Origin of the sequence: Pseudarthrobacter sp. L19, assembly GCF_050859435.1 — a bacterium.
Classification (GTDB): Bacteria; Actinomycetota; Actinomycetes; order Actinomycetales; family Micrococcaceae; genus Arthrobacter.
This window is the reverse complement of sequence record NZ_CP193935.1, coordinates 3,078,674-3,135,101: the sequence shown is the minus strand read 5'-3', so window position 1 is coordinate 3,135,101 and position 56,428 is coordinate 3,078,674. Positions and strand designations below refer to the sequence as shown.

At 70.0% G+C, this 56,428-nt stretch carries 48 protein-coding genes and 8 pseudogenes (2 of these 56 cut by a window edge); 22 read left to right on the top strand and 34 right to left on the bottom strand.

Features of this window, described 5'->3' with window-relative positions:
- The 3 genes from ACRQ5B_RS14995 to ACRQ5B_RS14985 all read right to left on the bottom strand — a co-directional run.
- Window positions 1-51, bottom strand: the start of a protein-coding gene (locus ACRQ5B_RS14995; RefSeq protein ID WP_432398780.1) for an acyl-CoA dehydrogenase family protein. The gene continues 1,212 nt to the left of window position 1, outside the view; only the first 51 of its 1,263 coding nucleotides appear in the window; its start codon is at window positions 49-51; its stop codon lies beyond the left edge, outside the window.
- A 142-nt stretch (window positions 52-193) separates the two neighbouring features.
- Window positions 194-949, bottom strand: a complete 756-nt coding sequence (locus ACRQ5B_RS14990) for a TetR/AcrR family transcriptional regulator (protein ID WP_432395202.1) — start codon at window positions 947-949, stop codon at window positions 194-196.
- A gap of 48 nt (window positions 950-997) precedes the next feature.
- Window positions 998-1,864, bottom strand: coding sequence for a helix-turn-helix transcriptional regulator (locus ACRQ5B_RS14985; RefSeq protein WP_432395199.1), 867 nt, complete (start codon window positions 1,862-1,864; stop codon window positions 998-1,000).
- An 85-nt stretch (window positions 1,865-1,949) separates the two neighbouring features.
- Here ACRQ5B_RS14985 and ilvD point away from each other — a divergent pair.
- Both ilvD and ACRQ5B_RS14975 read left to right on the top strand, forming a co-directional pair.
- Window positions 1,950-3,810: pseudogene (gene ilvD, locus ACRQ5B_RS14980) on the top strand (dihydroxy-acid dehydratase).
- A gap of 85 nt (window positions 3,811-3,895) precedes the next feature.
- A pseudogene (locus ACRQ5B_RS14975) lies at window positions 3,896-4,381 on the top strand (mycothiol transferase); the annotation flags it as partial.
- A 65-nt stretch (window positions 4,382-4,446) separates the two neighbouring features.
- Here ACRQ5B_RS14975 and ggt read toward each other — a convergent pair.
- The 8 genes and pseudogenes from ggt to ACRQ5B_RS14935 form a co-directional block, all read right to left on the bottom strand.
- Window positions 4,447-6,274: pseudogene (gene ggt, locus ACRQ5B_RS14970) on the bottom strand (gamma-glutamyltransferase).
- A gap of 93 nt (window positions 6,275-6,367) precedes the next feature.
- The gene (locus ACRQ5B_RS14965) at window positions 6,368-6,841 is read right to left on the bottom strand and encodes an NUDIX domain-containing protein (RefSeq protein WP_432395196.1); all 474 of its coding nucleotides are present in this window, start codon (window positions 6,839-6,841) and stop codon (window positions 6,368-6,370) included.
- Window positions 6,842-6,858: 17 nt separating this feature from the next.
- Window positions 6,859-7,755 (bottom strand): SDR family oxidoreductase, encoded by an 897-nt coding sequence (locus tag ACRQ5B_RS14960; protein ID WP_432395193.1) that lies wholly within the window; start codon window positions 7,753-7,755, stop codon window positions 6,859-6,861.
- A 145-nt stretch (window positions 7,756-7,900) separates the two neighbouring features.
- Complete coding sequence (locus ACRQ5B_RS14955) at window positions 7,901-8,050, bottom strand: DUF7340 domain-containing protein (protein ID WP_432398779.1); 150 nt, start codon at window positions 8,048-8,050, stop codon at window positions 7,901-7,903.
- A gap of 109 nt (window positions 8,051-8,159) precedes the next feature.
- Window positions 8,160-8,660 (bottom strand): GNAT family N-acetyltransferase, encoded by a 501-nt coding sequence (locus tag ACRQ5B_RS14950; protein ID WP_432395190.1) that lies wholly within the window; start codon window positions 8,658-8,660, stop codon window positions 8,160-8,162.
- A gap of 256 nt (window positions 8,661-8,916) precedes the next feature.
- On the bottom strand, window positions 8,917-9,978 hold the full coding sequence (locus ACRQ5B_RS14945; protein ID WP_432398778.1) for an NAD(P)-dependent alcohol dehydrogenase: 1,062 nt from the start codon (window positions 9,976-9,978) through the stop codon (window positions 8,917-8,919).
- Between the two features lie 217 nt (window positions 9,979-10,195).
- Window positions 10,196-10,468, bottom strand: coding sequence for a hypothetical protein (locus ACRQ5B_RS14940; RefSeq protein WP_432395188.1), 273 nt, complete (start codon window positions 10,466-10,468; stop codon window positions 10,196-10,198).
- A gap of 30 nt (window positions 10,469-10,498) precedes the next feature.
- Window positions 10,499-11,521, bottom strand: a complete 1,023-nt coding sequence (locus ACRQ5B_RS14935; RefSeq protein ID WP_432395185.1) for an LLM class flavin-dependent oxidoreductase — start codon at window positions 11,519-11,521, stop codon at window positions 10,499-10,501.
- A gap of 156 nt (window positions 11,522-11,677) precedes the next feature.
- On the opposite strand from ACRQ5B_RS14935, the pseudogene hrpB reads away from it, so the two are divergent.
- A pseudogene (gene hrpB, locus ACRQ5B_RS14930) lies at window positions 11,678-14,324 on the top strand (ATP-dependent helicase HrpB).
- Between the two features lie 4 nt (window positions 14,325-14,328).
- On the opposite strand, the gene ACRQ5B_RS14925 reads toward hrpB, so the two are convergent.
- The 6 genes and pseudogenes from ACRQ5B_RS14925 to ACRQ5B_RS14900 form a co-directional block, all read right to left on the bottom strand.
- A complete protein-coding gene (locus tag ACRQ5B_RS14925; RefSeq protein ID WP_432395183.1) occupies window positions 14,329-15,249 on the bottom strand; it encodes a cation diffusion facilitator family transporter in 921 nt (306 codons plus the stop codon).
- On the bottom strand, window positions 15,246-15,572 hold the full coding sequence (locus ACRQ5B_RS14920) for an ArsR/SmtB family transcription factor (RefSeq protein ID WP_364137513.1): 327 nt from the start codon (window positions 15,570-15,572) through the stop codon (window positions 15,246-15,248). The genes ACRQ5B_RS14925 and ACRQ5B_RS14920 overlap by 4 nt, the downstream gene beginning before the upstream one ends.
- A gap of 68 nt (window positions 15,573-15,640) precedes the next feature.
- Complete coding sequence (locus ACRQ5B_RS14915; protein WP_432395180.1) at window positions 15,641-15,862, bottom strand: hypothetical protein; 222 nt, start codon at window positions 15,860-15,862, stop codon at window positions 15,641-15,643.
- Window positions 15,846-16,702, bottom strand: a pseudogene (locus ACRQ5B_RS14910) (amidohydrolase family protein). The gene ACRQ5B_RS14915 and the pseudogene ACRQ5B_RS14910 overlap by 17 nt, the downstream one beginning before the upstream one ends.
- 110 nt (window positions 16,703-16,812) lie before the next feature.
- A complete protein-coding gene (locus tag ACRQ5B_RS14905; protein WP_412882860.1) occupies window positions 16,813-17,496 on the bottom strand; it encodes an alpha/beta hydrolase family protein in 684 nt (227 codons plus the stop codon).
- On the bottom strand, window positions 17,483-17,836 hold the full coding sequence (locus ACRQ5B_RS14900) for a hypothetical protein (protein ID WP_412882861.1): 354 nt from the start codon (window positions 17,834-17,836) through the stop codon (window positions 17,483-17,485). Before ACRQ5B_RS14900 ends, ACRQ5B_RS14905 begins: the two co-directional genes overlap by 14 nt.
- Before the next feature lie 128 nt (window positions 17,837-17,964).
- On the opposite strand from ACRQ5B_RS14900, the gene ligD reads away from it, so the two are divergent.
- The gene (ligD, locus tag ACRQ5B_RS14895; protein WP_432395175.1) at window positions 17,965-18,987 is read left to right on the top strand and encodes a non-homologous end-joining DNA ligase; all 1,023 of its coding nucleotides are present in this window, start codon (window positions 17,965-17,967) and stop codon (window positions 18,985-18,987) included.
- Here ligD and ACRQ5B_RS14890 read toward each other — a convergent pair.
- From ACRQ5B_RS14890 to ACRQ5B_RS14865, 6 genes and pseudogenes are all read right to left on the bottom strand, one after another.
- Window positions 18,984-19,706, bottom strand: coding sequence for a CDP-alcohol phosphatidyltransferase family protein (locus ACRQ5B_RS14890; RefSeq protein WP_432395173.1), 723 nt, complete (start codon window positions 19,704-19,706; stop codon window positions 18,984-18,986). The genes ligD and ACRQ5B_RS14890 overlap by 4 nt on opposite strands.
- Before the next feature lie 136 nt (window positions 19,707-19,842).
- Complete coding sequence (locus tag ACRQ5B_RS14885) at window positions 19,843-20,295, bottom strand: hypothetical protein (RefSeq protein ID WP_412882864.1); 453 nt, start codon at window positions 20,293-20,295, stop codon at window positions 19,843-19,845.
- Window positions 20,292-20,744: a cupredoxin domain-containing protein gene (locus ACRQ5B_RS14880; RefSeq protein ID WP_432395171.1), complete on the bottom strand. Its 453-nt coding sequence runs from the start codon at window positions 20,742-20,744 to the stop codon at window positions 20,292-20,294. The genes ACRQ5B_RS14885 and ACRQ5B_RS14880 overlap by 4 nt, the downstream gene beginning before the upstream one ends.
- A 133-nt stretch (window positions 20,745-20,877) precedes the next feature.
- On the bottom strand, window positions 20,878-21,450 hold the full coding sequence (locus tag ACRQ5B_RS14875; protein ID WP_412882866.1) for a GNAT family N-acetyltransferase: 573 nt from the start codon (window positions 21,448-21,450) through the stop codon (window positions 20,878-20,880).
- Between the two features lie 30 nt (window positions 21,451-21,480).
- Window positions 21,481-22,778 (bottom strand): annotated as a pseudogene (locus tag ACRQ5B_RS14870) (Y-family DNA polymerase).
- 9 nt (window positions 22,779-22,787) lie between these two features.
- The gene (locus tag ACRQ5B_RS14865) at window positions 22,788-23,219 is read right to left on the bottom strand and encodes a LexA family protein (RefSeq protein WP_364137493.1); all 432 of its coding nucleotides are present in this window, start codon (window positions 23,217-23,219) and stop codon (window positions 22,788-22,790) included.
- A 158-nt stretch (window positions 23,220-23,377) separates the two neighbouring features.
- On the opposite strand from ACRQ5B_RS14865, the gene ACRQ5B_RS14860 reads away from it, so the two are divergent.
- Window positions 23,378-24,604 (top strand): Vgb family protein, encoded by a 1,227-nt coding sequence (locus ACRQ5B_RS14860; protein WP_432395167.1) that lies wholly within the window; start codon window positions 23,378-23,380, stop codon window positions 24,602-24,604.
- Between the two features lie 2 nt (window positions 24,605-24,606).
- On the opposite strand, the gene ACRQ5B_RS14855 is transcribed toward ACRQ5B_RS14860, so the two are convergent.
- Together ACRQ5B_RS14855 and ACRQ5B_RS14850 are read right to left on the bottom strand one after the other, a co-directional pair.
- A complete protein-coding gene (locus ACRQ5B_RS14855) occupies window positions 24,607-25,125 on the bottom strand; it encodes a GNAT family N-acetyltransferase (protein WP_432395164.1) in 519 nt (172 codons plus the stop codon).
- A gap of 47 nt (window positions 25,126-25,172) precedes the next feature.
- The gene (locus ACRQ5B_RS14850; RefSeq protein WP_432395161.1) at window positions 25,173-25,793 is read right to left on the bottom strand and encodes an L-threonylcarbamoyladenylate synthase; all 621 of its coding nucleotides are present in this window, start codon (window positions 25,791-25,793) and stop codon (window positions 25,173-25,175) included.
- Window positions 25,794-25,941: 148 nt separating this feature from the next.
- On the opposite strand from ACRQ5B_RS14850, the gene ACRQ5B_RS14845 reads away from it, so the two are divergent.
- Window positions 25,942-26,259: a DUF6457 domain-containing protein gene (locus ACRQ5B_RS14845; protein WP_290257957.1), complete on the top strand. Its 318-nt coding sequence runs from the start codon at window positions 25,942-25,944 to the stop codon at window positions 26,257-26,259.
- A gap of 81 nt (window positions 26,260-26,340) precedes the next feature.
- Here ACRQ5B_RS14845 and ACRQ5B_RS14840 read toward each other — a convergent pair whose 3' ends face one another.
- A complete protein-coding gene (locus ACRQ5B_RS14840) occupies window positions 26,341-28,698 on the bottom strand; it encodes an FdhF/YdeP family oxidoreductase (RefSeq protein ID WP_432395158.1) in 2,358 nt (785 codons plus the stop codon).
- 129 nt (window positions 28,699-28,827) lie between these two features.
- A complete protein-coding gene (locus ACRQ5B_RS14835; protein ID WP_432395155.1) occupies window positions 28,828-30,591 on the bottom strand; it encodes a long-chain-fatty-acid--CoA ligase in 1,764 nt (587 codons plus the stop codon).
- Between the two features lie 272 nt (window positions 30,592-30,863).
- On the opposite strand from ACRQ5B_RS14835, the gene ACRQ5B_RS14830 reads away from it, so the two are divergent.
- From ACRQ5B_RS14830 to ACRQ5B_RS14800, 7 genes and pseudogenes are all read left to right on the top strand, one after another.
- Window positions 30,864-32,246: an MBL fold metallo-hydrolase gene (locus tag ACRQ5B_RS14830; protein ID WP_432395152.1), complete on the top strand. Its 1,383-nt coding sequence runs from the start codon at window positions 30,864-30,866 to the stop codon at window positions 32,244-32,246.
- Window positions 32,243-33,559, top strand: coding sequence for an erythromycin esterase family protein (locus ACRQ5B_RS14825; protein ID WP_432395149.1), 1,317 nt, complete (start codon window positions 32,243-32,245; stop codon window positions 33,557-33,559). The genes ACRQ5B_RS14830 and ACRQ5B_RS14825 overlap by 4 nt, the downstream gene beginning before the upstream one ends.
- Window positions 33,560-33,803: 244 nt before the next feature.
- Window positions 33,804-34,673, top strand: a complete 870-nt coding sequence (locus ACRQ5B_RS14820) for a universal stress protein (protein WP_432395146.1) — start codon at window positions 33,804-33,806, stop codon at window positions 34,671-34,673.
- 74 nt (window positions 34,674-34,747) lie between these two features.
- Window positions 34,748-35,428, top strand: coding sequence for a hypothetical protein (locus ACRQ5B_RS14815; RefSeq protein WP_432395143.1), 681 nt, complete (start codon window positions 34,748-34,750; stop codon window positions 35,426-35,428).
- A gap of 215 nt (window positions 35,429-35,643) precedes the next feature.
- Complete coding sequence (locus tag ACRQ5B_RS14810; protein ID WP_432395140.1) at window positions 35,644-36,855, top strand: inorganic phosphate transporter; 1,212 nt, start codon at window positions 35,644-35,646, stop codon at window positions 36,853-36,855.
- Window positions 36,852-37,073, top strand: a complete 222-nt coding sequence (locus ACRQ5B_RS14805; RefSeq protein WP_412882877.1) for a hypothetical protein — start codon at window positions 36,852-36,854, stop codon at window positions 37,071-37,073. Before ACRQ5B_RS14810 ends, ACRQ5B_RS14805 begins: the two co-directional genes overlap by 4 nt.
- A gap of 71 nt (window positions 37,074-37,144) precedes the next feature.
- A pseudogene (locus tag ACRQ5B_RS14800) lies at window positions 37,145-37,719 on the top strand (dihydrofolate reductase family protein).
- Window positions 37,720-37,772: 53 nt separating this feature from the next.
- On the opposite strand, the gene ACRQ5B_RS14795 reads toward ACRQ5B_RS14800, so the two are convergent.
- The gene (locus ACRQ5B_RS14795; protein ID WP_412882879.1) at window positions 37,773-38,249 is read right to left on the bottom strand and encodes a hotdog fold thioesterase; all 477 of its coding nucleotides are present in this window, start codon (window positions 38,247-38,249) and stop codon (window positions 37,773-37,775) included.
- A 220-nt stretch (window positions 38,250-38,469) separates the two neighbouring features.
- On the opposite strand from ACRQ5B_RS14795, the gene polA reads away from it, so the two are divergent.
- The 3 genes from polA to rpsA all read left to right on the top strand — a co-directional run bounded on the left by polA (window position 38,470) and on the right by rpsA (window position 44,239).
- The gene (gene polA / locus ACRQ5B_RS14790) at window positions 38,470-41,109 is read left to right on the top strand and encodes a DNA polymerase I (protein WP_432398777.1); all 2,640 of its coding nucleotides are present in this window, start codon (window positions 38,470-38,472) and stop codon (window positions 41,107-41,109) included.
- Between the two features lie 80 nt (window positions 41,110-41,189).
- The gene (locus ACRQ5B_RS14785; protein ID WP_432395135.1) at window positions 41,190-42,488 is read left to right on the top strand and encodes a GNAT family N-acetyltransferase; all 1,299 of its coding nucleotides are present in this window, start codon (window positions 41,190-41,192) and stop codon (window positions 42,486-42,488) included.
- A 269-nt stretch (window positions 42,489-42,757) separates the two neighbouring features.
- Complete coding sequence (gene rpsA, locus ACRQ5B_RS14780; RefSeq protein ID WP_432395133.1) at window positions 42,758-44,239, top strand: 30S ribosomal protein S1; 1,482 nt, start codon at window positions 42,758-42,760, stop codon at window positions 44,237-44,239.
- Between the two features lie 83 nt (window positions 44,240-44,322).
- Here the strand turns inward: rpsA and ACRQ5B_RS14775 are convergent, their stop codons facing one another.
- The 3 genes from ACRQ5B_RS14775 to ACRQ5B_RS14765 all read right to left on the bottom strand — a co-directional run bounded on the left by ACRQ5B_RS14775 (window position 44,323) and on the right by ACRQ5B_RS14765 (window position 46,110).
- Window positions 44,323-44,754, bottom strand: a complete 432-nt coding sequence (locus tag ACRQ5B_RS14775) for a DUF1810 domain-containing protein (RefSeq protein WP_432395130.1) — start codon at window positions 44,752-44,754, stop codon at window positions 44,323-44,325.
- A 125-nt stretch (window positions 44,755-44,879) separates the two neighbouring features.
- Window positions 44,880-45,428, bottom strand: a complete 549-nt coding sequence (locus tag ACRQ5B_RS14770; protein WP_432395128.1) for a GNAT family N-acetyltransferase — start codon at window positions 45,426-45,428, stop codon at window positions 44,880-44,882.
- The gene (locus ACRQ5B_RS14765) at window positions 45,412-46,110 is read right to left on the bottom strand and encodes an IMPACT family protein (protein ID WP_432395125.1); all 699 of its coding nucleotides are present in this window, start codon (window positions 46,108-46,110) and stop codon (window positions 45,412-45,414) included. Before ACRQ5B_RS14765 ends, ACRQ5B_RS14770 begins: the two co-directional genes overlap by 17 nt.
- A gap of 22 nt (window positions 46,111-46,132) precedes the next feature.
- Here ACRQ5B_RS14765 and coaE point away from each other — a divergent pair, with 22 nt between their 5' ends.
- The 4 genes from coaE (at window position 46,133) to ACRQ5B_RS14745 (ending at window position 50,701) form a co-directional block, all read left to right on the top strand.
- On the top strand, window positions 46,133-46,858 hold the full coding sequence (coaE, locus tag ACRQ5B_RS14760; protein WP_432395122.1) for a dephospho-CoA kinase: 726 nt from the start codon (window positions 46,133-46,135) through the stop codon (window positions 46,856-46,858).
- An 11-nt stretch (window positions 46,859-46,869) separates the two neighbouring features.
- On the top strand, window positions 46,870-47,373 hold the full coding sequence (locus tag ACRQ5B_RS14755) for a GrpB family protein (protein WP_432395119.1): 504 nt from the start codon (window positions 46,870-46,872) through the stop codon (window positions 47,371-47,373).
- A 40-nt stretch (window positions 47,374-47,413) separates the two neighbouring features.
- Window positions 47,414-49,498, top strand: coding sequence for an excinuclease ABC subunit UvrB (uvrB, locus tag ACRQ5B_RS14750; protein WP_432395116.1), 2,085 nt, complete (start codon window positions 47,414-47,416; stop codon window positions 49,496-49,498).
- A gap of 174 nt (window positions 49,499-49,672) precedes the next feature.
- Window positions 49,673-50,701: a TerC family protein gene (locus ACRQ5B_RS14745; RefSeq protein WP_432395114.1), complete on the top strand. Its 1,029-nt coding sequence runs from the start codon at window positions 49,673-49,675 to the stop codon at window positions 50,699-50,701.
- 123 nt (window positions 50,702-50,824) lie between these two features.
- On the opposite strand, the gene ACRQ5B_RS14740 is transcribed toward ACRQ5B_RS14745, so the two are convergent.
- The 3 genes and pseudogenes from ACRQ5B_RS14740 to ACRQ5B_RS14730 all read right to left on the bottom strand — a co-directional run bounded on the left by ACRQ5B_RS14740 (window position 50,825) and on the right by ACRQ5B_RS14730 (window position 55,251).
- Window positions 50,825-52,090, bottom strand: coding sequence for an alpha/beta fold hydrolase (locus ACRQ5B_RS14740; protein ID WP_432398776.1), 1,266 nt, complete (start codon window positions 52,088-52,090; stop codon window positions 50,825-50,827).
- Window positions 52,091-52,187: 97 nt separating this feature from the next.
- Window positions 52,188-52,685, bottom strand: a complete 498-nt coding sequence (locus tag ACRQ5B_RS14735) for a GNAT family N-acetyltransferase (RefSeq protein ID WP_432395111.1) — start codon at window positions 52,683-52,685, stop codon at window positions 52,188-52,190.
- Window positions 52,686-52,705: 20 nt separating this feature from the next.
- Window positions 52,706-55,251: pseudogene (locus ACRQ5B_RS14730) on the bottom strand (DEAD/DEAH box helicase).
- Between the two features lie 179 nt (window positions 55,252-55,430).
- Here ACRQ5B_RS14730 and ACRQ5B_RS14725 point away from each other — a divergent pair.
- Window positions 55,431-56,072 carry an NADPH-dependent F420 reductase gene (locus ACRQ5B_RS14725; RefSeq protein ID WP_432395108.1) on the top strand — a complete coding sequence of 214 codons (642 nt, stop codon included), beginning with the start codon at window positions 55,431-55,433 and terminating at the stop codon, window positions 56,070-56,072.
- Window positions 56,073-56,428, top strand: partial view of an alpha/beta hydrolase gene (locus ACRQ5B_RS14720; protein WP_432395106.1) — the 5' portion only. It continues 325 nt past the right edge of the window; only the first 356 of its 681 coding nucleotides appear in the window; its start codon is at window positions 56,073-56,075; its stop codon lies off the right edge, out of view.

Genomic DNA, 56,428 nt, shown 5'->3' with positions numbered 1-56,428 from the left:
GACGGTGCTGGAGTTTTCGGTGGCCGCGGAGGCGGGCGACGTCGTCGTCATGTGCGTGGTGGTCCTCGTCGATAGCGTCGGCGGCTGTGCGCCGCCCGTGGCGTGGCTCACACCATGTCGATCAAGGATGCAATGAAACGCAGTTCCACGTCAAGAAACTCCGTTCCAATTCGGCGCGTCGGCGGGGGACTTGTCAGGGGAGCGCGTCGCGGACGGCGCGCGCCACGTCGTCCTTGTCCGCGGTTCCGGCGATCACGGTCACCACCACGGTGCTGGCGGCCGCTGCCGGAGCGGTGCCGAGAAGGACCGGCCGGAACAGGGCGGAGAGTCCGCGGAGTTCCCCGGCGAGTTCGCCCACCCGCCGGGCGTCGGCGTCCTCCCGTTCGCCGGCGTCCTCGGTCGCCGGCGAGCGCAGCCACTGGCGGAGAAAGGCGTTGTGGACGGCAACGACGGCGGCCGCGTAGGCGACGGCGGTGTGCTCACGGTGATCCGCGGCGGCCGGTTGGTCACCCGTGCCGGCGGCGGCGGAGGCGGCGGCCGGCAGCCGGTCCAGCAGGTGCACGAGGAAGGCGCGCTCGTACCGGTGCGAGGTGACCAGTTCCCGGTCCCGGAGCGAGGGCACGGCCTGCATCAGTTCGTAGCGTGCCCGGGACGTTTCGCGGTGGCGCAGGTGGTGCTCGAACACCAGCAGGGCGGCATCCTCGACGGCGGCGAGCGGATCCTGCCGGGAGTCGGCCAGGCGGCCGGTGACCTGCGCCAGGATCCGTTCGTGGTCGGCGAAGACCACGTCCTCCTTCGACCCGAACTTGCGGAAGAAGGTGCTGCGGCTCATCCCGGCGGCTTCGGCGAGTTCCTCCACTGAGGTGGCGTCGAAGCCCTGCCGGGCCAGCAGCCCGATGGCGGCGGCCGCCGGGCTGTCGGCGTCGTGGGTCACGGGCTGGCTGGTCATGGCCCGAAAGTAGCACACCGCCGCGTCGGAGCCCCGCCCGGCCGTGCGTCAGCGGCGCTCCGCAGGTCCGCCGGGTTCCTGGCTGGTCGGCGGAATGAGGCGCCCCATCAGGGGCCCGGCCCCGCTGCCCGGAGCCGGCGTGTAAACCACCAGGTGAAGGTCCGGCCGGTCCGAGGGAGAGAGCTGATGGTGTTCCAACTTCAGTGTGCCGACGCTCGGGTGGTGGAAGACCCTCTCCCGCGATTCGAAGCCAAGAATGTCGTACCGGTCCCAGCCCTCCTTGAACTCCGGGCTGGCGGACTTGAGCCGTTCCACCAGGTTCCTGACGTCCACGTCGCCCAGGCGCTGCCCGGTTTCGGCACGGAACTCGGCCAGGAACCGCTGGCTGGTCACCTCCCAATCCGGCAGGAGGTCCCGCACGTAGGGGTCGGTGAAGACGAGCCACAGCAGGTTCCGGTCGGCGGAGGGCACGGTGGCGATGTTGGGGAAGAGGGCCGCGTAGGCGCTGTTCCAGCCCGCGATGCCCCAGTCCGGGAACAGGGCGAACGACGGGTTCGGGTCCAGGGCGTCGAGCAGGCGCTGGAGATGGGCGGGGGCGGTGGCGGCCGCGGCGGGCCCCGGCCCGACGGCGGCGTAGCCCCCGAGGGAGAGGACGTAGTCCAGCCCGGCGTCCGAGAGATGCAGGGCCCGGCCGACAGCCTCGAGGACCTGGCGGGACGGAGTGATGTCCCGTCCCTGCTCCAGCCAGGTGTACCAGGTCACGCTGACGCCGGAGAGGAACGCTACCTCCTCGCGGCGCAGGCCCCGCTCACGGGTGCGGGACAGGGGTGGGAGGCCGTAATCCATCCGGACGGCTTGGTTTCTGCGGGCCCGGAGGAAGAGCCCCAGTTCTTTGCGACGATCGGCGTTCTGCACCCCGAAATACTATTACTCTGGTACTCCTGCTACTAGTATCAAGGCCGTCTTCACCCCGGCCGCGGCGCGGTGCAGGATGATACACATGCCTGCACTTCGCTCTAAAACAGTCACCCACGGCCGGAACATGGCCGGAGCCCGCGCACTGCTGCGCGCCTCCGGCGTCGCCAACTCGGACATCGGAAAGCCGATCATTGCCGTGGCCAACTCCTTCACCGAGTTCGTCCCCGGCCACACCCATCTTGCCCCCGTCGGGCGGATCGTCTCCGACGCGATCCTGGCCGCCGGAGCGGTTCCCCGCGAGTTCAACACCATCGCCGTGGATGACGGCATCGCCATGGGCCACGGCGGCATGCTGTACTCGCTGCCCTCCCGCGACCTGATCGCCGACTCGGTGGAGTACATGGTGAACGCCCACTGCGCCGACGCCCTGGTCTGCATCTCCAACTGCGACAAGATCACCCCCGGCATGCTGATGGCCGCGCTGCGCCTGAACATCCCCGTGGTGTTCGTCTCCGGCGGCCCTATGGAGGCCGGCCGCGTGACCCTGACCGACGGGTCCGTCCGCTCCCTGGACCTGGTGAACGCCATCTCCGACGCCGTCGACGAGTCGATCTCCGACGCCGACATCAACCTCATCGAAGAGAACGCCTGCCCCACCTGCGGATCCTGCTCCGGCATGTTCACCGCCAACTCGATGAACTGCCTCACCGAGGCCATCGGCCTGTCGCTGCCCGGCAACGGCTCCGTGCTCGCCACCCACACGGCGCGCAAGGCGCTGTATGAGAAGGCCGGGACCACCGTCGTCGAGCTCGTGAAGCGTTACTACGACGGCGACGACGAGTCGGTGCTGCCCCGCTCGATCGCCACCGCCAAGGCCTTCGACAACGCCATGGCGCTGGACATCTCCATGGGCGGATCCACCAACACCATCCTGCACCTGCTGGCCGCGGCCCAGGAGGCGGGCGTGGACTATGGCCTGGCCGAGATGGACGCCAAGTCCCGCCAGGTGCCGTGCCTGGCCAAGGTGGCCCCGAACGTGGCCAAGGACCGGACCTACTACATGGAGGATGTGCACCGCGCGGGCGGCATCCCCGCACTATTGGGCGAGCTGAACCGCGGCGGGCTCCTGCACAAGGACGTCCACTCGGTGCACTCGGCAGACCTGGACGGCTGGCTGGACGACTGGGACATCCGCGGCGGCAAGGCCACGGAGGAAGCCAGCGCCCTGTGGCACGCGGCCCCCGGCGGTGTCCGGTCCTCCACGGCGTTTTCCCAGTCGAACGAGTGGACCTCGCTGGACACCGACGCCGCCGAAGGGCTGCATCCGCTCCGTGGAGCACGCCTACTCCAAGGACGGCGGGCTGGCCGTTCTCCGCGGCAACGTGGCCGTGGACGGCGCCGTGGTGAAGACCGCCGGTGTGGATGAATCCATCTGGACCTTCTCCGGCCCGGCCGTGGTGTGCGAGTCCCAGGATGAGGCCGTGGAGAAGATCCTGAACAAGACCATCAAGGAAGGAGACGTAGTGGTCATCCGGTACGAGGGGCCCAAGGGCGGTCCGGGCATGCAGGAAATGCTGTACCCGACGTCGTTCCTCAAGGGCCGCGGCCTGGGCAAGAAGTGCGCCCTGATCACCGACGGCCGTTTCTCCGGCGGCACCTCCGGCCTGTCCATCGGGCACATCTCCCCGGAGGCTGCCTCCGGCGGGACCATCGCCCTGGTCGAAGACGGGGACATCATCAGCATCAACATCAGCCAGCGGTCCCTGCAGCTGGAAGTCAGCGACGAACTGCTGGCCGAGCGGCGGGAGAAGCTGCTGATTAACGGCGGCTACAAGCCAAAGGACCGGGAGCGCCAGGTCTCGGCCGCACTGCGCGCGTACGCCGCCATGGCCACCTCCGCCGATAAGGGCGCCGTCCGCGACGTCACGCTCCTGGGAGGCTAGGCCCGGCGGCTTACTCTCCGCGTAGGGCAACGGGCCGTTCGTGTGCCAGCATGGGCGGACGAACGACGCCAGGGAAGGGAATGGAATGAAATCCAACGAACTGCTGCTCGATGGCTTCGGCCGGATCCGCGAAACGGTGGAGGCCGTGCTGGACGGAACGGACGAACGCAGCCTGACCCGGCGCCCGGGAGGGACCGGCAATTCCATCGCCTGGCTTCTCTGGCACCTGGCCCGGGTGGAGGACGCCCAGGTCTCCTCCGCCGCCGGCCTCCCGCAGGTCTGGACCAGCCAGGGCTTCGTTGCCAGGTTCGGGCTCCCGCTGCCCGAGCGGGACACCGGCTACGGGCACTCCTCCGCCCAGGTGGACTCCGTGACCGCCGGGCCGGACCTGCTGTTGGAGTACTACGACGCCGTGCACCGTCAGACCGCCGGCTTCCTCGAAGGCCTGGACGACGGCGGCCAGGACCGGGTGGTGGATGAGCGGTGGGATCCGCCCGTGACCCTGGGCGTGCGCTTGGTCAGCACGGTGGCGGACTGCCTCCAGCACGTGGGCCAGGCCGCCTACGCCAGGGCCTGGGCGGCTGATCCGCCCAGGCCCTTGGTCAGGCTGGCTGCTGCGTGTGAAGCGGGCGGCGGTCACCTGCCGGCGCTGAACACCATGGCCGAGCCGCCGCCGCGGCGAACCGGTTCGGCGGCGGCGGTCAGCCGTCCGCCGGGCCCGAACTCGATCGCCGTGGCCGCGCCGATCTCCGCCGCGGACGTGAAGGCGTCACCCGAGGGCGTGAACTGGTGCCCGAACGGGGTGAGCTGATCGCCGTAGGCCGCAATGAAGGCCGGCTCCGCGGTGACCTTCGCCGTGTTCCGCTGCGCGGCGCGGGGCGCGGCGATGGCCTCCGAGATGGTCATGCCCAGGTCCACCCGGTTCAGGATGGTCTGCAGCACGGTGGTGATGATCGTGGACCCGCCGGGCGAGCCCAGGGCCACGAACGGGGCGCCGTCCTTGAGGATGATGGTCGGGGACATCGAGGACCGGGGACGCTTTCCGGGTTCGATCCGGTTGGGGTCCTGCGCGTCGTAGACCGTGGAGAAGTCGGTCAGCTCGTTGTTGAGCAGGAAGCCGCGGCCGGGAACCACCATGCCGGAACCGCCGGTCTGCTCGATCGTGAGCGTGTACTCGGCCACGTTGCCCCACTTGTCCGCCACCGTGAGGTTGGTGGTGGAGATGTTCTCGGTGTCCTTTTCGCTGGCCGCCGGCGCTGTGGCGGCGGGGCACACGCCGTCGTAGCTGGCGACATCGCCCGGCGCCACCGGCTTGGTGGCCGCGTGCAGGGGATCGATCAGGCAGGCGCGTTCCTTGCCGAAAAGCGGATCGGTCAGGGCCGCCGTCGGGACCTTGACCTTGGCCGGGTCGCCGACGTACTTGCCGCGGTCGGCGAAGGACAGGGCGCTGGCCTCCAGGTAGTGGTGCAGCGCGCCGGCGGTGGACAGGCCGGAGAGGTTGGTGGGGGCCAGGATGTTCAGGGCCTCGCCAACGGTGGTGCCGCCGCTGCTGGAGGGAGCCATGCCATAGACATCCAGTCCGCGGTAGCCCACCCGGGTGGGGTCCTGGTCCGCGGCCCGGTAGCCGGCCAGGTCCGCCGTCGTCATCGATCCCGCGGGCACGGGCAGCGTGGTGCCGGGCGCCTTGGCCGGGTTCTGGACGGTGGCCGCGATGTCGGCGGCCAGCGGCCCGGTGTAGAAGCCCGCGGTGCCCTGCTTGGCCAGGAGCCGGTAGGTCGCGGCGAGGTCGTGGTTCTGGAAGATGCTGCCGACGGCGGGGGCGTCGCCGCCGGGAAGGAACAGTTCGCTGGTGGCCGGGAAGGCGGCGAACCGGGCCTTGTTGTCCAGGGTCTGCTGGCGGAAGGTGGGGTCGACGACGAATCCGCGGTCGGCCACCTTGATGGCCGGTTTCAGGGCTTCGCCCAATCCCAGGCTGCCCCACCGTTCCAGGGCGCGCTGCCAGGTGGCCGGGGTGCCCGGGACACCGACGGCAACGCCGCTGAGTGACCAGTTCCGGGGTGAACCGGTAGGGCTTCCCGGTGGATTTGTCGATGAAGGCGTCGGGGGTGATGCCGGCCGGCGCGGTTTCCCGGCCGTCGATGGTGCCCACCGACTTGCTCTTGGCGTCATAGTAGACGAAGTACCCGCCGCCGCCGACGCCGGCGCTGTACGGTTCGGTGACACCCAGGGTGGCGGCAGCCGCGACCGCCGCGTCGGCCGCGTTGCCGCCCTTGCGGAGGACCTCGATCGCCGCGGCGGACGCCTCCGGATCGACCGTGCTCACGGCGCCTCCGTACCCGGTGGCGGTGGGGGTCTTCTCCGTCTCGCGGGGATCGGCGACGGCGGGACCCGCGACGGCGCCGCCGGCCACGGTGAGTGCCAGCGCCGCCGCCAGTGCGGAGAGCCTGCGTCCTGGTGTTTTCATGAATGCTCCCGGTGAAGAGGTCCGTCGATTGATGTCACACTACGTGTCGATTTTGTGACATTCAATGACAAGACGTTCTGCGTCGGGGGGGCGTCAGGCCGGTTTCCCGCCTAGGTGCCGGACGAGGGCGTCGAGCATGGGGAGCTGGCCGCGGACCAGCCGGACCCTGGCCTCGTCCTCGCCAACCCATTCGGCGGCATCGATCTCGGGGAATTCCCGGATGGTGCCGGAGCCCTTGGGCCACTCCAGTGGGAAGGTGTTGCTGACGATCCGCTCCGGGGCGAAGTCCGTCTCCGCGGCGAAGACGGTGACCACCTTCCCGGATGACTGCCGGAAGCTGCCCAGCGGAACGTAGTCGGCCTCGGGCGGCGGGGTGCCGATCTCCTCGGTGAACTCACGCCGGGCCGCGGCCAGCGGGTCCTCCTCGTCCGTGTGGATGCCCTTCGGGATGGACCAGGACGCGTTCTTCTTGCGCGCCCAGAACGGACCGCCCATGTGGGCGATCCAGACCTCCAGCCCGGCGCCGGTCCGACGGAAGAGCAGCAGGCCGGCGCTGTGGACGGTCATGGGGCTGCCGGGTCCGCTTAGTTGCCGGTCCCGTGTTCCGGGCTGGTGTCCTTGAGTGCGGCGACCGCCGAGCGCACCGCGTCGGGCATGGTGGTGGCCGGCCGCCCGATCAGGGATGCGAGCTGGCCGGAGGTGACAAGGAGGTCGCCGCGGGCAATTCCGACGTCGGAGTCGGCGAGGATGCCGGCGAAGTCCGCGGGGACGCCGAATCCGGCGAGCATCGCGGCGTAGTCCGCGGCGGGGAGGTCCTGGTAGGCGACGGGCTGTCCGGCCGCCGCGCTGATCTCGGCCGCCAGTTCCGCCATGGTGAAGGCCTGGTCGCCGCCGAATTCGTAGACCTTGCCGGCCTGGTCATCGGCCAGCAGCACGGCTGCGGCCGCGTCCGCGTAGTCGGCGCGGGCGGCGGCGCTGACCTTGCCGTCACTGGCGCTGCCGGCGAAGCCGCCCTGTGCCAGGGTGCCCGGCAGCTGTTCGGTGTAGTTCTCCAGGTACCAGCCGTTGCGCAGGAGGACGTGGGGCAGTCCGGATTCGGCGAGGAGCTTCTCGGTGGCCTGGTGTTCGGCGGCGAGCTTCATCCCCGTGCTGTCCGCGTTGGCGATGCTGGTGTAGGCGATGAGTTCCACGCCCTCGGCCCGGGCGGCGTCGATGACGGTCCGGTGCTGTTCGAGACGCTGCCCGACGGCGCTGCCGGAAATCAGCAGCACCTTCGACGCACCCTTGAGGGCCGCGGCGACCGACCCGGCGTCGTCGTAGTCCATGGCCCGGACCTGCACGCCGCGGCCGGCGAAATCATCCAGCTTATCGACGGCGCGGCCGACGGCGACCAGCTCGCCGGCGGGGGCGCCGCGGCGGAGCAGGGATTCCAGGACGAGGCGGCCCAGGTGGCCGGTGGCGCCGGTGACAACGATGCTCATGATGGTTCCTCTCGGGTGTGGTGTGCTCTTCCGAGGGCTTCAACGCGCGGGCGGCACCGGATCATCCCGGCGGATCATGCAGTCCAACCATCCGTCTCCGACGAGCGCCGGGGAGCGCCGGGGCCGGGCTCCCGGCGCGCGGCCGCTACCAGTTCTGCGGGTCGTTGAGCCGGCACAGCTGCGAACTGCACTGCCGGTCGCTGACCTGCCAGTCGGGCTGCCGGTCGGACGCCTGGCGCCGGTCGGTCCAGTTCGGAACCACGCGGGATCCGCAGGCCGGACAGGGCGGCTCCATGTGGGCGCGTCGCTGTGCCTTATTCATATTTCCCCCAAGAAATGTTGAAACGTACCCGCCACGGTAGCAATAACTCCAGTGACGTTACAAAACCCGGGGCGGGTGGGTCCTAGGCGTCGTCGTCGGTGAGGCGGCGGAAGTCGCGGGAGAGGTAGAAGGCCAGGGCGGCGAAGTTTCCGCTGTCCACCGTGACCGCCACCGTTGAGCGGCCCTGTATCTGGAGGGTGTCGAGGCAGTGGCTGAGCAGTTCGTCGGCCAGGCCCTGGCGGCGGAAGTCGGGATGGGTGAAGAGTTCGGCGATCACGGCGTCCCATTCCCCGTCGCTGCCGGGCGCAGGTTCGGTGACGATGATGGCCGCTGTCAGCTGGCCCTCGGGTCCGGTCAGGACGGCGGAGGCCTCGGGGAGGTGGGCGCCTTCCGCTCCGCCGAGGAGCGCGTCGATCCAGCCGGTGGCCCGCTCGGGCGGCTGGGGCAGGCTCTCCGCGTACGACTCGTGGTACATCCGCGAGAGTTCGTCGACGTCGTCGGGCTTGATGGGGCGGAGGGGAACGCCGCGGCGGGTGGAGCCGCCGGCGGCCGTTTCAGCGGTGAGGACGAACAGGGGATTCACGGCGACCTGCACTCTCTCCTGGGCGGAGTCCGGGGATGCCCGGGCCGGGGCGGTGCGCTCCGGCCTTCCATCCAGACTGTACCGCCAATATTGCGCCCAGGTTTCGGGCCGGTGATATTTGTGGAGATCTTTCGGTTGCCCTGCAGCCCGGACACAGGAACGGCTCGGCGGCACAGGGAATTCCTGCGCCGCCGGGCCGTTTGCCGGTACCGGGGACGGGTCGCACAGTGCGGTCCGTCCCGGGTGGCGGACGTGTCTAGCTGAGCGTGGCCGTGTCGATGACGAAGCGGTAGCGAACGTCGGAGGCCAGGACGCGCTCGTAGGCCTCGTTGATCTTCTCGGCCGGGATGACCTCGATCTCGGCGCCCAGGTGGTGCTCGGCGCAGAAGTCCAGCATCTCCTGGGTCTGGCGGATGCCGCCGATCATGGAGCCGGCGAAGGAGCGCCGGCCGCCGATCAGGGCGAACGCGTTGACCGGGAGCGGCTCGGCGGGGGCGCCGACGTTGACCATGGTGCCGTCGAGGCGCAGCAGCTGCAGGTAGGAGCTGATGTCGATCGAGGCGCTGACCGTGTTGATGATCAGGTCGAAGCTGCCGGCGAGCTCGCTGAAGGTGTTCTCGTCGCTCGTGGCGTAGTAGTGGTCGGCGCCCAGCTTCAGGCCGTCTTCCTGCTTCTTGAGCGACTGCGAGAGCACGGTCACCTCGGCGCCCATGGCGTGGGCGAGCTTGACGGCCATGTGGCCGAGACCGCCCAGGCCGACGACGGCGACCTTCTTGCCGGGGCCGGCGTTCCAGTGCCGCAGCGGCGAGTAGGTGGTGATGCCGGCGCACAGCAGGGGAGCGGCGACGTCGAGCTCGATGCCCTCCGGGATCCGCACCACGAAGTCTTCGGTGACGACGACGTGGGTGGAGTAGCCGCCCTGGGTGATGGTGCCGTCATGGTCGACGGCGCCGTAGGTGCCGGTGTTGCCCTTGAGGCAGTACTGCTCCTCGCCGGCCTTGCAGTTCACGCACTCGCCGCAGGAGTTGACCATGCAGCCGACGCCGACGCGGTCGCCGACGGCGTGCTTGGTGACGGCGGAGCCGACCTCGGTGACGATGCCGGCGATCTCGTGGCCGGGGGCGAGCGGGTAGGACTGGGGGCCCCAGTCGCCGCGGACGGTGTGGATATCCGAGTGGCAGATGCCGGCGAACTTGATTTCGATCAGGACGTCATGGGGTCCGACGTCGCGGCGTTCGATCTTGGTGGGGACCAGGTCGCCGGTGGCGGACGGTGCGGCATAAGCTGTTAACGGTAAGCATGTATCTCCAGTGTGTATCTGTGATTCGTTAGCGGTCTGGGGAGAATCAGCAACAGCTGCCGGCGGGGGATCAGCCAAGGCTGCGCCGGAGTGTGACCCCGGCCGGCGAACCGATCGGAGCCACAGTGGGAGACAACAGCGCACCCGGCGGGATTGTTCCGCAGTGTGCTGATTAATTTTCTTAGACGTCCGACGCCGGTGCCGTGGAAGGCGGGTCAGGCGCGTGGGTGGCTGGTCAGGCGCGTCCGCGGGCCATGTCCGGGTGGACGCGGACGAACTCGATCCGGTTGCCGGAGTTGGTTCGTGCCTTCGGTGTTCGGGAGAAGCCCTTGGCGTCCAGGTTGTTGCCGGCCCGGAACTCGGCCAGTGACCGGTCGTAGGCGGCGTTGAGGTCGCGTCCGGTGAACTCCCCGGCGGAGCCGTCGCTGAAGGTGATGGTGACGGGGGCGCCGGCCGGAAGGTGCCGCGGCATCCGGATGAAGCCCTCGGCGTCCTGCTGGAAGTGCATCAGGGGGTCTGCTCTCTGTGGGGGACCGGCTCAGCGCCAGCCCAGTTGCGGGGCGACGTGCTTGAGTACGGACTCGATGACGTGGGCGTTGTAGTCGACGCCCAGCTGGTTGGGGACGGTCAGCAGCAGGGTGTCGGCGGCCGCGATCGCCTCGTCCTCGGCCAGTTTGGCGGCGAGTTCGTCCGGGGCTCCGGCGTAGGAGCGGCCGAAGATGGCCCGGGTCTTCTCGTCGATGTTGCCGATCTGGTCCGAGCTGCGTCGGTCACGGCCGAAGTAGTGCCAGTCCCGCTCGTCCGTCAGGGCAAAGATGCTCCGGCTGACCGACACACGGGGTTCGCGCTCGTGGCCGGCGTCCTTCCAGGCCTGCCGGTAGAGCTCGATCTGTTCGGCCTGCTGGATGTGGAAGGGCTTGCCGCTCTCGTCGTCCTTGAGCGTGGAGCTCTGCAGGTTCATGCCGAGTTTGGCGGCCCAGACGGCGGTGGCGTTCGAGCCGGAGCCCCACCAGATCCGCTCACGGAGCCCCGCCGAGTATGGCTCAATCCGCAGCAGCCCCGGCGGGTTCGGGAACATCGGCCGTGGGCTCGGCGCGGCGAAGCCCTCGCCCTTCAGTACCTCGAGCAGCCGTTCGGTGTGGCGGCGGCCCATGTCGGCGTCGGACTCGCCGTCCGCCGGGGTGTAGCCGAAGTGCCGCCAGCCGTCGATGACCTGCTCGGGTGACCCGCGGCTGATGCCGAGCTGCAGCCGTCCGCCGCTGATCAGGTCCGCCGCCCCGGCGTCCTCGGCCATGTAGAGCGGGTTCTCGTAGCGCATGTCGATGACGCCGGTGCCGATCTCGATGCGGCTGGTCCTGGCGCCGACCGCCGCCAGCAGCGGGAAGGGAGAGGCGTACTGCTGGGCGAAGTGGTGGACGCGGAAGTAGGCGCCGTCCGCGCCCAGTTCCTCGGCCGCGACGGCGAGGTCGATCGCCTGCAGGAGCGCGTCCGAGGCGCTGCGGGTGCCGGACTCCGGGTGGTCGGTCCAGTGGCCAAAGGACAGGAAGCCAATGTTTTTCACACCAGCCCCAACGCGTTGCCGAGGGTTCCTATTCCGTCCGCCGGGCCGCGCCCGGGGTGGGGAACGATGGCGTGCGGTCGGGCGCGCCGGGGCGGGGAGAATGGAAGCGTGACTGCCCCCGCCCGGAATCCCCGCCCCCATCGCCGTCCCTTTGACATGGGCGCCATCGGCGCGGGCCTGGTGTTCGCCGGGTCCCTCGGAGAGCTGACCGGGGCGCTGGCGGTTGGTGGCCCAGGTGCCGCCGCGGTTGTGGAGGCGCCGCCGGGGACCGGAAAGACCACGCTGGTGCCCCCGTTGCTGGCGAACCTGGCCCTGGCCGGTGCCGCAGCCGCCGACCGGAACGGAGTGCCCGCCCGGATCGTGGTCACCCAGCCCCGCCGGGTCGCCGCCCGCGCCGCGGCCCGCCGCCTCGCCGCCCTGGACGGCAGCCCGCTGGGGGAGCGGGTGGGCTACGCCGTGCGCGGCGAGCGGCGGACCGGCCCGGACGCCCTCGTTGAATTCGTCACCCCGGGGATCCTGCTGCGTCGCCTGCTCGCCGACCCGGGACTGGAGGGGACTGCCGCCGTCGTGCTGGACGAGGTGCACGAACGCGGGCTGGAGACGGACATGCTGTTGGGCATGCTGGCCGAGGTGCGCCAGCTCCGCGGCGACCTGGCCCTGGTCGCAATGTCCGCCACCCTGGACGCGCGCCGCTTCGCCGAACTGCTGGGGGACGCCGACGGCGGCCCGGCAGGTACGCCGGCGCCCGTCGTCGGCTGCCCCAGCGCGCTCCATCCGCTGGAGGTGCAGTGGGCGCCCGCGCCGGGCCCGCGGCTGGACGCCCGCGGTGTGACGCGCTCCTTCCTGGACCACGTCGCGGACACGGCGGCCGCCGCGCACGCCGCCGCCCTCGCCGCCGGGGACGATCTTGACGCGCTCGTCTTCGTGCCGGGCGCCCGGGAGGTCACGCACGTGGCGTCCCGGCTGCGGGGACGGACGACGGCGGAGGTACTGGAGCTGCACGGCCAGGCCGACCCCGCGACCCAGGACCGGGCGGTCTCCGGGCGCCTCCCCGGCGCGCAGGCGCGGATCATCGTCAGCACCGCGCTCGCCGAATCATCGCTCACCGTCCCGGGCGTCCGCCTGGTGATCGACTCGGGGCTGGCCCGCGAACCGCGCCGCGACGCCGCCCGCGGCATGACCGGCCTGGTCACCGTGTCCTGTTCTCGGGCGTCCGCGGGCCAGCGGGCCGGCCGTGCCGCGCGCCTCGGCCCGGGCCGGGTGGTCCGCTGCTACGACGAGCGCAGTTTCGGTGCCGCCCCCGCGCATGTCACCCCGGAGATTACCGTCGCAGACCTCACCGGGGCTGCCCTGGTGCTCGCCTGCTGGGGTTCCCCCGAGGGCCGCGGCATGGCCTTGCCGGATGCCCCGCCGGCCGCGGCGATGGCCGACGCCGTCGAGGTGCTGCGGGAACTGGGCGCCGTCGGCCCCGACGGGCAGGCCACCGGCCTCGGCCGCACTCTGGCCCGCATCCCCGCCGACCCGCGGCTGGGCCGCGCGCTCCTGGAGGGCGGCGCCGCGGTGGGCTCCCGCGCGGCCGCGGAGGCCGTGGCCGCTGTGTCCGGCAGCCAGCGCGCCCCCGGGGCTGACCTGCCCGGGCTGTTGGCCGCGCTGCGTTCGGGCAGGGATCCCGGCGCGCGCAGCTGGGCCGACGAGGTGCGGCGGCTGGAGTCGATCGCCCGCGCCCCGGGCGCGGGCGGCGGAAATGCGCCCGAACTGGCACGCACCGCCGCCCCGGTTGCCGGGAAGAAACCGGCCGCATCGAGGGCGCCCGGTGAGGAGGCCGGCAACGTCGTCGCCCTCGCCTTCCCCGACCGGGTGGCGCGCCGGGTGCCCGGCCCGGGCGACCGTTACCTTCTGGCCTCCGGAACCCGCGCCGCCCTTCCCGGCGGCAGCCGCCTCTCCGGGCAGGACTGGCTTGCCGTCGCGGAGGTCAGCCGCGCCGACGGGCACGAGGCCGCGGGCACCGGCGCCGTCATCCGCGTCGCGGCGCCGCTCGCCCCGGCAGATGCCGAAACCGCCGCCGCGCACCTGCTAACCGACACGGTGGTCGCGGCCTTCGACGGCGGCCGGGTGACCGCCCGGCAGGAACGCCGCCTGGGCGCCATCGTACTTTCCTCCACCCCGGTACGTCCGACGCCGGAGTCCGGCCGCGCGGCCGTGGGCCGCGCTCTCGCCGGGGCGGGGCTCGGCGCCATTGGCTGGTCACTCGGCCGCCGACGCGCTCCGCCGCCGGCTGGCCCTGCTGCGCCGGGAGCTCGGCGCGCCGTGGCCGGACGTCTCGGAGGAGGCCCTGTTGGCCCGGCTGGAGGACTGGCTGGCCCCGGAACTGGAGGCGCTGGCCGCGGGCGGCCGCACCGCCGGCGTCGACCTCCTGGACCCGCTCCGGCGCCTGCTGCCCTGGCCCGAAGCTGCGCGCCTGGCCGAGCTGGCGCCCGAATCCCTGAAGGTGCCCAGCGGCTCGATGGTCCGCATCGACTACCCCGCGGTGGACGACGACGGCCGGCCCGTCGTCGCGGTCAAGCTGCAGGAGTGCTTTGGCTGGGACCGGACGCCCCATCTGGTGGAGGGCGGGGTGCCGGTGCTCTTCCACCTGCTGTCCCCGGCGCGGCGGCCGCTGGCGGTCACGGACGACCTGGCCTCGTTCTGGTCCGGGCCGTACGCCCAGGTCCGCGCAGAGATGCGCGGACGTTACCCGAAGCACCCGTGGCCGGAGGATCCGTGGACGGCCCCGGCCACCGCGAAGGTCAAGAACAGGATGTAGGCGCCTAGTGGGGCAGGTGTTCCTGGTCCCGGTGGGCCGCCGGTTCGAGCTGGAAGGTGGAGTGCTCCACGGAGATGTCGAAGTGCTCGGCCACGCAGCGCTGCAGGTCGGCCAGGATGGTCGCGGCGTGGCCGTCGGTGAGGCACTCGTCCTCGAGGGTGACGTGCCCGGTGATCACCGGTGTACCGGACCCCACCAGCGAGGCGTGCAGGTCATGGACGTCGATCACATGCGGCAGCGCCAGGATGTGGGTGCGCACCTGGCCCAGGTCGAGGCCCTTCGGGGTGCTCTCGAGCAGGACGTGCACGGTCTCCATCAGCAGTTTGAGCGTCCGCGGGATAATCAGCGCACCGATCAGCAGGGACACCAGCGCGTCGGCCCGGGTCCAGCCGGTCCAGGCGATCACCAGGGCGGCGACGATCACCGCCACGGAGCCCAGCGCGTCGTTGAGCACCTCAAGGAACGCGGCGCGCATGTTGAAGTTGTGCTTCCGGCCGGCGGCTAGGACCAGCAGGCCCACGACGTTGCCCGCCAGGCCGATCACGCCGAACCAGAGCATCAGCGAGGACCCCACCTCGGGCGGCTCGAACAGGCGCCGGATGCCCTCGACGATCACGAACGCGCCCACGATCAGCAACAGCCCCGCCTGCAGGGCCGCGGCCAGGATCTCCGCACGCTTGAAACCCCAGGTCCGCTTCATGGTGGCGGGCCGGAGCGCCAGGGACGCCGCGATCAGCGCGATCAGCAGGCCGGCCGCGTCCGTGAACATGTGTCCGGCGTCGGCCAGCAGGGCCAGGCTGCCCGAGAGCACCGTGCCGGTGATCTCCGCAACCATGACCATGACCGTAATGCCGAAGACCAGCAGCAGCCGGGTGCGGTTGCCGTCAGCGTCGACGGCGTGCGAGTGGTCGTGGTGCCCGCTCACGGCGCGCAGTCCTCGTCCGGGCAGGTGCAGATGGGCTCCACGGTGAGGATGACCTCCAGCAGGTCCCCGAGGGCGTGGGCGAGTTTGGCGTCCGAGAGTTCGTAGCGGACCTTGCGCCCGGCCGGTTCGGCGACGACGAGGCCGCAGTCCCGCAGGCAGGCCAGGTGGTTGGAGAGCATCTGCCGGCTCACGCCGAGGGACTCGGCCAGCTCACCCGGGAACGCCGGTCCGTCCTTGAGCCGGAGCAGGATCGAGGACCGGGTGGGGTCCGCGAGTGCCTTGCCGAACCGGGCCAGGACGCCCGTGCTGGTCAGTGTCTGCATGCGAAAATACTACAGCGATTTCTGTACTGTTGCAGCGGTCGGTGTCTGCGCAGCGGTTGGTGTCGGGGCTAGCCGGCTTCGGCGCCGTCCCAGGCGACGTGCACCCAGCGCTGCCCCTCGTCGTCCCAGGATTCCGAGTGGCCCAGCAGGGCAAGGTCCTGGAAGCTGACCTCGATGCCGTTGCGCTGCAGGGTGTCGCGGAGTTCGTTGGTTGCCTCGCGGACGGCGGACGTCACCGCCTCCGGGTTGTCGGACTCGATAGGACGGGACGCTTCATAGGGTTTGGTCATGGGACCCATCATTCAGGGTCGGCGACGATAAGGGAACAGCGCCGTCCCCGATCAGCCGGGCGCCGTTGTCCCAGCACACGGCCCGCAGCCAGGCGTCGTCGAGCCGCGGTTCCCGGTCCCGCAGCCGTTCCAGCGCCTCCAGCTGGTGAGCGTAGGGGTAGGGGATGTTGGGGAAGTCGCTGCCCAGCACCACCCGGTCGCCGAGGTCCGCCAGCCGGGGGAGCAGGTCCGCCGGGAACGGGGTCACGGACTCGAAAAAGTCGGTGAAGGCCATGGTGGTGTCCAGGTGGACGCGGGGATAGCGGTCGGCCAGGTCCAGGAACTCGGCGTACTCCGGGGCGCCGAGGTGGGCGACGACGGCGGTCAGGTCGGGGTGGCGGCGCAGCACCCCTCGAGTTTGTCGGGGCCGGTGAACCCTTGCCGGGGAACGGGGCCGGAGCCGACGTGGATGACGACGGGGATGCCGGCGTCGGCCAAGAGCGCCCAGGCCGGGTCCAGGATGGGCTCGCGCAGGTCGAAGCCGCCCACCTGGGCATGGATCTTGAAGACCCTGGCGCCGCGGGCGAGGGCCCGCTCCACCTGCCCGAGCACGCCCTCCTCCGGGTAGAAAGTGGCGCTGGGGACGCAGTCCGGCTCGGCGGCGGCGAGGTCCAGGGCGAAGTCGGTGAGGTCCGCCGCCATGTCCGGCCGGTGCGCGTAGGTCAGGGCGGTGAAGCGCCGGACGCCGAGGGTGCGGAGGGTAGCGAGCCGCTGGTCCTGCGCGGTGCGGTAGGTGATCGGCCACGGCCGCCCGACAAGGGGGCCCGCCTCGTCGAAGTGGGCCCAGACCCGGCGGAGCATCCGTTCCGGGAGGAAATGCGTGTGGATGTCGATCAGGCCGGGCAGGCCCAGCCGCTGCCACCAGGCGGGGACGTCGGCGTCGGTCAGCGCGGCACGACCGTGCCCGCCGCTCACTTCCCGGCTCCTTCCGGGGCATGGGACCGGAGGAAACGGGCCACCGGTTCCGCCAGCCCCGCACCGATCTGGTCCGCGGGGCGCTTCCTGCCGGCCACGGCGAACGAGTGGTCCCCGCCCTCAACCCACTGCACCTCGGCGGAGGGCCCGATCCGGGCGGCAACCGTGTCCAGCAGGTTCCCGGTGGCGAAGGTGTCCCGGGTGCCCTGCAAGAACAGCATCGGCACGCTCACGCCGTAGAGGTGTTCGTCCCGGAGCTTCTCCGGCTTGCCCGGCGGATGCAACGGGTAGCCAAGGTAGACCAGGCCCGCCGCCGGCATCCCCTCGGCCACCGCCATGGACGCCATCCGGCCGCCAAAGGATTTCCCGGCCGCCCAGACCGGCTCGCCGGTGGAGCGGTCGCGTGCGGCAGCCATCGCGGCCCGCCACGTCGCGATGGCGACCGGCGGGCGGTCCGGGAACTTCCGGCCGGCCTCCCGGTAGGGGAAGTTGAAACGCAGGGTGGCGACGCCGTCGTCGTTCAGGGCGGCGGTGAAGCCGGCCAGGAAGGGATGGCCCATCCCGGCGCCGGCCCCGTGTGCCACCACCAGCGTGGCCACCGGGTGCTCGGGCCGGGCGTAGAGGGCGGACACCGCGGTGCCGTCCACGTCGATGCTCAGCGTTTCCTCAACCACGGGCACCTGCCGCGCGCGTTCCAGGGACCAGGGCCCGCAGCGCCCAGCCCGCGGCGCACACCAGCGGCACCGCGGCGGCCATCAGGACCACCGGGTTGGGCCGGAACACGCTCCGGCCGTTCGGGCCGCCCGCATACACTCCCAGCGGCAGGACAAACCCGCCCCCGCCGCCGCCGGCCCCGCCGGGTTCCTCCCCGGATGCCGGTGCGCTGCCGCCGCCGAACCCGAAGGACACCAGCGCCACGGGCACCACCCGCTCTCCGGCGAGCTCGATCGACTCGCCGTACGCCCGGGAGACCCCCACCGTCTTGAATGCGTCCGCCAGGGACGCCAATGCCTCAGCCATGCAAGCCACCCTAGCCAGCGGCGGCAGCCGGAGCCAGACGCCGGGCCGCGGCTCCCGTTCCGACCGGACCGGCGGCGACGCGCTCCGGGCGGGTGTCGCCGGGACCGGGCGCGGGGTAGCCTGCCCTCATGGCAAGGGAAGAGACGATCGTGACGGTTCCGGGTCCGCACGGCGAGCGGGAGGTCCGGATTTCCAGCCCGTCCCGGCTGGTCTGGCCCGCCGCGGGGGTGACCAAGCTGGACCTGGCGCGGTTCATGATCGACGTCGGCGAGGCATTCCTGGCCGCGAACGGGGACCGGCCTATCACCCTGCAACGCTTCTCCGGCGACGTCGACGGCGAACAGTTCTTCTCCAAGAATCCGCCCAAGGGGGCGCCGGACTTCGTCAGGTCGGTGCCGGTGGTCTATCCGAGCGGACGGTCCCACCCGCAGCTGGTGATCGACGAAGCAGCGGCCGCGGTCTGGGCGGTGCAGATGAACACCGTGGTCTTCCACCCCTGGGCGTCGCGGGCCGGGAACCCGGACAACCCGGACCAGCTCCGCATCGACCTGGACCCGCAGCCCGGCACCTCCTTCAGGGACGCCGTCCCCGCCGCGCGGGAGCTACGGAAGGTCCTCGCCGACATCGGCCTGGAAGCCTTCATCAAGACCTCCGGCAACCGCGGGCTGCACGTGTTCGCGCCGATCGAGCCGGACCACGAGTTCCTGGACGTCCGGCACGCCGTGATCGCCGCGGCCCGTGAACTGGAGCGCCGGATGCCCGAGCAGGTGACCACCGCCTGGTGGAAAGAGGAACGCGGTGAACGGGTCTTCATCGACTTCAACCAGGCCAACCGGGACCGCACCATGGCCGGGGCCTACAGCCCGCGGGCGCTGCCCGGGGCCACTGTGTCCTGCCCCCTGACGTGGGAGGAACTCGACGATGCCGATCCGGCTGCCCTCACCGTCGCGACGGTGCCGGATCGGCTGCGGTCCACCGGCGACCCCTGGGCCGGGATGCACGCCAACCCCGGCTCGATCGAGGGCCTGCTCGGCTGGTGGGAACGGGACGCCGCGGCCGGCCTCGGCGAGCTGCCGTTCCCGCCGGACTTCCCCAAGATGCCGGGCGAACCTCCGCGGGTACAGCCCAGCCGCGCCAAAGCCAAGGACTAACCGGCGCCCGGCCGTCCCCGCTCCAGGACCACGACGTCGCGGCCGAAGGACAGCACCAGCAGGGCGAGTGCGGCCGCGACCGCCGCCGTCGCCGCAGCCCCCGGGACGCCGGGGACCATGGCGAACAGCAGGGCCGCCGGCTGCAGCGCGCCGATCACCTTCCGAGCGGCCGACGGCGGCAAAGGTGCGCGCAGCGACGGCCGGAACCGGCCCGCGGCCTGGAACACGTAATAGAGAAGTCCGGATCCGAGCACCCAGAGGCCAAGGGTGCCCGCCACGGCGCAGGCCAGCACCAACGTCAGCGCCGCGTCGGTGGAGGTGTCCAGGCGGGCGCCGTCGGCCGAGGCAGTCCCGGTCCGCCGCGCCACCGGCCCGTCCACGGCGTCTAGGGCGAAGGCCGCCGTCCCGACGGCGAGCAGCGGCAACCCCGACGGGCCGCCGGTCAGCAGCCCCGACATGGTGAGCGCGGCGGCACAGGCCACCAGCACCGCCCGGGCAAGCGTGACCCGGTCCGCGGGGGTGCAGGATGGGACGGCCCGGCCCAGGAGGTTTGCGCCAGCTCCGGCCAGCACCGCGGCGCCGGCGCCCACCGCGAGGAAGGCGCCCCCGCCGTCGGGAAGTGACGGGCCGGCAATCACGACGACGGCACCGAGGTACGCCACGGCGGCCACGGAAAGGTCGGCCACCGCCGGGTGCGGGGCGGTCCGGAGTTCAGTCATGATGCGGCCATGCTATCGCCGCGACCGGGTGCGGACCGCTGCCGTGATGCCTTGAAGTCCGGACTCCCTGAGCTCCCGACACTGTGAGATCCCTGCGCCCTGAGGCCCCTGCGCCCCGAAATTGCTGAGCCCCGCGTCAGGCTCGGGCCGCCGTCGTCGTCCGTCCCCGACCGGCCCGGACGAACCCCGCGGCCGCCGCAACGGCGCCTAGGGCTTCCGCGGCGGCGCTGATCGACTTCTCCCAGAACCACACCGGGTCGTACATCGCGGGGAAGGGACCGAACGCGGGGATATCGACGTACCGGTACAGCACCACGGCGGCGAAGGCGCTCAGGGAAACGAGGAACGCGAAGGCAAAGGCCGCCCGGGAACCCCGCCAGAGGACGGCGACGGCGGCGAGCGCGGCGGCTGCCGCCTCCAGGACAAAGAGCGTGCCCTGTCCGAGTCCCTGCGGCGAGCCGGCCTGGTAGCCGGGCGCGAGGTGAAGATGGACCCCGGCATCGACGGCTAGGCAGCCGGCCGTTAGCAGGCGCAGGGCAAAGCCCCGGCTCCGGTGGCCGGCAACGCCCCGGTGTGCGGTGGCGCTCATTTGACCACCAGCGTTCCGTGCATGTTGGGGTGGTAGGTGCAGTGATAGGTGTAGGTGCCCGGCGTCGCCGGCGCGGTGAAGGTGGCCGTGCCGCCGCTGCCCTTGACAGTGACATCAAAGGCGCCGCCCTGATCGGCGGTGACCGTGTGCGCGGCGCTGTCCGCGTTGGAGACCGTGACGGTACTGCCGGCCGGCACCTCAAGGGCCGGGCCGTAGGCGAAGTTCTTGATGGTGATGGCGGCCCCGGCGGACGACGCCGTCGACGCGCCGGCAGAGGCCGTGGTGGTCGAAGCGCCCGTGCTTGTTGAGGCGCCCGTCGTGTCCATCGGCATGGCGGCGCTCGCGGACGTGCCGGACGGGGGAGCCGTACCCCCTCCCGAGCCGCAACCGGCCACACCCAGCACCAGGGCCGCGAGCGCAGCGAGGACGCTACATTTTCCGGTGACCATGACCCACCTCCGGCGAAACAGTTGACCTAGCAACCTGCCTTAATTCTGCTCCTCATCGGTGCGGAAGGCGCCGGGCCTTTTGGCGGGTATTGCGGTGCGGGCGGCCGGGGCCGCCGGCGAGGGGCCCGCCGTCCTAGCCAGACCCCGGGCGGGCAGCGTCCCACTCCTCGCGAAGGATCGAGAAGACCTCCTTGTCGTAGCGGGAACCGTCGAACACCCAGCTGCTGCGGAGCACGCCCTCCGAACGCATGCCGAGCCGCCGGGCGATGGCGACGCTGCGGAGGTTATCGGTCCGGCACCGCCACTCCACCCGGCACATGCCGCGTTCCTCGAAGGCCCATTCCATCAGCAGCGCGACCGAGCGGGTGACGAGTCCGCGGCCCACCGCGCCGGGTTCCAGCCAGCAGCCGACCTCACAGATGCCCGAGCCCGCGTCGAAGGCCACGAACATGACGCCGCCAATGATGCTGTCCCCGTCCCAGAGGCCGTAGATGCGGGCGCCGTCGCCGGCGGTGGCCGTGGCGTAGCGCTGCAGGGTGGCGCGGGCGCCCTCGACGGTGTCGGTGACGAAGGCCGGTCCCACCCAAGGGCGGATGTGGTCCCGGGCCCGGTCCATGTGTTCGGCGAAGGCCGGGGCGTGCCACGGCTCCAGGGGTTTCAGGACGACGCCGTCCCGGACGGCCGTTTCAAACAGTGAAGAAGGCATGCCGGGAGCTTAGCGGATGGGCCGGTGCGGTCAGGCGGCCTTGACCAGGGGGAGTTCGTCCCAGTGGGTGGTGTAGCGGGGGAGAGCATGTCCCGCTTCATGCTCCAGTCCGGTCCGCCCCGGATACCGCCGAAGCCCAACCCGATGGAACCGCGGCCGTAGCGGCGCGTGATGTCCTCCACCAGGCTCCCAATGTGGCGTTCCTCGTGCGGATTCTCGAACAGGGATAGCGGTGCCTGGTTCCCGGTGGGCCTTAGGTCGGTGACCATGATGCCGGCCTTCGCGTACTTCACGCCGTCCACGATGCGGGGCAGCAGGGCATGTGCCGCCCGCGTCAGGATCACCGGATCCGCCGTCGGCATCGGCAGGACCACGCTGACCGTGGGGAACGAGACGTCCCGGGCGTTGAAGTGCGAGGTGCCAGCGAACGCGGTGAGGAGCTTCGCCTGCAGTCCGTGCCGGGCGAGGCGGGCGGAGGCCTGCTGCCCGTAGACGCTCAGGACCTGCCGGAACCCGGCGGCCGAGGTCAGCGGGGTGGAGAAGGAGCGGGAGAAGATCAGCTGATCGCGTCCGATGCGTTCCTCTTCCATCGGGATGCACGGGATGCCCTGTAGTTCCAGGACGGTGCGCATCATGACCACGGAGAACCGGTCGCGGATCATCACCGGGTCCGCGCGGGCCAGGTCCAGGATCGAGTGGATGCCCAGGGCGTTGAGCCGCCTGGTCAGCCGTGTGGCGACGCCCCAGATTTCGATCACCGACAGGCTTCGCATCAGGCGCTCGCGGGCGGCGGCGGGCACGGACTCCCAGTGGCAGACGCCGTCGAAGGCAGAATTGTTCTTGGCCCACTTGTTCGCCAGCTTCGCCAGCGTCTTGGTGGGGGCGATGCCGACGCAGACGGGCACGCCGACGTTGCGCCGCACCGCCGCCTTCATCTGTCCGCCCAGCTCCAGCAGTTCCGCGGGCGTGCCCTTGACCCCCAGGAACGCCTCGTCGATGCTGTACACCTCCAGCCAGGCGGAGAACCGGCCCAGCAGCTCCATCACGCGGGCGCTGATGTCGCCGTAGAGTTCGTAATTGCTGGACAGCGCCACCAGTCCCCACTCCCTGGCCCGCGGGGCGAGCTTGAACCACGGCTCGCCGAGGGCAATCCCCAGCCGCTTCGCCTCGGGTGACCGCGTGACGGCGCAGCCATCGTTGTTGGACAGCACGACGACGGGACGGCCCTCCAGGGCGGGGTTGAAGGCCCGCTCGGCGGACGCGTAGAAGCAGTTGACGTCCACGTGGGCGATCTGGGGCAGCTGCCGCATCGGAGCGGGCCTGGCCATGACGGCCGCCTAGACCACGTGGAGGCAGCGCGTGGCGACGCCCCAGACCACGAGTTCGGACAGGGACGGAACCCGGATGTCCGGGTAGGCCGGGTTCTCGGCCTGCAGCACCACTCCGTTGCGGGTGATCCTTAGCCGCTTGATGGTCAGCTCGCCGTCCAGGACGGCGACGACGACGGATCCGTCCACGGGTGTCAGCGCCCGGTTGACGATCAGTTCGTCCCCGTCGCTGATCCCCGCGCCCTCCATGGAGTCCCCGGAGACCCGGACCACGTAGGTGCTGGTGATGTCCTTGATCAGGTGTTCGTTCAGGTCGATGCGGCCGTCGAAGTAGTCCTGCGCGGGCGAGGGATAGCCGGCCGCCACCGGGACCGGCGAGATCAGCACCGAGAGGAGGGAAGTGCCCGCGTCTATCACGCGGGGTCCGATAATTGCGCCCACAACACACCTTAGTTCGAATATATGTTCGAATCTAAGTGTAAGCCCGGGGGCGGACATTGGACCGGGGAAACCCTTCGGTAGTAGGCTTCGGGGGTTGGCCGCGCCGGGCGGCCCACTGTTTGGGGGTAGTGGTGGCACGAGGACGTTGGCTGGCGGTTGTGGCTGTGGGAGCTGCCCTGTGCGGCGGGGCAGGGCAGGCCGTTGCGGCGCAGGATGCCGCGGCGCCGGCTGCCTTGGCGCCGGCGGAGGTGGTATCGACGGGCGGGACGCCGGTCGACGTCATCGTTGGCCCGGACGGAACCGCGTACATCGGCGGCTACAACGGCTTTGGCGGGGTCCTGGTGATTCCGCCCGGCGAGCCGGGTCCTACGCGCAGGATCACGACCGGCCCCAACGTGGCCGGACTGGCCCTGGGACCGGACGGAACGCTCTACGTGGCCCAGCAGCTGGGCGGCTCCGTCGGCGGGGCCGAGATCGGCGTCGTGCCTCCGGGCGGGGCAGCCGTCGCCCGGACCATCCCGGTGTCGAGGGGCAACCACCTGATAGCCGCCGGTCCCGACGGCAAAGTGTACGTGCCGAACCCGGAGAACAAGTCGGTGCTTGTCCTTGCTGCCGGCGGCACGGCGGTGGACCATGTCATCGGCGTCGGGGCGGGACCGGTGGAAGTCGCCGTCGGCCCGGACGGCACTGCCTACGTGGTCAACCAGATCGAGGGCACGGTCTCGATCGTTCCCGCCGGCCAGGCCGCGGCATCCCACACGATTCCCACCGGGACAGTGGCCAGCACGACGGAGAATCCCCACGGCATCGCCGTCGCCCCGGACGGCACGGTCTACGTCACGAACATCAGCACGAACAAGGTTGCGGTCATCGGGACGGGGGCGGACCGGGTGGGCTACACCATCTATGTCCCCGGCGGCCCCACCGAGGCGGCGCTCGGACCCGACGGGACGCTTTACGTGTCGAGTGTCCTCACCCCGGGGATATCGGTGATCAAGCCCGGTTCCAGGACCGTCGATTCCACCATCCCGACCGAGGGACAACCCGGGCACCTCGCGGTGGCCCCGGACGGCAGCATCATCGCGGCGACGCCGGGCACCGGCCTGGGCAACGGATCGGTCTCCCGCTACGCGCCGCCGGCGCCGGTACCGGCATCGGCTTCTGGGGGCTCGGCCGGCCCCAAGGCAGGGAACGGCACAGGAGTGGGGAACGACGCCGCGGTGGGGAATGCCGCCGGGCCCTCACCGTGGAGTTCGCCCGGCGCCGTAGCGGGTGCAGGCGGCGCGGCGGTGATCGTCGTCGCCGCCCTGGTGCTGTTGCTGGGCCGACGTCGTTCTACCGGAGTCACAAGATCCGACGGCGACGTTACCGCCGAACAGGCGTAGCGCTAGGCCGTCTCGATCCAGTAGCGGCGCTTGCCGTTCCGGGTGTCCTCGTAGGCGCCGCCGTTCCTTTCGATCGTGGCGCGGGAGCCCACGTTGTCCTCGTCGCAGGTCAAGAGTGCCCGCTCGATTCCCAGGCCGCGGGCGATCGGCAGGGCTTCCGCCAGGGCTGACGCGGCATGACCGCGCCTCCGCGCCGACGGACGAACGCTGTAGCCGATGTGCCCCACCTCGTTGAGGAGGAACTCGTTCAGGTGGTGGCGGACCGCGAGTGAACCGACGAATTCGCCGCCCTCCACAATCCAGAGATACGTGCAGGGCACATAGCCGGGCTTCCGCGGAGTCTCCGGTCGCGCGTCCCGGCGCAGAGCCTCAACAAAATCGGCGAACGCGGCGGAACCCGTCAGGTCCGCGTCGGGCCGATGCTCCATCCCGCCGCCATCCTGGTGCGCGCCGTCGAACTCGGCGAAGGCCTCCAGCCAGGAGGCGTGGTACGTGGTGTCGGGTGCGGTAAGGCGGGCCATTCCCCGATCCTAGCCGGGCCGGGGTGTAACCCTGTGAACCCGTGCGGCTACTCGAAGCGGGACGGATCGCCCATGCCGCGGCGGACCACCTCGGCGGCACCGCCGGAGAAGTCGATCACGGTGGTCGGTTCCGCGCCGCACTCGCCGGAGTCGATGACGGCGTCGACCACGTGGTCCAGCCGCTCCTTGATCTCCCAGCCCTGCGTCAGCGGCTCCTCCTCGTCCGGCAGCAGCAGGGTGCTGGAAAGCAGCGGTTCGCCCAGTTCCGCCAGGATGGCCTGGACCACCGTGTGGTCCGGGATGCGCACCCCCACGGTCTTCTTCTTCGGGTGCAGCAGCCGCTTCGGGACCTCCTTGGTGGCCGGCAGGATGAAGGTGTAGCTGCCGGGGGTCGCCGCCTTGATGCTCCGGAAGACGTCGTTGTCGATCTGGACGAACTGTCCCAGCTGCGCGAAGTCCTTGCAGACCAGGGTGAAATGGTGCTTGTCGTTCAGGTGCCGGATGGCCCGGATGCGGTCCAGCGCCTCCCGGTTGCCCAGCTGCGCGCCGAGGGCGTAGCAGGAGTCCGTCGGGTAGGCGATCAGGCCCCCGGACTTGAGCAGCTCCACCACCTGGGTGATGGAGCGCGGCTGCGGGTTGTCGGGGTGGACATCGAAGAATCTCGCCATGGCATGAGCTTACGCCCGGCCGCGCGGGGCACATCCATTCCGGCGCGGGGGCTGTGTCGCGTTTCATTTGGGCCCGAATCGGTGCTACCCCTTGAGGGACACCGCGCGACGGACGCACCGATGCAGCACCGACGAAGAGGAGTAGTACATGACTTTGCCCCGGGATGAAGACAGCTCACTGCGGCACTGGAGCGCGCGCCTGATCCAGGCCCTGCAGATCCTCGACCTGGAGGTGGACCACGAGAAGTTGGTGCAGCTCGCCGACGAATCGGTCAAGGCCGTGGGTCCGCACGCCGACGCCGTCAGCGCCTTCATCGTCGGTTTCGCCGCCGGAACAGCGTCCACCCACGGGCGCAAGAGCGTCGACGAGGCGGTCACGGCCGCCGCGGACAAGGTGATCGAGCTGTGCGAGCACGGTGAAGAGGGCGGCCCGGACGAAAAGGGCTGGACCAAGCGGGCCCAGTAGCCCGCACCCAACGCACACACAGAACAGCCGGCAGGCCGCATCCCCGAAGGGACGCGGCCTGCCGGCTTTTCCGGAGAGGTGCTAGGCGGACCCCGTCGCGCCGGGAGCGGCGTGCAGGCGGCCCGGGCCGTCAGCCTCCTGGTCCGCGCTGGCCTCGAGCCGCACGATCACGGCCTTCGAGATGGGCGTGTTGCTGCCCTCCGCGGTGTGGTTCAGCGGCACCAGGACGTTGGCCTCCGGGTAGTACGCGGCGGCACAGCCGCGCGACGTCGGGTACGAGACCACGCGGAACTTCCGCAGCACCCGCTCCTCGCCGTCGTCGTGCACGCCGTGGATGTCCACGTACAGACCGTCCGCGAGCCCCAGCTCGGCAATGTCGTCCGGGTTGACGAACACCACGTGGCGGCCCTTCTTGATCCCGCGGTACCGGTCGTTGTGCCCGTAGATGGTGGTGTTGAACTGGTCGTGGGAGCGCATGGTCTGCAGGATCAGCGTGCCCTCGGGGCGTTCGACGTGTTCGAGGAAGTTCACCGTCAGCACGGCCTTGCCCGTGGGCGTGGCGAAGGTGCGCGAATCGCGAGGACCGTTCTCGAGGATGAAGCCGCCTTCCTGGCGGATCCGCTCGTTGTAGTCCTGGCAACCGCCCACCACCCGGGAGATGTGGTCCCGGATCAGGTCGTAGTTCTTCTCGAAGCCGTCCCAGTCCGCCGCGATCCTGTCGCCCACCAGCGCCTTGCCCAGGCGGCTGAGGATCGCGGGTTCGGAGAGCAGGTGGTGGGAGACCGGTTCCACGCTGCCCCAGGAGGGGTGCACGGCGCAGACGGTGTCCTCGACGGAGACGAACTGCTCGCCGGACTCCTGGATGTCGATCTCTGTCCGGCCCATCGTGGGCAGGATCAGCGCCTCGGCGCCGGTCACCACGTGCGAGCGGTTGAGTTTGGTGGAGACCTGCACGGTCATCTCCGTGCCGGCCATGGCGGCCTCCGCGGCGTTGGTGTCCGAGACGGCGGCGACGAAGTTACCGCCCATCGCCATGAAGAACCTGATCTCGCCTTCGCGCATCTTGTTGACGGTTTCGACGGCGTCCACGCCGTGCTCGCGCGGCGGCTCGAAGTCGAACTCTTTGCCGAGGGCCTCCATGAAGGACTGCGGCATCTGCTCCCAGATGCCCATGGTCCGGTCACCCTGGACGTTGCTGTGGCCGCGGATCGGCGAGGCACCGGCCCCGGGCTTGCCCATGTTGCCGCGCAGCAGCAGGAGGTTGATGATCTCCTTGATGGTGGCCACGCCCTTCTTCTGCTGCGTGACGCCCATGGCCCAGGTGATGATGACCTTGTCCGCCTTCAGGTAGCGGGCGGCCAGCTCGTCGATCTCTTCGGAGCGCAGACCGGTGGCCTCGAGGACCTCCCACTCGTCCAGCTGCGCGAGGTGTTCCTTCAGTTCGTCCAGGCCCTCGCAGTGTTCGGCCAGGAACGCGTGGTCCAGGACGGTCCCGGGGTTGCGGGCCTCGGCGTCGAGGACGCGCTTGGAAACGGCCTGCAGCAGGGCCATGTCCCCGCCGATCCGGATGTGCATGAACTGGTCCGCGATGGAGGTTCCGTGGCCGATTACGCCGCGGACCTTCTGCGGGTTCTTGTAGCGGTGCAGCCCGGCCTCGGGGAGCGGGTTTACGGCCACGATCTCGCCGCCGTTGTGCTTGCAGTTCTCCAGCTCCGTCAGCATGCGCGGGTGGTTGGTGCCCGGGTTCTGGCCCATGATGATGATCAGGTCGGCGTCGGCGTAGTCGTCGAAGTTCACGGTCGCCTTGCCGATGCCGATGGTCTGGCCCATCGCCCAGCCGGAGGACTCGTGGCACATGTTGGAGCAATCCGGGAGGTTGTTTGTGCCGTAGCCGCGCACCAGCAGCTGGTAGAGGAAGGCCGCCTCGTTGGAGGTGCGGCCGCTGGTGTAGAAGGACGCCTCGTCCGGGGATGCCAGGCCGTGGAGCTTGTCCGTGACGATCCGGATTGCCTCATCCCAGGAGACGGGCTTGTAGTGGTCCTCGCCGGCGGCCTTGAACACCGGTTCGGTGAGGCGGCCCTGCATGCCGAGCCAGTAGTCGGACCGGTCGCGCAGTGCGCTGACCGAGTGCTCGGCCCAGAACGACGACGGAATCACCAGCGGCGTCGCCTCCCAGGTAACGGCCTTGGCACCGTTCTCGCAGAACTCGAACGCCTTGCGGTGGTGCGGGTCCGGCCAGGCGCAGCTGGGGCAGTCGAAGCCGTCCTTCTGGTTCATCTTCAGGACCGTTTTGCGGGTCCGGTTGGGGCCCATCTGCTTGATCGCTGGCTCCATGGAGTGGTACACCCCGGGAACTCCGGCCGCCCAGTGCTTGGGCCGTCCGCCGACCTCCAGGTCCTTTTCGTTCGGTTCCTGTACCTCAGGTGTCTTGCGAGCCACGACAACTTCCCTTCTGCAGACGCCGCCGTAAGCCCGACGGCGGGCACAACTCCTCTACGCACCCTACCCGCCTACGTGAGACTCGACTCTCAGCCGGACCGGAGCGCCGCCGGGAATCGGCGGGGCGCGCTATTCGGCTGGGCGTTCGGCGAGCGTCGCCTGGATCTCCCGGCGCAGGACCTTACCGATCAGCGAGCGCGGCAGCCGTTCCATGACCACCACCCGCCGCGGCACCTTGTACGCGGCCAGGTGGTCCCGTGCGAAGTCCCGCAGGGCGCCGGGGTCCACCGTGCCGCCGGCGTCGGGCACGACGGCGGCCACCACGTCCTCGCCGCCGCCGGGCCGGGGCACGCCCACCACGGAGACCTCGGCGACGCCGGGGAACTTGGCCAGGACGTCCTCGACCTCGGTGGGCGAGACGTTGAAGCCGCCGGTGATGATGAGTTCCTTGATCCGGTCCCGGATGGTCACGAAGTGGTCCTTGTCGACGGAGACGATGTCACCGGTCCGGAACCAGCCGCCCTCCAGCAGGGCCTCCTCGGTGTCCTGCGGGCGGTTCCAGTACCCGGCGAAGACCTGTGGGCCGCGGATCAGCAGTTCGCCCTGTTCGCCGGGCGCCCGGTTGACCGCGACGTTCCGGGGATCGACGACGCGGATGTCGGTGAGCGGGAAGGGGACACCCACGGTGCCGGGCTTGCGGCTCGGGCCGAAGGGGTTGCCCACGGATATCGGCGAGGTCTCGGTCAGGCCGTAGCCTTCGATCAGGTACCCGCCGGTCGCCTTTTCCCAGGTTTCCACCGTGGCCACCGGGAGGTTCATGGCCCCGGAGATGGAGTACCTGATGCCCCGCAGGCTCACGCCCCGGCGCTCGGCCTCCGCGGCGAGCCGGTCGTAGATTGGCGGGACGGCGGGCAGGAACGTCGCCGGCGAGCGCCGGTGCGCCTTCAGGACCAGGTCGGCGTCGAACTTCGGGAAGGGCACCAGCCGCGCCCCGATGCTCAGCGAAAAGGTCATGCAGAGCGTGAGCCCGTAGGCATGGAACATCGGCAGGACGGCGTAGACGGTTTCCTTGCCGTCCTGGAGGCCGGGTACCCATGCGCGGCCCTGCGCGGCGTTGGCCTGCAGGTTCGCGTGCGTGAGCATGGCACCCTTCGGCGCGCCGGTGGTGCCGCTGGTGTACTGCAGGACCGCCAGGTCCCCGGGCGCGGGCCGCTGGTGGCGCCGCTTGAGCCGCCCGGCGTCCAGCAGCCGGTGCCATGGCAGTACCTGCCGTTGAACGACGGCGGCCCGGGTTCCGCGCGCCGGCTTCCCGGCGGCCAGGGCGGCGCGTGCCTTCCGTGCGGAGGGCAGCGGAAGCCGCAGCGCCAGCCGTTTGCCCAGCGGCATGGCCGAAATCAGCTCGACCGACACCACGGTGCGGAGGCCGATGTCCGCCGGCAGCCGCAGCACCCGGTCCACGGTCTTGTCCCAGACGATCGCGACGGTGGCGCCGTGGTCCTCGAACTGGTGGCGCAGCTCGCGGTCCGTGTACAGGGGGTTGTGTTCGACGACGACGGCGCCCAGGCGCAGCACCGCGTAGAAGGCAATGACGTGCTGCGGGCAGTTGGGCAGGACCAGGGCCACCCGGTCCCCGGCGGTCACCCCCAGCTTCTGCAACCCGGCGGCCACACGGTTGATCTGGGCGCCGAGCTCCCGGTAGCTGGTCCGCGCCCCGAAGAACTCCAGCGCCGTCCGGCTGCCGTAGCGCCGGACGGACGCCTCCACCATGTCCACCAGCGACCCGGTGGGCAGCACCAGTTCGGCCGGAACGCCGTCGCTGTAGTGGGCGGTCCAGGGCCGGTCCGCCCACGGGAGGCCCGGCGCCTGTGGTTCCGGAAGAGATTTCTGCTTCATGCCTGGTCCTTGCCGTGGGAGGGGGTCCGGCCGCTGACGGGTCCGGGGCAGTGGTTTGCGGCGGCTGCGGGACAAGTCGGCCACCCCAAGAAAGCCTACTGCCCGGTATCGGGTCCCGGGGACGGCGGTGCCCGATTGGCGATGCCATTCGGTGGTCCCATTGGGCTGTCTGCGCGGGGGCCAGGGCTCCGCTGCGCCGTGACTTTCGGCCCTACGGAGCGTGGGCGATTGCGCGGAAGGTGGGGGTGACGGACTCGGGAACGGAACGCACCATGACACACGACCGGCCTTCCCTGCGGTTCCTCGGTGCGACAGACACCGTGACCGGTTCCCGGTACCTGCTCGAATCCGGCGGCCGCCGCGTCCTGGTGGACTGTGGATTGTTCCAGGGCTACAAGCGCAGTCGGGAACGCAACCGGGCCCCGTTTCCCGTACCGCCGCACTCCATCGACGCCGTCGTCCTCACCCACGCCCACCTGGACCACACGGGCTACGTCCCGGCTCTGGTCCGGGACGGCTTCAAGGGCCCCGTCTACGCCACCCACGGCACCGCGGAACTGTGCAAGCTGATCCTGCCGGATAGCGGCTACCTCCAGGAGGAGGAGGCCAAGTACGCCACCCACCGCGGCTCGGCCAGCCATTCCCCGGCCCTCCCGCTCTATACGGCCGCCGACGCGGTCCGCTCGCTGAACAGCTTCAAGGTCCGGGAGTTCGATGACCCGCTGGACCTCGGCGGCGGCATGGAACTGACGTTCGTGCCGGCCGGCCACATCCTCGGCGCCGCCCAGGTGCACGTCGGGTTCGGCTCGCAGTCGGTCCATTTCACCGGGGACCTCGGCCGCAGCGATGATCCGTTCATGTACCCGCCCCGGGCGCTGGGAGAGGTGGACGTCCTGGTCACCGAATCCACCTACGGGAACCGGAAGCACGCGGAGGCGGACCCGGAACAACAGCTGGGGGAGATCATCCGGCGGGTGGCCAAACGCGGGGGCGTGGTCCTGTTCGCCGCGTTCGCCGTCGGCCGCGCCGAGACCCTGATGCTGTACCTCTCCAGGCTGCGGCGGAAGAACGCCATCCCGGACATCCCCATCTATCTCAACAGTCCCATGGCCATCGACGCCTCGGACATGTACCAGCGCCACCCGGAGGAACACCGGCTCCGGCCCGAGGAGTACCGGGGCATGTACACCGTGGCAACGTTCACCCACAGCGTGGACGACTCGAAGCTGCTGAACCTGCGCGGCGGACCGATGATCATCATCTCCGCCAGCGGCATGCTCACCGGTGGTCGGGTGCTGCACCACCTCGCGGCGTACGGGACGGACCCGAAGAACGCCGTCGTCCTCAGCGGCTACCAGGCCGGCGGGACGCGGGGAGCGGCGCTCGCCGCCGGCGAGCGCAACGTGCGGGTCTACGGCGAGGACCTGACCATCCGGGCCGAGGTCATCCAAATGGAGAACCTCTCCGCCCACGCGGACACCGACGGGCTGATCGCCTGGATGAAGGCCGCGCCGCGTGCCCCGCGCATCGCGTACGTCACCCACGGCGAGCCGGACGCCGCGGACGCCCTGCGGCTGCGGATCAAACGGGAGCTTGGCTGGCGGGCCCGGGTTCCGGAGTACCTGGAACGGGTCGACCTGGGGAACCCGCGGTGAGCGCGCAGGTCACCCGCTCCGCGGTCCTGAGCGAGATCCACGCCCTGGCCCGGCCGTTGCGCAGCGACCGGGCCCTCGACGCCGTTGTCCGCCGCGCGGCCGGCTGCCGGTTCACCGCCATCGGGGAGGCCTCCCATGGCACCCACGACTTCTATACCTGGCGGGCCACCCTGAGCCGCCGGCTGATCGAGGAGCAGGGCTACACCTGGATCGGCGTGGAGGGGGACTGGCCGGACTGCTGGCGGATCAACCAGTGGGTGCGCGGCATCACCGGGGCGGAACAGGGCGTGCATTCGCTGCTGGCGGGATTCCAGCGCTGGCCCACCTGGATGTGGGCGAACGAGGAGGTGGCGGCGTTCCTGGACTGGCTGCGGACCTGGAACCTGCACCGGCCGTTGTCCCGGCGCGTGGGCTTCTACGGGCTGGACGTGTACTCGCTCTGGGACTCGCTGCGGGAGATCATCGCCTGGCTCGAGGCCCACCAGCCCGACGCCGTCCCCGCGGCGATGCGCGCCTGGCAGTGTTTCCTGCCGCACCACGAGGACCCGCACCAGTACGCCTGGAGCACGCGCCTGGTCCCGCAGTCCTGCGAGGCCGACGTCGTCGCCCTCCTCCGGGAGATCCGCGCCCGGGCCTTCGACGCCGCGGAGCACGAGGACGACGAGGCGTTCGACGCCGTCCAGAACGCTGAGGTCGCGGCCAACGCCGAGCACTACTACCGGATCATGGTCCGCGGCGACCGACAGTCCTGGATCGTCCGGGACCACCACATGGCGGACAGCATCGACCGGCTGAGCCACCACCTGGGGCCGGATTCCCGCGGCATCGTCTGGGCCCACAACACCCACGTGGGCGACGCGCGGGCCACGGACATGGCCGTGGACGGGCTGATCAACGTGGGGCAGTTGCTGCGCGAACGGCACTCCGCCGACGGGGTGGCGCTGGTGGGCTTCGCCGGCCACCGCGGCACCGTGCTGGCCGCCGGGGCCTGGGGGAGCCCGGAACGGATCTTGGAAGTCCCGGTCGCCAGGCCGGACAGCCACGAGGCCTTCCTGCACGAGGCCCTGGGCGTGCCGGCCGTGCTGGACTTCGGCGGGGACCGCACCGGCCCGTGGCTGGCCACCTGGCTGGGGCACCGGGCCATCGGCGTCGTCTACCACCCGGAGCGCGAGCGCGGCAATTACGTGCCCACACGGATGGGGGACCGCTACGACGCCCTGATTTGGCTGGAGGAGACCTCCGCCGTCCGGCCGGTCCACCACGAGGGACCGCCGCGCGAACCCGAATTCGAGACCCAACCCAGCGGCTTCTAGGGTCGCCGTCCCGGCGCGCCTGCCCCCACAAGGTGCGGGGCTTAAGGCCCTAACCCGCCCCGCGGACCCGGGACACACTGAGGTGTCGGCGGCTCCCTGGGGCGGCCGGCGCGTCATGCCAGACAGCAGCGGCCACGGCAGCGGCTCCTGCGGCGTCCGGGCGCAGCGGTCACAGAAGGGTGCGCTGCCGGGACCGCCGCGGCGGGGCGGCCAGCCTGGCCTACGACGGAAAAGAGCGATCAGCATGAGTAAACCCATCGTCGTCGGCGTCAACGGGTCCGCGGGCAGCGAAGCCGCGCTGGCCTGGGCGCTGGAAAGGGCCACCGCGGACAACGCCCCGGTCCTCTGCGTCCACGCCGTGGATGACCGCTGGATGTCCCCGGACTTCCAGTACCACGAGCTGATCCGCCAGTCCGGGATGGAGCTGCTGGAGAAGGCCAAGGCCGCCGCCGCCAAGCAGGCCCCGGACGTCACGGTCGATACCGAACTGCGGCACGGCAGCCCGGGCGCGGCGCTGCGCGAGGCGTCCCAGTCCGCGGCCCTCGTGGTGGTGGGCGGCCACGACAAGCACTGGCTCGACGGCGGCCCCATGACGGACCGCGCGCTGCAGGTGGCGTCCGCCTCGGAATGCCCGGTGGCGGTCATCCCCACCGAGCGCGGTACCGGCACCCGGGGCGTGGTGGTCGGCGTCGACGGCTCCGAGGAGTCCCTGCAGGCCGTGGCCTACGCCGCCGCCGAGGCGGACCGCGGCGGCGACGAACTGACCGCTGTCCTCGCGTTCCGGAACCCGGCCCGCTGGGTGGAACGGCAGCTGCCCGAGAGCGGCCTGGCCGAGACGATCGTCGAGGAGGACCGGGTGGTGCTGGCCGAATCCGTCGCCGGGCTGCACGACAAGTACCCGGACCTGGTGGTCCATCAGCGCCTGGAAACAGACACCGACCCCGCGAAGGCCCTCTCGGACCTGGCGGGGGAGGCGCGCCTGCTGGTGATCGGAAGCCGCGGACGCGGCGGCTTTTCCCGGCTGGTGCTCGGCTCGACCGCTCACGCGGTGCTCCTGAATGTCCCGTGTCCCACCGTCGTGACACGGGTCCACAAGGTCAAGCACGGCGACTGAGCGGTCCTGCCGACGGGAAGCCCCCTCCACGGAGGGGGCTTTTCCCGTGTCCGGGCCGGTGCGAGGATGGGGCGGTGGATTCGATACTGACCTTCGTGGGCCATTACTGGTGGCTGGTGTTCCCGCTCAGCGCCCTCGGCGGCAGCTGGGCCGGCGCCTGGCGGAAGGCCGCCGAACGGCGCCACCGGCGCCGGGTGGAGCTGTACCAGCTGAAGAACCGGCAGGCCGAGGCGGAACAGAGCAGCCGCGCTGAGGTGCAGCAGGTCCTGGACGCCCACGACGCCGTCAACCGCCGCTGGCTGGACTACGAGCTCGACGTCGGCAAGCTCATCGACTTCCCGGCCATGACGGACGTCCGGGAACCCCTCACGGTGGCGTTCCTGCGCGCCAAGCGGGACGCGGACGGCCTCCGTCCAGCGGGTGGGGAGCCGCTGGCCGCCGGTCGGCTCGCCGAGTACCGGAACGCCGTCAACGCCTTCGAGGTGGCCTTCGACGTCGCCGAACGCGAGGCCCGGCGGATCCGCGACAGCAAGTTCACCGGCCCCGAACGCGACCGGCTCGCCACCGCCAGGAAACTGCTCCGGATCGCCTCCGACGCCGGGTCCACCCCGGCCGAACGGCAGACGGCATACAAGCGGGCGCGGCGGGAACTCGACGGGCTGATCGTGCTCCCCGACGCGACGACGGCGGCCCTGGAGGCCAGGATCGCCGTCGCGCTCGACGCCGGGACGAGCGAGGACCTTCCGGGCCCCTGAGCCGGCGCCGCCGCTTCGGCCGGCCCCCGGGGCGCCGGAGCCGGCTTCCCTGCTGTTTTGCCGTGCCCCCGTTGGCACGTACGATCTATAGGGTTTCAGGACAGCTTTGGTGAACCGCGCAAGTGGCACCTGCCAAACGGCCGGTGAACAGTGAATGACAAGGCCGCCACGGGGAATGGAACTGCTGACCGTCGACTCTGCAGATTGGGCAACAGGTGGAAATCACCGTAATGGTGGCGCTAGTCATAGCACTGGCGCTGTTCTTCGACTTCACAAACGGGTTCCATGACACCGCCAACGCGATGGCCACGCCCATCGCCACCGGTGCCATCAAGCCCCGCACCGCCGTCGCACTCGCCGCGGTGCTGAACCTCGTGGGCGCGTTCCTGTCCACCGAGGTGGCCAAGACCGTCTCCGGCGGCATCATCCGCGAGGGCTCGGACGGCATCCAGATCACCCCGGACATCATCTTCGCCGGCCTCATGGGCGCGATCCTCTGGAACATGATCACCTGGCTCAAGGGCCTGCCCTCGAGCTCCTCGCACGCGCTGTTCGGCGGCCTCATCGGCGCCGCGATTGCCGGCATCGGGCTGCACTCGGTGAACTTCACCTCCGTCCTGCAGAAGGTGCTCCTGCCAGCCGTGTTCGCGCCGGTGATCGCCGCTCTCGTCGCTTACATCTGCACCCGGCTTGCTTACGCCCTGACCGCCCGGCACGATCCCGAGACCGGGAGCAAGCTGACCCAGAAGCGCGGCGGCTTCCGCACCGGCCAGATCTTCACCTCCAGCCTGGTGGCCCTCGCCCACGGCACCAACGACGCGCAGAAGACCATGGGCATCATCACCCTGGTCCTGATCGCCGCCGGCAGCCAGGCGCCGGGCACCGGACCCCAGCTCTGGGTGATCGCGGCCTGCGCCCTCGCCATTGCCATCGGCACCTACTCCGGCGGCTGGCGGATCATCCGCACCATGGGATCGGGCCTGACCGAGGTCAAGCCCGCGCAGGGCTTCGCCGCCGAGACCAGCACCGCGACCGCCATCCTGGCCTCCTCGCACCTGGGCTTCGCGCTGTCCACCACGCACGTGGCCTCCGGCTCCGTGATTGGCTCCGGCATGGGCCGGCGCGGCACCACCGTGCGCTGGGGAACCGCCGGCAAGATCGTCATCGGCTGGCTCTTCACCCTCCCCGCCGCCGGCATCGTCGGCGCCCTCACCGCCCTGCTCGTGCACACCGGAACGGTCGGGTTCGTCATCGCCGCCGTCGCCGGCACCGCCGCGGTGGTCTACATGTTCGTCGCCTCCCGGAAGTCCCACGTCGGCAGCCACAACGCCGTCGAGGTCGAAGAGGCCGGCCAGGCCATCCGGTTCGCGAAGAAGAAGGCAGCAGCGGTCAGCCGCGGCAACAAGTCCAAAGGTGGCCGGAAATGAAATGGCTTGAACTCTTCCAGGTGGCCGGCGCCACCCTCGTCGCCGCGGTGATCATTACCGTCCTGTACTCCCTCGGGGTGCGGCTCACGGCCATCGCCGGTGACAGCAGGACCGAGCAGCCCGGCTGGGTCCGGCCGCTGTCCTACGCTTGCTTCGGCCTCTGCGGCATCGCCGTCCTGGCCGGGCTGTACCTGATCATTCCCTACTTCTCCAAGTAGCGGCTCCACGGAGCGGCGGGGCGGGACCTTCGGGGCTGGGAACGCCCCGGGCCCTTGGCTAGGCTGTGCCCATGGCTGACTTCCAGTACTTCGTCGCGGCATCCCTGGACGGCTACATCGCCACGGACGCGGACGGCCTCGACTGGCTGCTGCAGTTCGACGGGTTCGACGGCGGCACCGAGAGCTACGACGCGTTCCTCGCCGGCGTCGGGTGCGTCGTCATGGGCGGCGGGACCTACGCCTGGTTGCTGGACCACCTCTCCGAGGGCTGGCCGTACCCCGGCATCCCGTGCTGGGTCTTCACCCACCACGAACTCCGGCCCGTGCCCGGGGCGGACATCACCTTCGTGCGGGGTCCCGTCACCGAGTTCGCCGACGACCTCAGCTCCGCCGCAAAAGGCCGGAACGTCTGGGTGGTGGGCGGGGAGCGCTGGCCGCGCAGTTCGCCGACGCCGGTCTCCTGGGCGAGTTGATCCTCTCCCTCATCCCGGTCATCCTGGGCCGCGGCAAGCCGCTGCTGCCCCTGGCCGGTCCGACGGCGCCGCTGGAGCTCCTGGAATCCCGGACGATGGGCCGGGGCGTGGTGGAGCTGCGCTACGAGGCTGCCCGCCCGCACCTGACTCGACAGGCTGAGCCGGCCGGCTGAGCCGACGGGCCCGGCGGCTACTGGCCGGCGTCAGTGCCCGTTTCAGTGCCCGGCTACTGGGCTGCGTCGGGGGCGTTGTCGCGCAGCAGGTTGGTGATGCGTGCGGTGGAGAGGCGGCGGCCCTGCTCGTCCGTCATCACGATCTCGTGCGTGGTGAGGGTGCGGCCCAGGTGGATGGCCGTGCACGTTCCCGTCACGGTGCCGGAGGCGATTGACCGGTGGTGCGTCGCGCCGACGTCGACGCCGAGGGCGTGCCGGCCCGGGCCGGCGTGCATCGCCGCGGCGAAGGACCCCAGGGTCTCGGCGAGCACCACGTGGGCTCCGCCGTGCAGGATCCCGGCCACCTGGGTGTTGCCCTCAACGGGCATGGTGGCCACGGTGCGTTCCGGGCTGAGTTCGACGAACTTGATCCCCATCTTCACCACCAGGGACCCGACGCCCATCCGGCCCAGCCAGCCATGCAGTTCCGCGGGAATGCCGGCGGCTTCCAGTTCGGCGGCGTACGGCGCCGGCGTGAAATTGTCGATCATGCCAACTAGGCTGGCACCTGTGAGCGAAACTACCAAACCGGCCCCTTCCACGTCCGCAGTGGACACCCTTCAGCCAGCCGCACCGGCGGCGGAGAGCCCCGCCGGGAAGGCGCCGGCCAAGGCGGCCGGCCACAGCCTCGCCGACCACCCCTCGGCCACCGAGGTCCCCGTCATCCCGATCACGGACCAGCCCCGGCTCCTGGTGCTCGACGGACACTCCATGGCGTTCCGCGCGTTCTTCGCCCTGCCCGCCGACAAGTTCTCCACGGCCACCGGCCAGCACACCAACGCCATCCACGGCTTCACCTCCATGCTGATCAACCTGATCAAGGAGCAGAAGCCCACGCACATCGCCGTCGCCTTCGACGTCTCCGACGACACCACCCACCGCAAGGCCGAATACGACGGCTACAAGGGCGGCCGCAACGAGACCCCGCGCGAAATGAGCGGGCAGATCGACCTGATCGACAAGGTCATGGGCGCATGGGGCATCAAGACCATCAAGCTCCCGGGCTGGGAAGCCGACGACATCCTGGCGACCCTCGCCGCGCAGGGCGAAGCGGCCGGCTTCGAGGTCCTGCTGGTCTCCGGTGACCGCGACGCCTTCCAGCTCATCACCGACAACGTCTTCGTCCTCTACCCGCGCAAGGGTGTCAGCGACATTCCCCGGATGGACGCGGAGGCCATCCAGGAGAAGTACTTCGTCAGCCCCGCCCAGTACTCCGACCTGGCTGCCTTGGTGGGCGAAACCGCGGACAACCTTCCCGGCGTCCCCGGCGTCGGACCTAAGACCGCGGCCAAGTGGATCAACCTCTACGGCGGCCTCGAGGGCGTGCTGGAGAATATCGACGCGATCGGCGGCAAGGTCGGCGACGCTCTCCGCGGGAACGTCGACGCCGTCAAGCGCAACCGCAAGCTCAACCGGCTGCGGACCGACCTGGAACTGCCCGTCACCCTCGAGGAGCTCGCCGATCCCAGGCCGGACCAGGCGGCGCTCGAGCAGCTCTTCGACACCCTCGAATTCAAGACCATCCGCACCCGGCTTTTCGCCCTGTACGGCAGCGAGGTCACCGAGGCCGAACGCGAAACCCTGGCCACCCCGGACTACAGCGTTCCCGCCACGGCGGAAGAGCTCGCCGCCTTCCTGGCCGGCACGGAGGGCAAGCGTGCCGCCGTCGCCGTGGATTTGGTCCCCGGCCGGATCGGCGAGGACGCGGCCGCCGTCGCGATCGTCCACGGAGAATCCGCCGTCTACCTCGACCTCACCACCCAGGACGCCGAGACCGAGAACGTCCTGGCCGCGTGGCTCCGGGATCCCTCGGCCGCGAAGGTGATGCACGGGTTCAAGGGCGCCCTCAAGGCGCTCTCCGCCCGCGGCATGGAACTGGACGGCGTCGTCGATGACACCGCCATCTCCGGCTACCTCATCCAGCCGGACCGCCGCAGCTACGAGCTCGCCGAACTGGCCCAGCACCACCTGAACCTCACCGTCTCCAAGGAGGAGGCGAAGGCGGGGCAGCTGGAGCTGGCGTTCGACGGCGACGACGAGGCCTCCGCCGGTGCGCTGGTGCACGTCGCCGCCGTCGTCCAAGCCCTTAGCCGCTTCTTCGAGGATGAACTCAAGGACCGCGGCGCCCTGGACCTGCTGACCACCCTGGAACTGCCGGTCAGCCGCGTCCTGGCGGACATGGAACTCGCGGGCATCGGCATCGACATGCAGCGCATGGACGAACAGCTCTCCGACCTGGCCCGGGTGATCGACAACGCCCAGCAGCAGGCCTTCGCCGCGATCGGCCACGAGGTGAACCTCGGCTCGCCCAAGCAGCTGCAGACGGTGCTCTTCGAGGAACTCGGCCTGCCCAAGACCAAGAAGATCAAGTCCGGGTACACCACGGACGCGGCCTCGCTGAAGAACCTGCTGGAAAAGACCGGGCACGAGTTCCTGGTCCAACTGATGGCCCACCGCGAATCCTCCAAGCTCCGGCAGATGCTCGAGTCGCTGAAGAAGTCCGTTGCGGAGGACGGCCGGATCCACACCACCTACGCACAGAACGTCGCCGCCACCGGCCGGATCTCCTCAAACAACCCGAACCTGCAGAACATCCCGATCCGCAGCGAGGAGGGCCGGCGCGTGCGCGGCATCTTCGTGGTCAGCGACGGGTACGAATGCCTGCTCTCCGCCGACTACTCGCAGATCGAGATGCGCATCATGGCGCACCTCTCCGGCGACGCCGGCCTCATCCAGGCCTACAAGGACGGCGAGGACCTGCACCGCTTCGTCGGCTCCAACATCTTCCACGTCCCCACGGACCAGGTCACCAGCGCCATGCGCTCCAAGGTCAAGGCAATGTCCTACGGCCTCGCCTACGGGCTGACCTCCTTCGGCCTGTCCAAGCAGCTGGAGATCTCCGTGGACGAGGCCCGGACCCTGATGAAGGACTACTTCGACCGGTTCGGCGCCGTCCGCGACTACCTCCGCGGCGTGGTCGAGAAGGCGCGGGTGGACGGCTACACCGCCACCATCGAGGGCCGACGCCGGTACCTCCCGGACCTGACCAGCACCGACCGGCAGCTACGCGAGAACGCCGAACGCATCGCCCTGAACTCGCCCATCCAGGGTTCCGCGGCGGACATCATCAAGCGCGCCATGCTGGGCGTCTCCGGGGCCCTGGCGGAGCAGGGGCTGAAATCCCGGATGCTGCTCCAGGTCCATGATGAACTGGTCCTGGAAGTCGCCGCCGGCGAACGCGACGCCGTCGAGAAGCTCGTCACCGAGCAGATGGGCGCCGCCGCGGAGCTGTCGGTGCCGCTGGAGGTCCAGATCGGCATCGGCACCAGCTGGTACGAGGCCGGACACTAGCCGGAGCGCCGGAGCCCGTCAGGGCACCGGCAGCCGGCCGCCGGCTTTACGTTTTAGACAGTCATCAGGGGGAGCAGCACGTGTCAGAACAGTATGAGATCCGGCGGTTCACGCCCGCGGCCAAGGGCGAGACGGCCTATCCGGAAGCGGTCGCCTGGATGCGCGCCGTCGCCTTCGGTTTCCACGACGACCGCCGCACGGAGGAACGCGTGGACCGCGGCATCGCCATGCAGCGGACCGACGGCCGGGTGATGACCGGCGCTTACCAGACCGGCCAGGTCGCCGCGCACTCGCTCGACGCCGACATCCCGGTGGCCACCTTCGGCACCCTGGACAAGACGCTGAACATCGGGTTCGGCCGCCTGCTCGACGCGCGGCTGGTGACGGCCGTGACGGTCCGGACCTCGCACCGCCGGCGCGGTCTGCTGCGCCGCATGATGGTGCAGGAAATGGAGCTCGCCCGGGAGGAGGGCCTCGCCGTGGCGGCGCTGACCGCCTCGGAGGCCTCCATCTACGGCCGCTTCGGCTACGGGGTCGCCACGGCGGAACAGTCCATCAAGGTGGACACCAGCGCGCGTTTCGTCCTCAACCACGTGCCCGTGGGCAGCGTGGAGGTCGCCGACCCCAAGGTCCTCCTGGAGCTCGCCCCGCAGATCTTCGACCGGGTTCACCGCCAGACCCCCGGCTCCGTGGGCCGGCACGAGTTCTACCGGCAGTTCGTCTCCGGCGAGGTCAGCCGGGAGGCCAACGAGGACCCGAAGATCAAGACCGCCCTGCACTATGGCCCGGACGGGACCGTGGACGGGTACGTCTCCTACAAGTTCGGCGGCTGGTCCAGCACGCCGGCCACCATGGAAGTCGTGGACCTGGTGGCCGCCACCCGGGACGCCTACCTGGAGCTGTGGCAGTACCTCGGCGCCATCGACCTCGTGGAGCGCGTCACCTGGCAGGAGGCTCCCGTGGATGACCCGCTGCCGTGGGCGCTGAAGGACCCCCGCTGCGTGGAGGCCTCGGAACCCCGCGACATGCTCTGGCTGCGTATCCTGGACGTGCCCCGGGCCCTGGCGGCCCGGCACTATCCGGCCGACGGCCACCTCGTGCTGACGGTCGCCGACGGCCTCGGGATCGCCGGCGGCACGTTCGCCCTCGACGTCGACGGCGGGACCGCCACGGTCACCGACGTCACCGGGGAGGGCGCCGACCGGCCCGCGGACCTGGAACTGGACATCGCCGACCTATCCTCGGTGTTCGTCGGCGGAGTCAACCCGGTCACCCTCGCGGCGGCCGGCCGGATCCGGGAGCTCACGCCGGCGGCCGCGTTCCGCGCCGCCCGGATGTTCGCCGTCGAACGCCCACCGCACTGCCTCACGCACTTCTAGGCGGCCCGCCCGCGGAGGGGCCATTCCGGACCACGCGCAGCCCGGCACCCGCCCGGTGCCGGGCTGCGGCGTGCCCGCACGCGCTTTGACCGGGCTTGGCGGATGGCACTAGACTAAACGGGCGTGTACTACGTGTGCGCAACCAAATCCACAGAATCAGGATGACCCGGCAGATCGCCTGCGATCTGCCGTGCTTTCTCCCCGTGTCGCCGATGCGGGCTGGACGGTCTGCCTGACCGACTCACTATCCACAACGGAGCCCCTACTACATGACCATCACCTCTACCGAGAAGTCCGGTACCCCTGTCGTCGCGATCAACGACATCGGGTCCGCTGAGGATTTCCTCGCAGCTGTCGACGCGACAATCAAGTACTTCAACGACGGAGACCTCGTTGAAGGCACCGTCGTCAAGGTCGACCGCGACGAAGTCCTGCTCGACATCGGTTACAAGACCGAAGGTGTCATTCCCTCCCGCGAGCTGTCCATCAAGCACGACGTTGACCTGGGAGACGTTGTCTCCGTTGGCGATCAGGTCGAAGCCCTGGTGCTCACCAAGGAAGACAAAGAAGGCCGTCTGATCCTCTCCAAGAAGCGTGCTCAGTACGAGCGTGCCTGGGGCGACATCGAGAAGGTCAAGGAAGAAGACGGCGTCGTCACCGGTACCGTCATCGAAGTTGTCAAGGGTGGTCTTATCCTCGACATCGGTCTGCGTGGCTTCCTGCCCGCATCCCTCGTCGAGATGCGCCGTGTGCGCGACCTCGCTCCGTACATCGGTCAGCAGATCGAAGCCAAGATCATCGAGCTGGACAAGAACCGCAACAACGTTGTGCTGTCCCGCCGTGCATGGCTCGAGCAGACCCAGTCCGAGGTCCGATCCACGTTCCTCAACAAGCTGGAAAAGGGCCAGGTCCGTCCCGGCGTCGTTTCCTCGATCGTCAACTTCGGTGCCTTCGTGGACCTGGGCGGCGTCGACGGCCTGGTTCACGTTTCCGAGCTGTCCTGGAAGCACATCGACCACCCGTCCGAGGTTGTCGAAGTTGGCCAGGAAGTCACCGTCGAGGTTCTCGAGGTTGACCTGGACCGCGAGCGCGTCTCCCTGTCGCTCAAGGCTACGCAGGAAGATCCGTGGCAGACCTTCGCCCGCACCCACGCCCTCGGCCAGGTTGTTCCGGGTAAGGTCACCAAGCTGGTTCCGTTCGGTGCGTTCGTTCGCGTCGAAGACGGCATCGAAGGCCTGGTCCACATCTCCGAGCTCGCCGTGCGCCACGTTGAGCTGGCCGAGCAGGTCGTCTCCGTTGGTGACGAGCTCTTCGTCAAGGTCATCGACATCGACCTCGAGCGCCGCCGCATCTCGCTGTCCCTCAAGCAGGCCAACGAGGGCGTCGACGCCGACAGCACCGAATTCGATCCGGCTCTGTACGGCATGGCCGCAGAGTACGACGAAGAGGGCAACTACAAGTACCCGGAGGGCTTCGACCCGGAGTCCAACGAGTGGCTCGAGGGCTACGAGACCCAGCGCGCCGCCTGGGAGCAGCAGTACGCTGACGCCCAGACCCGTTGGGAAGCCCACAAGAAGCAGGTTGCCCAGCACGCTGCCGACGACGCCGCTGCTGCGACGTCCGGTGACAGCGACTCCGGCACCACCAGCTACTCCTCGGAGCCGGCTGCGTCCGAGTCCAACACCGGTGGCGGCACGCTCGCTTCCGACGAGGCTCTCGCCGCCCTGCGTGAGAAGCTGACCGGCAACTAATTGCCAGCGGCCCGGGTTCCCCGGGCCACACACCAAGGGCCCCTGCACTATGCAGGGGCCCTTGGTGGTTCTAACCTGCGTCTTCAGCCGGCGAGGATCCGGTCCGTGGCCTCGTCCGCCGTGCCGTCGAAATACCGGTCGAGCAGTTCCTGGAATTCCGGCTGCCCGGGGTCCGCGCGGAGGAACAGCGTCGCCGAGGACTGCAGCTTGCGGGCGTCGATGCCGCCGAAGATCTGCCCGGCGCTGCGGCCATCCACTCCGATCACGGCGCGGGCACACTCCAGCAGCCGGGGTCCGAGCACCGGATGCGCCAGATAGGCTCGGGCCTCATCCAGCGACGCGACGGCATACCGCTGCGACGTCGCGCTCATGCCCAGGCCGGCGACCTGCGGGAAGACAAACCACATCCAGTGGCTGCGCTTGGCCCCGGCGTCCAGTTCGGCCAGCGCCTGCCGGTAGGTCCCGCCGGAGTCCTGTGCCGTCACGAACCGCTCCAGGTCATAGTTCCCACTCATGCCGTTGCTCCCGTCTCACGCGTTGGAATGGTCTCCTCCCATCGTGGCACACCCAACTGACTCGCAGCTGAGGCCGTTATCAATGCTCATAACGGCCTCAGCTGCCAGTTTGTTGGGTTGAGATCCTAGGGGAGCGGGATCCGGGCCGTGACCCGTGTGCCGTCGGCGGCGAGGGTCGAACCCAGGGCCGCCAGCAGGGACCGGGCCGCGGCGTTGGCGGTGTCGGTGTCCGCCGTCAGGACAGCGGCCCCGGCGGCCGCCGCCTGGAGCGTCACCAGCCTCAAGGCCTCCCGGCCGATGCCCCGGCCGCGCAGGCTCCGGCGCAGCCAGATTCCGGTTTCAAGCACCAGGGAGCTCCCGGCAGTCCCCGGGGCCGACACAGCCTTCAGCCGGACGGCCCCGGCGGGCGTACCACCGGCCGTCACCGCCCATGTCTTCTCCCGGGCCGGGCCCTCCAGCCCGGCCGCCGCCGCCCGGTGATAGGCGAGGAACCACCGGACGCGGTCCGCGTTCCAGCCCGGGGGCCCTCCGAGCGGCGGCGTCACCTCGTCGGGGTCCGCATCGGCCCGTGCGACGGCCAGCAGCCGCTCCAGCACGGCCTCCGTAACGTCGAGAAGTGCGACGTCGATGGGTGCCACGTCGATCGGCTCTGCGGCGTCAGGAGAGCGGGACATCGACCCACTCCGTCCCGCCCGGCTGCAGGGAGGCTCCGCCGGCGGTGAGGGCGGCCACCCGCTCGGCGGCGTGGGCCAAACCGGCGGGGTCGTCCGGCAAGGCCATCCGCAAGACGGTGGCCTGTTGCTCGTAGGAGGCCTCCGTCATCACGAACCCGGCGGCGCGGAGGTCGTTCTCCAGCCGGCCGGCGGTGGCGTGCGGTGCGGCGACAGAGCAGATCCTGAGCCGTTGCCGGCGCACCATTGGCGCCAGGTCCAGGGCGGCGGACACCGATTCGGAGTAGGCGCGGACCAGGCCGCCGGCGCCCAGCAGGATACCGCCGAAGTAGCGGACCACGACGGCAGTGACGTCGCTGAGGTCCGCGGCGCCGGGGACCGTTTCGCGTTTCAGGACCGCCTCCAGCATCGGGATTCCGGCGGTGCCGGACGGCTCGCCGTCGTCGCTGGAGCGCTGGACGTCCCGGTCCGGGCCCAGCACGAACGCCGAGCAGTGGTGCCGCGCGTCGTGGAATTCCCGCCGCAGCCCGGCGACCACGGCACGGGCCTGGTCCTCGCCGGGGGTGCGGGCGATCACCGTGATGAAGCGCGAGCGCTTGATCTCCAGCTCGTGCCGGAACTCCGGACCGGCGGGGACGGTGTAGGCGGTGGCCCGGCTCTCCTGGAATTCGGCGTCGTCAGGCACCCGTTCAGTTTAGTCTTGAGGTGTGCTGAAGATCGGTTTGACCGGCGGGATCGCCTCGGGAAAGTCAGTGGTGGCCTCACGGCTGCGCGAGCTCGGCGCCGTCCTGGTCGACGCCGACGCGCTGGCCCGGGAAGTGGTGGAGCCGGGCACGCCGGGGCTCGCGAAGGTGGTGGAGGCGTTTAGCTCCGCGGTGCTGGGACCCGACGGGCGGCTGGACCGGCCGCGCCTCGGCGCCCTCGTGTTCGGTGATCCGGAGCGGCTCGCCGTGCTCAACGGCATCATCCACCCGCTGGTGCGGGAACGGGCGGCGGCCCTCACCGCCGCGGCCCCCGCCGGCGCGGTCCTGGTCCAGGACATCCCGCTGCTGGTGGAGACCGGGCAGGGCGCCCACTTCCATCTGGTGGTGGTGGTCGACGCTCCCGAACCGCTCCGGGTCCGGCGGATGGTGGAGCACCGGAAGATGACCGAGGAACAGGCCCTCAGCCGGATCGCAGCCCAAGCCGGCCGTGAGGAACGCCTGGCCGCCGCCGACGTCGTGCTCGAGAACGCAGGCTCCAAGGACGAGCTCCGCGACGCCGTGGATCGGCTCTGGAAGTTCCGCCTCACCCCCTACGCGGAAAACCTCACCCGGCGCCGTGTGGCGGCCCGCACCGGGGGTCCCGCGCTGACCCCGGCCAACCCGGACTGGCCGGCGCAGGCCGCCCGGATCATCGCCCGGCTCCGGGTGGCGGCAGGGAGGAGACCCTGACGCTGGACCACGTGGGGTCCACCGCGGTGCCCGGCCTCGCTGCCAAGGACGTGCTGGACCTGCAGCTGGGCGTCGCGGACATGGCCGCCGCCGACCGGCTGGCAGCCGCCCTGACCGGTGCGGGCTTCCCGGTCTGGCCGGGCGTCCTCGCCGACCACCCCAAACCCGCGGACGCGGACCCCGCCCAGTGGGACAAGCGGCTGCACGGCAACGCCGACCCCGGCCGGGCCGTGAACCTGCACCTGCGGGCCGCCGGCTCCCCGGGCTGGCGGTTCGCGCTGTGCTTCCGCGACTGGCTGCGCGACGACGACGGCGCCCGCGCGGCCTACCTCGCCGAGAAGCGCCGCGCCGCGCGCCTGCACGAGGTGGACCGGTCGACCGCCGGGTACGCCGCGGACAAGGAGAACTGGCTGACCGCCTACGCCGTTCCCCGGATGGAGGGGTGGGCGGCCCGCACCGGCTGGCAGCCGCCGTCGTACGGCCTTCCCGGGGGCGGTAGTACCGCCCAAAGCTGAATCCGCTGTTCCTGTCGGTGCCCGGCGGTAAATTAGATTCATGAGCCTTGCCCAGGAAATCAACCGTGTCGTGGCGCCCTTCGAAGTCATCAGCGAGTTTAAGCCCGCCGGTGACCAGCCCGCGGCGATCGCCGAACTCACCGAACGGATCAACAACGGCGAGAAGGACGTGGTGCTCCTGGGCGCCACCGGTACCGGTAAGAGCGCGACGACGGCCTGGCTGATCGAGCAGGTCCAGCGGCCCACCCTGGTGCTGGTCCAGAACAAGACCCTCGCCGCCCAGCTGGCCAACGAGTTCCGCGAACTACTGCCCAACAACGCAGTGGAGTACTTCGTCTCGTACTACGACTACTACCAGCCCGAGGCCTACGTCGCCCAGACGGACACCTTCATCGAAAAGGACTCCTCCGTCAACGAGGAGGTCGAACGGCTCCGGCACTCGGCCACCAACGCGCTCCTGACCCGGCGCGACGTCATCGTGGTCGCCACCGTCTCCTGCATCTACGGCCTCGGCACGCCGGAAGAATACATCTCCGGGATGGTCACGCTCCGCCGGGGCGCCGAGATGAACCGCGATGACCTGCTGCGGAAGTTCGTCTCCATGCAGTACGCCCGCAACGACATGGACTTCCACCGCGGCACCTTCCGGGTCCGCGGCGACACCGTCGAGATCATCCCGATGTACGAGGAACTGGCCATCCGGATCGAGTTCTTCGGCGACGAGATCGAGAACATCCAGACCCTGCACCCGCTCACCGGCGAGGTGCTCCGCGACGAGGAGGAGATGTACGTCTTCCCCGCCTCGCACTACGTCGCCGGGCCGGAGCGGATGGGCCGCGCCATCAAGCGGATCGAGGACGAACTCGCCGACCGGCTCAAGGTCCTGGAGAGCCAGAACAAACTCGTCGAGGCTCAGCGGCTGCGGATGCGCACCACCTACGACCTCGAAATGATGCAACAGATGGGATTCTGCAACGGCATCGAGAACTACTCCGCCCACATCGACGGTCGTGAACCGGGCACCGCCCCGCACTGCCTCCTCGACTACTTCCCGGACGACTTCCTGCTGGTCATCGACGAATCCCATGTCACGGTGCCGCAGATCGGCGCCATGTACGAGGGCGACATGTCCCGCAAGCGGAACCTGGTGGACTTCGGCTTCCGGCTGCCCTCCGCCATGGACAACCGGCCGCTGAAGTGGGACGAGTTCCTCGAACGCGTCGGCCAGACCGTGTACCTCTCCGCCACGCCGGGCAAGTACGAACTCGGCAAGGCGGACGGCTTCGTCCAGCAGATCATCCGCCCCACCGGCCTCATCGACCCCGAGGTGATCGTGAAGCCCACCAAGGGCCAGATCGACGACCTCCTCGGCGAGATCAAGACCCGCACGGCCAAGAACGAGCGCGTCCTGGTCACCACGTTGACCAAGCGCATGGCCGAGGACCTCACCGACTACCTCGTGGGCCACGGCGTCAAGGTGGAGTACCTGCACTCCGACGTCGACACGCTGCGCCGCGTGGAGCTGCTGCGCGAGCTGCGGATGGGCGTGTTCGACGTCCTCGTCGGCATCAACCTGCTCCGTGAGGGCCTCGACCTGCCCGAGGTGTCCCTGGTCAGCATCCTGGACGCGGACAAGGAAGGCTTCCTCCGCTCAGCCACCTCGCTGATCCAGACCATCGGCCGCGCCGCGCGTAACGTCTCCGGCGAGGTGCACATGTACGCGGACAAGATCACCGACTCGATGGCGCAGGCCATCGACGAGACGAACCGCCGCCGCGCCATCCAGGTCGCCTACAACAAGGACCACGGCATCGACCCGCAGCCGCTGCGGAAAAAGATCGCCGACATCACGGACCAGCTGGCCAAGGAGGACGCGGACACCCGCGAACTGCTCGCCAGCGCCGGCAAGGGCAAGGGCAAGAACGGCAAGGGCGGAGCGAAGGTCCGCGCCGATGGTCTTGCCGCGGCGCCCGCGGAGGACCTGGTGGGCCTGATCGAACAGCTCACCGAGCAGATGCATGCCGCCGCCGGCGAGCTGCAGTTCGAGCTCGCCGCCCGGCTGCGCGACGAGGTCGGCGACCTCAAGAAGGAGCTCCGGCAGATGCAGTCGGCAGGTCACGCCTGAGGTAAACTGGAGGCACGTAGGGGAGTATCCCAAAGCGCTACGATCGTCAGCACGCATGGCACGGACGCCATGCCGGACGTAGCGGGCACCACACCAGATCCAGGAATCCGTTCCTGGCCGCTGTGGGGCCGGAGAGACTTACACCGTTGAGTCGTGCCTCCGAAAGGTTTCTACGTGCCTGAACTTCCCCTCTGGTTTGAGATCGGCTCCTTCGCCGTCCTCGGCCTGATCCTTGCCATCGACCTGCTGCTGGTCCTCAAGCGACCGCACGAGCCGTCGATGAAGGAAGCCGGCCTCTGGGTCTCGTTCTACATTGGCCTGGCGCTGCTGTTCGCCGGCGCCATGTTCCTCTTCACCGGCCCCGAGTACGGCGGCCAATTCATCGCCGGCTGGGTCACCGAGTACAGCCTGAGCATCGACAACCTCTTCGTCTTCATCATCATCATGGCGCGCTTCTCGGTGCCCCGGAAATACCAGCAGGAAGTCCTGATGGTGGGCATCATCATCGCCCTGATCCTGCGCGGCATCTTCATCATGCTCGGCGCGATCGTGATCGAGCAGTTCAGCTGGGTGTTCTACATCTTCGGCGCGTTCCTGCTCTGGACCGCCTGGAAGCAGGCCCAGGACGAGGGCGAGGACGAAGAGGACCGGGAGAACCCGCTGATCGCAAGGATCCGCCGCGTCCTGCCGATGTCCGAGAAGTTCGACGGCGGCAAGATCCGCACCGTGGTGGACGGCAAGAAGGTCTTCACCCCCATGGTGATCGTCTTCGTCACCATCGGCCTGACTGACCTGCTGTTCGCGGTTGACTCCATCCCTGCGATCTTCGGCCTGACGCAGAGCGCGTTCATCGTCTTCACCGCGAACCTGTTCGCCCTGATGGGCCTGCGCCAGTTGTACTTCCTGCTGGGCGGCCTGATGACACGGCTGGTCTACCTCAAGCACGCGCTCTCGGTGATCCTGGCCTTCATCGGCGTCAAGCTCGTCCTGCACGCCATGCACGTCAACGAGCTGCCTTTCATCAACGGCGGCCGGCATATCGAGTGGGCCCCGGAGATCCCCACCTTCGTCTCCCTCGGCGTCATCGTCGGCACGATCATCGTTGCCGTCGTCGCCAGCCTCTACAGCTCCAAGGCCACCACGGCCAAGCTCGACGCCCGGCTAGAGGAAGACTCCCGCAAGAGCCTCACCGACGCCGAGTAGCACCGGCTAGTACCGGCTAGTACCGGTCAGCGCCGGTCGCGCAGGCAACAATGCCCGGGGAAGCGAACGCTTCCCCGGGCATTGTTGTCCCAGACTGGCTGTGCTGTGCGGTCTGAGGCGGTGTCAGGCCGTGTGGGTCCGCGCCATCCCCAGCAGGCGGCCGAAGATCGCCTCGCCGTCGTCGGCAATGCCGTCGTGGTGGAACTCGTCCGTCTCCCAGACCTGCAGCCCGCGCACCGCGCGGGCGGTTTCCAGCGACAGGTCCCGGTCCACGTAGATGTCGTCGGTGTAGACGGCGGCCGCGACCGGCACCGTGGTGGCGGCCAGGCGGTCCAGGTCGTAGAGCGGCGCCCAGTCGTCCCTCTCCGCCAGCAGGGCGGCGACGGCGCGCAGCGGCTCCAGCGCCGGGTCCTGCTCGAAGTACCAGGGGTAGACCATCTCGCCGGTGAGCAACGGGGCCGGCACGTCCGGGCGGAACTCCGGGTGGTCCTGCAGCACCCGCAGCGCCGCCCAGTCCGTCGCCTCGCCCTGGCCGTAGATGGATTCGTGCATTAGCGCGTAGAGCGGGTTGGCGGCACGGGTGACCAGGCCGCGGACCTGCTCCAGGAAGGTGTCGGAGAGCCGGTCGCCGTCGGGAGTGGCGGTGAAGGCGTCCTCCAGCAGGTGGTGGAGGCCGTCCACGCGGGTGTTGCCGCCCAGGAAGGAACCCACCATCTGGAACCGCTCCACCGTCAACGGGCTGCCGTCCGGCAACACCTCCGGCGTCTCCCGCAGGTGCCGGGCGATCCGGTTCACCGTCTCCCGGTCCTCCGGGTACCAGCCGAAGTATTCGGCGTTGCGGGCCGCGACCCGGCGGAACGTGGCCTGGTAGACCCGGTTCGCGGGGCCGGTGAGGGGAGCGAGGCCGCCGGTGATCAGCACCTCGCGGAGCCCCTCGGGGGCGAAGGAGAGGTAGGTCAGGGCGCAGAAGCCGCCGTAGCTTTGCCCGTAGATGGTCCACGGTGCCGCGCCGAGGGTCCGCCGGATGGCCTCGGCGTCGGCCACGATCGAGTCGGCGCGGAAGTGGGTGAGGTACTCGGCCTGGTCCCGCTCGCTGCCCCGCAGCGGCAGGGTGTGCCGGTCCGCGGGGGAGGACAGGCCGGTGCCGCGCTGGTCCAGCATGAGGATCCGGAAGTCCTTGGCCGCGGCCTTGCTCCAGCCGCCCAGGGACGGGAACCGGTTGCCGCGGCCGCCGGGGCCGCCCTGCAGGAAGAGCAGCCAGGGAAGATCCTGCGCCTGCTCTTCGGTGTGGTCGGCGGAGACGTACTCCCGGGCGAAGACCGTGATGGTCTCGCCCGCGGGATCCGCGTGGTCCAGGGGGACCTCGAAGTAGTGTTCGGTGGTGCGCATCCCCCGGTAGTTGTGCCGGACCTTGACCACGTGCGGGACGGAGCCGGACTCGAGGACGGGCAGCGGGGCGTGAGCGGCGGGCGCCGGGGCCACGGTGTCAGCCACGGGCCGCCTCCGCGCGGGAACCGAACGCTGCCAGGGCGTCGCCGGTGAGCCGGAAGGTGGACCATTCGTCCATCGGCGCCGCACCGAGGTTCCGGTAGAACGCGATGGAGGGTTCGTTCCAGTCCAGGACGCTCCACTCCACCCGGGCGTAGCCGCGTTCGACGGCGGTGGCGGCCAGGTACTGCAGGAGGGCCTTGCCGTGCCCGGCGCCGCGGGCTTCCGGCTTGACGTACAGGTCCTCGAGGTAGATCCCGTGGACGCCCTCCCAGGTGGAGTAGTTCAGGAACCACAGGGCGAATCCCTGCACCTCGCCCGCATCGCTCTCGGCCATGGTGGCGAAGACCCGCGGGTTCTCCCCGAACAGCACTCCGGCCAGCATGTCCGGGGTGTTCCGGACCGCGTCCGGCTCCTTTTCGTAGATGGCCAGGTCGTGGATCATCTGCAGGATGGCGGGGACGTCGGAGGCGGCCGCGGGCCGGATTACAGTCATGGACTGCAGTTTACTAGCGGCTACAGACGATTAACGTCGGTCACGCGCACCACCGCGCTGCCGGCCTCGTCGGAGGCGGCGAGGTCCACCTCGGCGGAGATGCCCCAGTCATGGTTGCCCTCCGGATCATCGAAGATCTGCCGGACCTTCCAGCGGCCCGGCTCCTCCGTGATGATCAGCAGTCCGGGTCCGCGCGCGTCCGGGCCGGTGCCGATGTCCTTGTGTTCGTCGAAGTAGTCGTCCAGGGCGTCCTCCCAGCGCTCGGCGTCCCAGCCGGCGGCGCCGTCGAGCTCCCCGAGGTCGGTGGCGGCCTCGTCCGCGAACAGCTCGACGCGGCGGAACATCTCGTTCCGCACCATCACCCGGAACGCCCGGACGTTGGATGTCAGCGATGGCGGCGGGGGTGGGGGAGCGTCGTGCGGGGTGGGCGCGGCGCCGGAGGTGAGTTCCTCCCATTCGTCCAGCAGGCTGGAGTCGACCTGCCGGACCAGCTCGCCGAGCCAGGCGATCAGGTCCTCGAGGTCTTCCCGCAGGGCGTCCTGCGGGACGGTCTGGCGGAGCGCCTTGAAGCCGTCGGCCAAGTAGCGCAGGACGATCCCCTCGGAGCGGGCCAGGCCGTAGAACTGGACGAACTCGCCGAAGTTCATGGCCCGTTCGTACATGTCGCGGATGACGGACTTGGGTGCGAGTTCGAAGTCGCCGATCCAGGGCGCGGCCTTGCGGTAGACGTTGAACGCCTCGCCGAGGATTTCGGCCAGGGGCTGCGGGTAGGTGACCTCCTCCAGCATGGCCATCCGCTGGTCGTAGTCGATCCCGTCCGCCTTCATCGCGGCGACGGCCTCGCCGCGGGCCTTCTTCTGCTGCGCGGAGAGGATCTGCCGCGGCTTCTCCAGCGTCGACTCGATCACCGAGACGACGTCCAGGGCGTACGACGGCGACTCCGGGTCCAGCAGGTCCAGCGCCGCCAGGGCGAAGGGGAGAGCGGCTGGTTCAGGGCGAAGTTGGCCTGCAGGTGCACGGTCAGCCGGACCGACCGGCCGTCCGGGCCCTGCTCGGCGGCCGGGATACGCTCGACGACGCCCGCCGCCAGGAGCTCGCGGTAGATGCCGAGAGCGCGCTTCATCAGCTTCAGCTGCGCCGCCCTCGTTTCGTGGTTCTCGGTCAGCAGCCGGCGGGCGGCCTGGAAGGGATCGCCGGGGCGTTCCATCAGGTTCATCAGCATCGCGTGCGTGACGGTGAAACTGGAGACCAGGGGATCCGGCACGGACTCGACCAGCCGCTGGAAGGTCGGCTCACCCCAGGACACGAAGCCCTCGGGCGGCTTCTTCTTGACCACCTGGCGGAGCTTCTTCTGGTCGTCGCCGAACTTGGCCGTGGCCTTGGCCATCGCCTTGACGTTCTCGATCACGTGCTCGGGCGCCTGGACCACCACGGTGCCCGCGGTGTCGTAGCCTGCGCGGCCTGCGCGTCCGGCGATCTGATGGAATTCGCGGGAGTTCAGCAGGCGGGTGCGGACGCCGTCGTACTTGCTCAGGGCGGTGAGCAGCACGGTGCGGATGGGCACGTTGATGCCCACGCCCAGGGTGTCCGTACCGCAGATGACCTTCAGCAGCCCCGCCTGCGCCAACTGCTCCACCAGGCGGCGGTATTTGGGCAGCATGCCCGCGTGGTGGACGCCGATGCCGTGCCGGACCAGCCGGTTCAGGGTCTTGCCGAACCCGGGCGCGAACCGGAAGCCGGCGATGAGTTCGGCGATCCGGTCCTTCTCCTCCCGGGTGCAGACGTTGATGCTCATCAGCGTCTGGGCCCGGTCGATCGCCTCCAGCTGGCTGAAGTGCACCACGTACACCGGGACCTGCTTCGTGGAGAGCAACTCCTCCAGGGTCTCGTGCACCGGGGTCTGCTGGTAGTAGAAGTGCAGCGGGATGGGCCGCTCCGCGGAGCTGACCGTGGTGGCGGGGCGGCCGGTCAGGTCGGTGATGCCGGTTTCGAAGCGGCTGACGTCGCCGAGGGTCGCGGACATCAGCAGGAACTGGGCCTGCGGCAGTTCCAGCAGCGGCACCTGCCACGCCCAGCCGCGCTGGGGGTCCGAATAGAAGTGGAACTCGTCCATGATCACGGAGCCGAGGTCGGCGGCGGAGCCCTCCCGGAGGGCGATGTTGGCCAGGATTTCTGCCGTGCAGCAGATGATCGGGGCGTCCTGGTTGACGCCGGAGTCGCCGGTAATCATGCCGACGTTCTCGGCGCCGAAGATCTCGCAGAGCGCGAAGAACTTCTCGGAGACCAGGGCCTTGATCGGGGCGGTGTAGTAGCTGCGCTGTCCGCGCGCCATCGCCTGGTAGTGGGCGGCAATCGCTACCAGCGATTTACCCGAACCGGTGGGGGTGGCGAGGATGACGTTGGCCCCGGACGCCAGCTCCATGACGGCCTCGTCCTGGGCGGGGTAGAGGGCGATTCCGCGGCTCTCCGTCCACTCGACGAAGCGGGAGTACAGCTCGTCCGGGTCCACACCCGCGCCGCCTGAAACGCGGGCGGCCGGGGCGGGGAGTTGATCTACGAGTTTCATTGCCTTCCAGCTTAGTGCCGCGGCCGTCAGGCAGGATTCCGCACCCGGCACAGCAAACACTTGAAGATTCAACTGAGGCGGAGTAGGTTTAGTTGTAGCTTCAACTTATAGATTCGACCCCGGCAGAACAGAACCCCATGAAAAACCTCCTGGCACGCCTCTTTGGAAAGAAGAACCCCATGACTGACATCACCATCATCGGCAACGGCTCCATGGCCCGTGGCATTGCCACCCGCGCCCTCGCCGCCGGCCGCACCGTCGAAATCCTTGGCCAGGACGCGGACAAGGCGCGGACGCTGGCCGCCGAACTCGGGGCCGGCGTTGGCCACGGCAGCATCGGCAGCACCCCGGCCGGCGGCCTTGTCGTCCTCGCGGTTCCGTTCGACGCCGCCAAGGCCGTGGTGGAGACCCATGGCGCCGCCCTGGCCGGCAAGGTCATCGTGGACATCACGAACCCCGTCAACTTCGAGACCTTCGACTCCCTCGTGGTCGCCCCGGGCAGCTCCGCGGCCGAGGAAATTGCCGCACTGGCCCCCGCCGGTGCGCCCGTCGTCAAGGCCTTCAACACCACCTTCGCCGGAACCCTCATGACCGGCCAGTCGGCCGGGCAGCCCCTGGACGTCTTCATCGCCGGCGACGACGAGGCGGCCACCGCCGCCGTCGCCCGCTTCGTCAGCGACGCAGGCATGCGGCCCCTCGCCGTCGGCCCGCTCAAGCGCGCCCGCGAACTCGAAGGCTTCCAGTTCGTCCTCATGACCATGCAGGCCAGCCCCGCATTCCCCGACTTCACCTGGGACACCGGCCTGAAGGTGACGAAGTAAATGACGGAGACCTATCCGGCGCCGGTGGTGGCAACCGCCGGGTCAGCCGACCCGGCGGCGCCCCTGGTGGTCCTGCTGCACGGCCGGGGATCGAACGAACGCGACATCCTGGGCCTGTCCGGAGCGCTGCCCGAGGGGGCCGCCTATGCCGCCGTCCGGGCCCCCATTACCGAGGGTGGCGGCTACGCCTGGTTCGCCAACCGCGGCATCGGGCGTCCTGTGGCCGAATCTCTGGCCGGCACCATGGCCTGGTTCCGGACATGGCTGGACGGCGCCGCCCCGGCCGGCCGCCCCGTGGTGCTGGTGGGCTTCAGCGGCGGCGCCGCCTTCGCCGGCGGGCTGTTGCTCTCCGACCC

Excerpts from the sequence above, each read along its gene's own strand:
- ACRQ5B_RS14990 (WP_432395202.1), bottom strand. The coding sequence starts at position 949 with ATGACCAGCCAGCCCGTGACCCACGACGCCGACAGCCCGGCGGCCGCC.
- ACRQ5B_RS14965 (WP_432395196.1), bottom strand. The coding sequence starts at position 6,841 with ATGACCGTCCACAGCGCCGGCCTGCTGCTCTTCCGTCGGACCGGCGCC.
- ACRQ5B_RS14960 (WP_432395193.1), bottom strand. The coding sequence starts at position 7,755 with ATGAGCATCGTTGTCACCGGCGCCACCGGCCACCTGGGCCGCCTCGTC.
- ACRQ5B_RS14955 (WP_432398779.1), bottom strand. The coding sequence starts at position 8,050 with ATGGAGCCGCCCTGTCCGGCCTGCGGATCCCGCGTGGTTCCGAACTGG.
- ACRQ5B_RS14940 (WP_432395188.1), bottom strand. The coding sequence starts at position 10,468 with ATGCACTTCCAGCAGGACGCCGAGGGCTTCATCCGGATGCCGCGGCAC.
- ACRQ5B_RS14920 (WP_364137513.1), bottom strand. The coding sequence starts at position 15,572 with ATGCAGACACTGACCAGCACGGGCGTCCTGGCCCGGTTCGGCAAGGCA.
- ACRQ5B_RS14915 (WP_432395180.1), bottom strand. The coding sequence starts at position 15,862 with ATGACCAAACCCTATGAAGCGTCCCGTCCTATCGAGTCCGACAACCCG.
- ACRQ5B_RS14900 (WP_412882861.1), bottom strand. The coding sequence starts at position 17,836 with ATGGCTGAGGCATTGGCGTCCCTGGCGGACGCATTCAAGACGGTGGGG.
- ligD (WP_432395175.1), top strand. The coding sequence starts at position 17,965 with ATGGCAAGGGAAGAGACGATCGTGACGGTTCCGGGTCCGCACGGCGAG.
- ACRQ5B_RS14890 (WP_432395173.1), bottom strand. The coding sequence starts at position 19,706 with ATGACTGAACTCCGGACCGCCCCGCACCCGGCGGTGGCCGACCTTTCC.
- ACRQ5B_RS14885 (WP_412882864.1), bottom strand. The coding sequence starts at position 20,295 with ATGAGCGCCACCGCACACCGGGGCGTTGCCGGCCACCGGAGCCGGGGC.
- ACRQ5B_RS14880 (WP_432395171.1), bottom strand. The coding sequence starts at position 20,744 with ATGGTCACCGGAAAATGTAGCGTCCTCGCTGCGCTCGCGGCCCTGGTG.
- ACRQ5B_RS14875 (WP_412882866.1), bottom strand. The coding sequence starts at position 21,450 with ATGCCTTCTTCACTGTTTGAAACGGCCGTCCGGGACGGCGTCGTCCTG.
- ACRQ5B_RS14855 (WP_432395164.1), bottom strand. The coding sequence starts at position 25,125 with ATGGCCCGCCTTACCGCACCCGACACCACGTACCACGCCTCCTGGCTG.
- ACRQ5B_RS14850 (WP_432395161.1), bottom strand. The coding sequence starts at position 25,793 with ATGGCGAGATTCTTCGATGTCCACCCCGACAACCCGCAGCCGCGCTCC.
- ACRQ5B_RS14845 (WP_290257957.1), top strand. The coding sequence starts at position 25,942 with ATGACTTTGCCCCGGGATGAAGACAGCTCACTGCGGCACTGGAGCGCG.
- ACRQ5B_RS14835 (WP_432395155.1), bottom strand. The coding sequence starts at position 30,591 with ATGAAGCAGAAATCTCTTCCGGAACCACAGGCGCCGGGCCTCCCGTGG.
- ACRQ5B_RS14830 (WP_432395152.1), top strand. The coding sequence starts at position 30,864 with ATGACACACGACCGGCCTTCCCTGCGGTTCCTCGGTGCGACAGACACC.
- ACRQ5B_RS14820 (WP_432395146.1), top strand. The coding sequence starts at position 33,804 with ATGAGTAAACCCATCGTCGTCGGCGTCAACGGGTCCGCGGGCAGCGAA.
- ACRQ5B_RS14805 (WP_412882877.1), top strand. The coding sequence starts at position 36,852 with ATGAAATGGCTTGAACTCTTCCAGGTGGCCGGCGCCACCCTCGTCGCC.
- ACRQ5B_RS14795 (WP_412882879.1), bottom strand. The coding sequence starts at position 38,249 with ATGATCGACAATTTCACGCCGGCGCCGTACGCCGCCGAACTGGAAGCC.
- polA (WP_432398777.1), top strand. The coding sequence starts at position 38,470 with ATGGCGTTCCGCGCGTTCTTCGCCCTGCCCGCCGACAAGTTCTCCACG.
- rpsA (WP_432395133.1), top strand. The coding sequence starts at position 42,758 with ATGACCATCACCTCTACCGAGAAGTCCGGTACCCCTGTCGTCGCGATC.
- ACRQ5B_RS14775 (WP_432395130.1), bottom strand. The coding sequence starts at position 44,754 with ATGAGTGGGAACTATGACCTGGAGCGGTTCGTGACGGCACAGGACTCC.
- ACRQ5B_RS14770 (WP_432395128.1), bottom strand. The coding sequence starts at position 45,428 with ATGTCCCGCTCTCCTGACGCCGCAGAGCCGATCGACGTGGCACCCATC.
- uvrB (WP_432395116.1), top strand. The coding sequence starts at position 47,414 with ATGAGCCTTGCCCAGGAAATCAACCGTGTCGTGGCGCCCTTCGAAGTC.
- ACRQ5B_RS14740 (WP_432398776.1), bottom strand. The coding sequence starts at position 52,090 with ATGCGCACCACCGAACACTACTTCGAGGTCCCCCTGGACCACGCGGAT.
- ACRQ5B_RS14735 (WP_432395111.1), bottom strand. The coding sequence starts at position 52,685 with ATGACTGTAATCCGGCCCGCGGCCGCCTCCGACGTCCCCGCCATCCTG.
- ACRQ5B_RS14725 (WP_432395108.1), top strand. The coding sequence starts at position 55,431 with ATGACTGACATCACCATCATCGGCAACGGCTCCATGGCCCGTGGCATT.